This is a genomic window from Frigoribacterium sp. Leaf164 (assembly GCF_001423665.1).
Lineage (GTDB): Bacteria > Actinomycetota > Actinomycetes > Actinomycetales > Microbacteriaceae > Frigoribacterium > Frigoribacterium endophyticum.
In genome coordinates, this window is the sequence record NZ_LMOX01000003.1 from 696,058 (window position 1) to 743,827 (window position 47,770).

The 47,770-nt window shown below is 72.6% G+C and carries 45 protein-coding genes, 1 tRNA gene and 1 pseudogene; 24 read left to right on the plus strand and 23 right to left on the minus strand.

Annotation, left to right across the window (positions count from 1 at the left end; all coding sequences use genetic code 11):
- Window positions 1-75: 75 nt before the first annotated feature.
- Entirely contained in the window at window positions 76-1,119 is a 1,044-nt protein-coding gene (locus tag ASF82_RS11205; protein ID WP_056057031.1) for an NAD(P)-dependent alcohol dehydrogenase, read from the plus strand.
- A 144-nt stretch (window positions 1,120-1,263) separates the two neighbouring features.
- On the opposite strand, the gene ASF82_RS11210 is transcribed toward ASF82_RS11205, so the two are convergent.
- From ASF82_RS11210 to ASF82_RS11225, 4 genes are all read right to left on the minus strand, one after another.
- Window positions 1,264-1,779, minus strand: a complete 516-nt coding sequence (locus ASF82_RS11210; protein ID WP_056057033.1) for a MarR family winged helix-turn-helix transcriptional regulator — start codon at window positions 1,777-1,779, stop codon at window positions 1,264-1,266.
- On the minus strand, window positions 1,760-3,535 hold the full coding sequence (locus tag ASF82_RS11215; protein ID WP_082514719.1) for an MDR family MFS transporter: 1,776 nt from the start codon (window positions 3,533-3,535) through the stop codon (window positions 1,760-1,762). Before ASF82_RS11215 ends, ASF82_RS11210 begins: the two co-directional genes overlap by 20 nt.
- 272 nt (window positions 3,536-3,807) lie before the next feature.
- On the minus strand, window positions 3,808-4,941 hold the full coding sequence (locus ASF82_RS11220) for an AI-2E family transporter (RefSeq protein ID WP_056057036.1): 1,134 nt from the start codon (window positions 4,939-4,941) through the stop codon (window positions 3,808-3,810).
- 178 nt (window positions 4,942-5,119) lie between these two features.
- Complete coding sequence (locus tag ASF82_RS11225; protein ID WP_056057039.1) at window positions 5,120-5,896, minus strand: glycosyltransferase family 2 protein; 777 nt, start codon at window positions 5,894-5,896, stop codon at window positions 5,120-5,122.
- A gap of 31 nt (window positions 5,897-5,927) precedes the next feature.
- Between ASF82_RS11225 and ASF82_RS11230 the strand changes: the two genes are divergently transcribed.
- On the plus strand, window positions 5,928-6,521 hold the full coding sequence (locus ASF82_RS11230; RefSeq protein ID WP_082514587.1) for a metallophosphoesterase: 594 nt from the start codon (window positions 5,928-5,930) through the stop codon (window positions 6,519-6,521).
- Between the two features lie 43 nt (window positions 6,522-6,564).
- Here the strand turns inward: ASF82_RS11230 and ASF82_RS11235 are convergent, their stop codons facing one another.
- Window positions 6,565-7,527: a thioredoxin domain-containing protein gene (locus tag ASF82_RS11235; RefSeq protein ID WP_056057041.1), complete on the minus strand. Its 963-nt coding sequence runs from the start codon at window positions 7,525-7,527 to the stop codon at window positions 6,565-6,567.
- 308 nt (window positions 7,528-7,835) lie between these two features.
- Between ASF82_RS11235 and ASF82_RS11240 the strand changes: the two genes are divergently transcribed.
- Together ASF82_RS11240 and ASF82_RS11245 are read left to right on the plus strand one after the other, a co-directional pair.
- The gene (locus ASF82_RS11240) at window positions 7,836-8,936 is read left to right on the plus strand and encodes an ABC transporter ATP-binding protein (protein WP_056057042.1); all 1,101 of its coding nucleotides are present in this window, start codon (window positions 7,836-7,838) and stop codon (window positions 8,934-8,936) included.
- A gap of 134 nt (window positions 8,937-9,070) precedes the next feature.
- Window positions 9,071-10,366: a DUF4032 domain-containing protein gene (locus ASF82_RS11245; RefSeq protein ID WP_056057045.1), complete on the plus strand. Its 1,296-nt coding sequence runs from the start codon at window positions 9,071-9,073 to the stop codon at window positions 10,364-10,366.
- A 90-nt stretch (window positions 10,367-10,456) separates the two neighbouring features.
- On the opposite strand, the gene rlmB is transcribed toward ASF82_RS11245, so the two are convergent.
- The 4 genes and pseudogenes from rlmB to ASF82_RS11265 all read right to left on the minus strand — a co-directional run bounded on the left by rlmB (window position 10,457) and on the right by ASF82_RS11265 (window position 14,762).
- Window positions 10,457-11,497 carry a 23S rRNA (guanosine(2251)-2'-O)-methyltransferase RlmB gene (rlmB, locus tag ASF82_RS11250; RefSeq protein WP_056057046.1) on the minus strand — a complete coding sequence of 347 codons (1,041 nt, stop codon included), beginning with the start codon at window positions 11,495-11,497 and terminating at the stop codon, window positions 10,457-10,459.
- Window positions 11,494-12,912: a cysteine--tRNA ligase gene (gene cysS / locus ASF82_RS11255; protein ID WP_056057048.1), complete on the minus strand. Its 1,419-nt coding sequence runs from the start codon at window positions 12,910-12,912 to the stop codon at window positions 11,494-11,496. The genes rlmB and cysS overlap by 4 nt, the downstream gene beginning before the upstream one ends.
- A gap of 148 nt (window positions 12,913-13,060) precedes the next feature.
- Window positions 13,061-14,290 (minus strand): annotated as a pseudogene (ispD, locus tag ASF82_RS11260) (2-C-methyl-D-erythritol 4-phosphate cytidylyltransferase); the annotation flags it as partial.
- Window positions 14,280-14,762: a CarD family transcriptional regulator gene (locus tag ASF82_RS11265; RefSeq protein ID WP_043597211.1), complete on the minus strand. Its 483-nt coding sequence runs from the start codon at window positions 14,760-14,762 to the stop codon at window positions 14,280-14,282. The pseudogene ispD and the gene ASF82_RS11265, both read right to left, overlap by 11 nt.
- A 109-nt stretch (window positions 14,763-14,871) precedes the next feature.
- Here ASF82_RS11265 and ASF82_RS11270 point away from each other — a divergent pair, with 109 nt between their 5' ends.
- Window positions 14,872-15,480: a DNA modification methylase gene (locus ASF82_RS11270; RefSeq protein ID WP_156370104.1), complete on the plus strand. Its 609-nt coding sequence runs from the start codon at window positions 14,872-14,874 to the stop codon at window positions 15,478-15,480.
- Between the two features lie 111 nt (window positions 15,481-15,591).
- Here the strand turns inward: ASF82_RS11270 and ASF82_RS11275 are convergent, their stop codons facing one another.
- Both ASF82_RS11275 and ASF82_RS11280 read right to left on the minus strand, forming a co-directional pair.
- Window positions 15,592-16,278, minus strand: a complete 687-nt coding sequence (locus tag ASF82_RS11275; RefSeq protein WP_056057051.1) for a response regulator transcription factor — start codon at window positions 16,276-16,278, stop codon at window positions 15,592-15,594.
- On the minus strand, window positions 16,275-17,465 hold the full coding sequence (locus ASF82_RS11280; RefSeq protein ID WP_056057053.1) for a cell wall metabolism sensor histidine kinase WalK: 1,191 nt from the start codon (window positions 17,463-17,465) through the stop codon (window positions 16,275-16,277). The genes ASF82_RS11275 and ASF82_RS11280 overlap by 4 nt, the downstream gene beginning before the upstream one ends.
- 208 nt (window positions 17,466-17,673) lie before the next feature.
- On the opposite strand from ASF82_RS11280, the gene phoU reads away from it, so the two are divergent.
- Window positions 17,674-18,327, plus strand: a complete 654-nt coding sequence (phoU, locus tag ASF82_RS11285) for a phosphate signaling complex protein PhoU (protein ID WP_056057055.1) — start codon at window positions 17,674-17,676, stop codon at window positions 18,325-18,327.
- 22 nt (window positions 18,328-18,349) lie between these two features.
- Complete coding sequence (locus ASF82_RS11290; RefSeq protein ID WP_056057058.1) at window positions 18,350-18,883, plus strand: AAA family ATPase; 534 nt, start codon at window positions 18,350-18,352, stop codon at window positions 18,881-18,883.
- 90 nt (window positions 18,884-18,973) lie between these two features.
- Here ASF82_RS11290 and ASF82_RS11295 read toward each other — a convergent pair whose 3' ends face one another.
- The gene (locus tag ASF82_RS11295) at window positions 18,974-19,726 is read right to left on the minus strand and encodes a phosphoglyceromutase (RefSeq protein ID WP_056057060.1); all 753 of its coding nucleotides are present in this window, start codon (window positions 19,724-19,726) and stop codon (window positions 18,974-18,976) included.
- A gap of 45 nt (window positions 19,727-19,771) precedes the next feature.
- On the opposite strand from ASF82_RS11295, the gene ASF82_RS11300 reads away from it, so the two are divergent.
- Window positions 19,772-20,548: a class I SAM-dependent methyltransferase gene (locus ASF82_RS11300; RefSeq protein WP_056057063.1), complete on the plus strand. Its 777-nt coding sequence runs from the start codon at window positions 19,772-19,774 to the stop codon at window positions 20,546-20,548.
- A gap of 16 nt (window positions 20,549-20,564) precedes the next feature.
- On the opposite strand, the gene ASF82_RS11305 is transcribed toward ASF82_RS11300, so the two are convergent.
- The 4 genes from ASF82_RS11305 to ASF82_RS11320 form a co-directional block, all read right to left on the minus strand.
- A complete protein-coding gene (locus tag ASF82_RS11305) occupies window positions 20,565-21,677 on the minus strand; it encodes an aromatic acid exporter family protein (protein WP_156370106.1) in 1,113 nt (370 codons plus the stop codon).
- 9 nt (window positions 21,678-21,686) lie between these two features.
- On the minus strand, window positions 21,687-22,820 hold the full coding sequence (locus tag ASF82_RS11310) for a folate-binding protein YgfZ (protein WP_056059022.1): 1,134 nt from the start codon (window positions 22,818-22,820) through the stop codon (window positions 21,687-21,689).
- A gap of 55 nt (window positions 22,821-22,875) precedes the next feature.
- Complete coding sequence (locus ASF82_RS11315) at window positions 22,876-23,511, minus strand: FABP family protein (RefSeq protein WP_056057068.1); 636 nt, start codon at window positions 23,509-23,511, stop codon at window positions 22,876-22,878.
- 208 nt (window positions 23,512-23,719) lie between these two features.
- A complete protein-coding gene (locus ASF82_RS11320; RefSeq protein WP_056057069.1) occupies window positions 23,720-24,013 on the minus strand; it encodes a hypothetical protein in 294 nt (97 codons plus the stop codon).
- A gap of 109 nt (window positions 24,014-24,122) precedes the next feature.
- On the opposite strand from ASF82_RS11320, the gene ASF82_RS11325 reads away from it, so the two are divergent.
- The 6 genes from ASF82_RS11325 to ASF82_RS11350 all read left to right on the plus strand — a co-directional run bounded on the left by ASF82_RS11325 (window position 24,123) and on the right by ASF82_RS11350 (window position 29,394).
- Window positions 24,123-24,803: a winged helix-turn-helix domain-containing protein gene (locus ASF82_RS11325; protein ID WP_056057071.1), complete on the plus strand. Its 681-nt coding sequence runs from the start codon at window positions 24,123-24,125 to the stop codon at window positions 24,801-24,803.
- Window positions 24,800-25,633: a mycothiol synthase gene (gene mshD / locus ASF82_RS11330; protein WP_056057074.1), complete on the plus strand. Its 834-nt coding sequence runs from the start codon at window positions 24,800-24,802 to the stop codon at window positions 25,631-25,633. The genes ASF82_RS11325 and mshD overlap by 4 nt, the downstream gene beginning before the upstream one ends.
- Window positions 25,634-25,668: 35 nt before the next feature.
- On the plus strand, window positions 25,669-26,808 hold the full coding sequence (locus ASF82_RS11335) for a hypothetical protein (RefSeq protein WP_056057076.1): 1,140 nt from the start codon (window positions 25,669-25,671) through the stop codon (window positions 26,806-26,808).
- Between the two features lie 137 nt (window positions 26,809-26,945).
- Window positions 26,946-27,167 carry a hypothetical protein gene (locus tag ASF82_RS11340; RefSeq protein WP_056057078.1) on the plus strand — a complete coding sequence of 74 codons (222 nt, stop codon included), beginning with the start codon at window positions 26,946-26,948 and terminating at the stop codon, window positions 27,165-27,167.
- Window positions 27,168-27,304: 137 nt separating this feature from the next.
- Window positions 27,305-28,366 (plus strand): glycosyltransferase family 4 protein, encoded by a 1,062-nt coding sequence (locus ASF82_RS11345; RefSeq protein WP_056057080.1) that lies wholly within the window; start codon window positions 27,305-27,307, stop codon window positions 28,364-28,366.
- Window positions 28,363-29,394 (plus strand): DUF418 domain-containing protein, encoded by a 1,032-nt coding sequence (locus ASF82_RS11350; RefSeq protein WP_056057082.1) that lies wholly within the window; start codon window positions 28,363-28,365, stop codon window positions 29,392-29,394. The genes ASF82_RS11345 and ASF82_RS11350 overlap by 4 nt, the downstream gene beginning before the upstream one ends.
- A 9-nt stretch (window positions 29,395-29,403) precedes the next feature.
- On the opposite strand, the gene ASF82_RS11355 is transcribed toward ASF82_RS11350, so the two are convergent.
- Window positions 29,404-30,027 carry a TetR/AcrR family transcriptional regulator gene (locus tag ASF82_RS11355; RefSeq protein WP_056057083.1) on the minus strand — a complete coding sequence of 208 codons (624 nt, stop codon included), beginning with the start codon at window positions 30,025-30,027 and terminating at the stop codon, window positions 29,404-29,406.
- Between the two features lie 33 nt (window positions 30,028-30,060).
- Between ASF82_RS11355 and ASF82_RS11360 the strand changes: the two genes are divergently transcribed.
- The 7 genes from ASF82_RS11360 (at window position 30,061) to pstB (ending at window position 38,526) form a co-directional block, all read left to right on the plus strand.
- A complete protein-coding gene (locus tag ASF82_RS11360; RefSeq protein ID WP_056057085.1) occupies window positions 30,061-31,029 on the plus strand; it encodes a DMT family transporter in 969 nt (322 codons plus the stop codon).
- 36 nt (window positions 31,030-31,065) lie between these two features.
- Entirely contained in the window at window positions 31,066-33,234 is a 2,169-nt protein-coding gene (locus tag ASF82_RS11365; protein ID WP_056057086.1) for an RNA degradosome polyphosphate kinase, read from the plus strand.
- Window positions 33,231-34,172 carry an NUDIX hydrolase gene (locus ASF82_RS11370; protein ID WP_056057088.1) on the plus strand — a complete coding sequence of 314 codons (942 nt, stop codon included), beginning with the start codon at window positions 33,231-33,233 and terminating at the stop codon, window positions 34,170-34,172. Before ASF82_RS11365 ends, ASF82_RS11370 begins: the two co-directional genes overlap by 4 nt.
- Before the next feature lie 280 nt (window positions 34,173-34,452).
- The gene (gene pstS / locus ASF82_RS11375) at window positions 34,453-35,547 is read left to right on the plus strand and encodes a phosphate ABC transporter substrate-binding protein PstS (RefSeq protein ID WP_156370108.1); all 1,095 of its coding nucleotides are present in this window, start codon (window positions 34,453-34,455) and stop codon (window positions 35,545-35,547) included.
- Window positions 35,548-35,692: 145 nt separating this feature from the next.
- The gene (gene pstC, locus ASF82_RS11380) at window positions 35,693-36,637 is read left to right on the plus strand and encodes a phosphate ABC transporter permease subunit PstC (RefSeq protein ID WP_056057090.1); all 945 of its coding nucleotides are present in this window, start codon (window positions 35,693-35,695) and stop codon (window positions 36,635-36,637) included.
- A complete protein-coding gene (pstA, locus tag ASF82_RS11385) occupies window positions 36,637-37,713 on the plus strand; it encodes a phosphate ABC transporter permease PstA (RefSeq protein ID WP_056057092.1) in 1,077 nt (358 codons plus the stop codon). The genes pstC and pstA overlap by 1 nt, the downstream gene beginning before the upstream one ends.
- A gap of 33 nt (window positions 37,714-37,746) precedes the next feature.
- Window positions 37,747-38,526, plus strand: a complete 780-nt coding sequence (pstB, locus tag ASF82_RS11390) for a phosphate ABC transporter ATP-binding protein PstB (RefSeq protein ID WP_056057094.1) — start codon at window positions 37,747-37,749, stop codon at window positions 38,524-38,526.
- Window positions 38,527-38,634: 108 nt separating this feature from the next.
- On the opposite strand, the gene ASF82_RS11395 is transcribed toward pstB, so the two are convergent.
- The 3 genes from ASF82_RS11395 to ASF82_RS11405 form a co-directional block, all read right to left on the minus strand.
- Window positions 38,635-39,528, minus strand: coding sequence for an anti-sigma factor domain-containing protein (locus ASF82_RS11395; protein WP_056057096.1), 894 nt, complete (start codon window positions 39,526-39,528; stop codon window positions 38,635-38,637).
- Window positions 39,525-40,121, minus strand: a complete 597-nt coding sequence (locus ASF82_RS11400; protein WP_082514589.1) for a sigma-70 family RNA polymerase sigma factor — start codon at window positions 40,119-40,121, stop codon at window positions 39,525-39,527. The genes ASF82_RS11395 and ASF82_RS11400 overlap by 4 nt, the downstream gene beginning before the upstream one ends.
- Before the next feature lie 539 nt (window positions 40,122-40,660).
- Window positions 40,661-41,290 (minus strand): hypothetical protein, encoded by a 630-nt coding sequence (locus tag ASF82_RS11405; protein ID WP_056057098.1) that lies wholly within the window; start codon window positions 41,288-41,290, stop codon window positions 40,661-40,663.
- Window positions 41,291-41,596: 306 nt separating this feature from the next.
- On the opposite strand from ASF82_RS11405, the gene ASF82_RS11410 reads away from it, so the two are divergent.
- Window positions 41,597-41,669, plus strand: a tRNA-Lys gene (locus tag ASF82_RS11410).
- Between the two features lie 369 nt (window positions 41,670-42,038).
- Here the strand turns inward: ASF82_RS11410 and ASF82_RS11415 are convergent.
- From ASF82_RS11415 to ASF82_RS11425, 3 genes are all read right to left on the minus strand, one after another.
- Window positions 42,039-42,467 (minus strand): ATP-dependent DNA ligase, encoded by a 429-nt coding sequence (locus ASF82_RS11415; RefSeq protein ID WP_200931999.1) that lies wholly within the window; start codon window positions 42,465-42,467, stop codon window positions 42,039-42,041.
- 971 nt (window positions 42,468-43,438) lie between these two features.
- Window positions 43,439-44,371, minus strand: a complete 933-nt coding sequence (locus ASF82_RS11420; RefSeq protein ID WP_056057100.1) for an aldose 1-epimerase family protein — start codon at window positions 44,369-44,371, stop codon at window positions 43,439-43,441.
- The gene (locus ASF82_RS11425) at window positions 44,368-45,192 is read right to left on the minus strand and encodes a DeoR/GlpR family DNA-binding transcription regulator (protein WP_056057102.1); all 825 of its coding nucleotides are present in this window, start codon (window positions 45,190-45,192) and stop codon (window positions 44,368-44,370) included. The genes ASF82_RS11420 and ASF82_RS11425 overlap by 4 nt, the downstream gene beginning before the upstream one ends.
- A 79-nt stretch (window positions 45,193-45,271) precedes the next feature.
- Here ASF82_RS11425 and galT point away from each other — a divergent pair, with 79 nt between their 5' ends.
- Window positions 45,272-46,375, plus strand: a complete 1,104-nt coding sequence (gene galT / locus ASF82_RS11430) for a galactose-1-phosphate uridylyltransferase (protein WP_056057103.1) — start codon at window positions 45,272-45,274, stop codon at window positions 46,373-46,375.
- Window positions 46,372-47,595 (plus strand): galactokinase, encoded by a 1,224-nt coding sequence (gene galK / locus ASF82_RS11435; RefSeq protein ID WP_056057105.1) that lies wholly within the window; start codon window positions 46,372-46,374, stop codon window positions 47,593-47,595. Before galT ends, galK begins: the two co-directional genes overlap by 4 nt.
- Window positions 47,596-47,770 lie beyond the last annotated feature (175 nt).

Below are 47,770 nucleotides of genomic sequence, written 5' to 3' on the forward strand. Positions count from 1 at the left end.
CGTCCCCCACAGCGTCGTCGGAGATCAGCGCGCCCACAGGCGCGCGAGACACCCGCAACCCCCGGAGGTAACCCCGTGCCCACCACCGTCCCCGCTCTCGTCGCCGCCTCGGCCGGCGCCTCGTTCGAGCGCAGCACCATCCAGCGTCGCGACGTCGGCGCCCACGACGTGCAGATCGACATCGCCTTCGCCGGCATCTGCCACAGCGACATCCACCAGGCCCGCGAGGAGTGGGGCAAGGCCATCTTCCCGATGGTGCCCGGCCACGAGATCGCCGGCGTCGTCACCGAGGTCGGCTCCGAGGTGACCAAGCACAAGGTCGGCGACCGCGTCGGCATCGGCTGCTTCGTCGACAGCTGCCGCGAGTGCGAGAACTGCCTCGCCGGCGAAGAGCAGTTCTGCGTCAAGGGCAACGTGCCCACCTACAACGGCCGCGAGTACACGGGCGAAGAGACCTACGGCGGCTACAGCAAGCAGATCGTGGCCGACGAGAACTACGTGCTGTCGATCCCCGAGGGCATCGCCCTCGACGAGGCCGCGCCGCTGCTCTGCGCCGGCATCACCACCTACTCGCCCCTGAAGCACTGGGGCACCGGCCCCGGCACGAAGGTCGCCGTCGTCGGCATGGGCGGGCTCGGCCACATGGCCGTCAAGATCGCGCACGCCATGGGCGCCGAGGTCACCGTCATCAGCCAGACGCTCTCCAAGCAGGAGGACGGCCTCAAGCTCGGCGCTGACCACTACTACGCGTCGAGCGACCCGTCGACCTTCGACGAGCTGAAGAGCTCGTTCGACCTGATCATCAACACGATCTCGGCCGACATGGACATCGACGCCTACGCCCGCACGCTGCGCCTCAACGGCACCATGGTCTTCGTCGGCCTGCCCGAGAACCCGCAGTCGTTCCGCGCCGGCTCGCTCATCATGGGCCGTCGCAGCCTCGCCGGCTCCAACATCGGCGGCATCCGCGAGACGCAGGAGATGCTCGACTTCTGCGCCGAGCACCACATCGGCGCCGAGATCGAGACGATCAGCGCCGACCAGGTCGACGAGGCCTACGAGCGCGTCGTCGCGAGCAAGGTGCGCTACCGCTTCGTGATCGACACCGCCACGATCTAGTCGCCCCGCAGCACGACGACGGCCCCCTCCCGACCAGGGAGGGGGCCGTCGTCGTCCCCGGGCGGGGCCGCCGACCCCGGGCGACGGCGTCGGCACGTCGGCGTCAGGCTCGCCCGCCGTCGACCCCGAGGAGTCGCGGGTCGCCTACCGCGGGCCGGCGGGCGTGTTGAAGCGGTGCAGCCAGCCCGAGAACTGGGCGAGCTCGTCGTCCGTCCAGCCCTCGACGTGGCTGCGGAACACGGCGCGGTTCTCGTGCCGGACCTCGAGCATGCGCGCCTCGGCCCGCTCCGTGCTCCGGAGCATCGAGACCCGGCCGTCGGAGGCGTCGGCCACGACGTCGACGAAGCCGGCCTCGCGCAGCAGGGCGACCTGGCGGCTGACGGCGCCCTTGTCCATCGCCATGGCCCGGACGATCTCGCCGGCCGTGCAGGGCTGGTGCTTCATCACGTAGCGCAGCACGTAGAACGCCGTCGGCGGCACGTCGGGGTCGAAGCGGGAGGCGGCGGCCGCGATGGTGCGCTTCGCCTCCACCATGAGCGAGCCGATCTCGTCGACCACGCTGGCCATCAGGCCCTCCCGGCCCTCGTCGTCGGCCACGGGGAGGCGCGGGGCGTCGAGCACCGCGCCTCCCGGCTGGCCGTCATCGATCGGCTGCGACATCCTTCTCCTCGACCAGGGACGAGAACACCGGGCTCTCGCTCAGCTCGTCGTCGGACACGGGGTGGCCCGCCACCTCGGCGGCCCCGGTCGCGATGATCGTATCGACGGTCCCGGTGCGCGGATGCGCGTCGGCCGGGGCGCTCGAGACCGCGGGCGCGAGCCCGGCGGTCGCCGCGGCGCCCTTGGTCGCCGGGGAGGCGGCGGCTCCGTCGACCGGTGCCGCGCCTCCCTGGGGGCCGGCCGCGGCGGCGCGCTGGATGCCCGACTTCGTGCCGAGCTCGACGTTCGGCAGCAGGCAGACGAACACGATGGTGATGATCGCGAGCGGTGCCGCGATGAGGAACACGTCGGCGACGCCCTGGCCGTACGCGGACTCGATGATGGTGCGGATCGGGCCGGGCACGGTGCTGAGGTCGGGGATGCTCGTGGTCGACTCGCCGCTGCCGAGCGCGCTCGGGTCGACGCCGGCGTCGGTGAGGCCGTCGGTGATGTAGCCCGAGACCTTCGTGCCGAGCACGGCGCCCATGACCGAGACACCGATCGTGCCGCCGAGGCTGCGGAAGAACGCGACGCTCGAGGAGGCGGCGCCGACGACGCTCACGTCGACGGAGTTCTGTACGACGAGCACGAGGTTCTGCATGACCATGCCGATGCCGAGCCCCATCATCGCCATGAAGACGGAGACGACGGCGAAGTTCGTGTCGTACTCGATGGTCGACATGAGGAAGAGGCCGGCGGCGAGGAGGATCGAGCCCACGATCATGTAGGGCTTCCACTTGCCGTACTTCGAGATGAGCGCACCGGCCACCATCGACGAGATCAGCAGGCCGAGCACCATCGGCAGGGTCAGGATGCCCGCCATGGTCGGCGACTGGCCGCGGGCCAGCTGCATGTACTGGCCGAGGAAGACGCTGGTGCCGAACATCGCGACGCCGACGCTCAGCGAGGCGATCACCGCGAAGGTGAAGGTGCGGTTCTTGAACAGCGTGAGCGGGATGATCGGCTCCTTCGAGCGGAACTCCACGACGACGGCGAGGGCGAGCAGCACAGCTGCGCCGAGGCCCATCAGCCAGCTGGTGGCCGAGGCCCACTCGAACTGCTTGCCGCCGAGCGACACCCAGATGAGCAGCAGCGAGACGCCGCCGGCGATCAGCCCGGCGCCCCAGTAGTCGACGACGACCTTCTTCTTCGGCTTGGCGGGCAGGTGCAGCGTGCGCTGGATGACGATCAGCGCGGCGATGCCGACCGGCACGCCGACGAAGAAGTTCCAGCGCCAGCCGATGGTGTCGGTGAGCACGCCGCCGAGCAGCGGGCCGCCGATCGTGCCGACGCTCATCACGGCGCCGAGGTAGCCCATGTACCGGCCGCGCTCACGCGGGCTGATGATGTCGCTCATGACGACCTGCACCAGGGCGGTGAGGCCGCCGGCGCCGAGGCCCTGGAAGACGCGGAAGGTGATCAGCGTCGCGGTGTCCTGCGAGAAGCCGGCCGCGACCGACGCGAGCACGAACAGCACGAGGGCCACCTGCAGCAGCACCTTGCGGTTCGTGAGGTCGGAGAACTTGCCCCAGAGGGGCGTGCTGACGGTCGTCGCGAGCAGCGTGGCGGTGATGACCCAGGTGTACGAGGTCTGGCTGCCGTTGAGGTCGCTGACGATGCGCGGCAGCGAGGTCGACACGACGGTCGACGAGAGGATCGCCACGAGCATGCCCATCAGCAGGCCCGACAGGGCCGTGAGGACTTCGCGGTGGCTCATGCCGGGCGCTTCGCCCGGTTCGTGGGGAGCCGCGGGCTTCGTGCCCGCGGCGGTGGTGGTCTGCGACAAGGTGCGCTCCGTGGTCGTTCTGAGATGGGGGTCGCTGACCGCCGTTGGTCAGGTAGTTGCTGAACGTCAACCATACGCCGTAGTTGACGGAACGCAACCATCTCGCTGCAGATCGTGCAGACTTTTTCCCGAGATACGTCCGCACACGACGGAGGCGCGGTGTGCGTTCTCCGCACACCGCGCCTCCGGCAGGCCCTCGCGGGCTAGCGCACTTCCTCCGGCCGTTTCTTCCGGAACATCTCCGCCGGCTGGTGCTCGCCGTTCCACACCTGCGTGATGCCCCAGACCACGGCCATCAGCGGCACGGCGATGACCGCGCCGACGACGCCGCCGAGGATGGTGCCGGCGGTCAGGGCGACCAGGATGACGAGGCCGTGCAGCTGCAGGGTGCGGCCCATCAGCACGGGCTGGAGGAAGTTGCCCTCGAGCTGGTTGACGAGCACGACGACCGCGATGACCCAGATGGCGGCCACGGGGCCGTTGGCCACGAGGGCGACGAGCGCCGCGAGGATGCCCGCGGCGGTGGCGCCGACGAGCGGGATGAACGCGGTGAGGAAGACGACCACGGCCAGGGGCAGCGCCAGCGGCACGCCGATGATCGCGAGGCCGATGCCGATGCCGATCGCGTCGACCGCGGCGACGGTGGCCGTGCCGCGCACGTAGCCGCCGAGGGTGGCGACCGTCTTGTCGCCGATGCGACGGGCCCGGGCGTACTGCTCGCCCTTGAACGGGCGGAGGAGGAACTCCCAGATGGCCGGGCCGTCCTTGAGGAAGAAGAACAGCACGACGATCATCAGCACGAGTCCGGTCGCGAAGCTGCCGATCGCACTCGCGCCGGCGAGGGCGCCCGAGCCGAACTGCGCGCTCGTCACGAAGTCGACGACGGTGTTCCGCACGGACTCGATCTGGTCGTCGGTGATCGAGAACGGCAGGGTGGTGATCCAGTCCTGAAGCTGGTTGAAGCCCTCCGTCGCCGACTTGGCGAGCGTCGACGCCTGGTTCTCGACGGCCCAGACGAGCAGCCAGCCGACGAGGCCCAGCACGACCACGACGCCGAACAGGGCGATGATCGTGGCGAGGAGGCTCGGCACCCGGTGCCGGCGCAGGAAGGCGATCAGCGGGTACATCGCCGAGGCGAAGATCAGCGCGAGCAGCACGGGCAGCGTGACGAGGCTCAGCGAGAGGAAGGTGTAGATCACGGCGATGCCGACGACGACGACGGCGATGATCTGCAGGCTGCGGATGGCCAGGCGGCCGAACGCGTCGGTCCAGATGCTGCTCTGGACGGCGGCGTTGTGCTCGACCACCTCGGCGTCCTTGGTGCGGAAGAGTCCCACGGTTCGTCCTCGTCGTTCTGTGTGGTGGTCATGGTGCGCGGCCGGAGGGCGTGCGACGACGTCGTGCGGTGCACGACCGTCTCATCGAACTACCTGAGGGGCTCGGAGGGCCACCTGCCACGCGGGCGACGGGAGAGGAGCCGCCGGGCGGAGCCGCCGGGCGGAGCCGCGGGGCCCGTCAGGCGCGGGGCCGCAGACGACGCCAGACGGCGCGCGTGCGCAGCGGGTCGGCCCGCCACCAGCGGGTGAACGGCACCCCCGAGCGCCCGTGCACCGCGAAGACCCGCAGCGCGCGCCGCGTCCGCAGCCCCGGGTCGGCGCCCCGGTCGAACGGCCGCGCCGAGATGCCCGCCACGACGTCGCGCCGGTAGACGAGGCGGCCGCCCCGCGTCGGCGCCAGGTCGCCGAGGTGGAGGGCGAGGTCCATGTCGTCGTGCAGCCCCGTGTCGCGGCGGTGCACGACGTCGCTCACGGCGGCCCACGCCGACCGGCGCATCATCATGGTCGACCCGAACAGCGGCCAGTGCGCCAGCGCCGAGCCCACGAGCCAGTGATACGCGCCGACGTACGCCGCCGAGAGCAGCCTCTGGGCCCCCACGGGCGCGTCGTAGAAGCGGGCGTTCGTCGTGACCGCGAGCACGTCGCCGTCGGCCTCGAGGGTGGCCGCGAGCTCGGCGACCCACGTGCGCGGCAGCACGCTGTCGGCGTCGCAGCGACCGATCAGGTCGCCGGTCGCGGCGTCGTACCCGGTGGAGGCGGCGGCCGCGATCCCGACGACGGGCTCGGTGACGACGCGCGCACCCGCCGCGGTCGCGACCGCCACGGTGTCGTCGGTGCTGCCGTTGTCGACCACGAGCACCTCGTCGGGCAGCCGCGTCTGGCGCGCGAGCGACCGGAGGCAGGCCTCGAGGTGCCGCGCGTCGTCACGGACCGGGATCACGACGGAGACTCGCACCGGCCCAGTCAACCGCGCCTAGCCTGGGCCGGTGACCACCACCGTCGTCGTCGTGTCCGACACCCACGTGCCGCAGAAGGCCCGCGCCGTGCCCGACGAGCTCTGGGCGGCGGTCGAGGCCGCCGACGTCGTCGTGCACGCCGGCGACTGGACCGGCACCGCGATCCTCGACGAGTTCGAGCGGCGCTCCCGACGCCTGGTCGGCGTCTGGGGCAACAACGACGGCGACGAGCTCCGGGCCCGGCTGCCGGAGGTGGCCCGCGAGACGATCGACGGCGTCCGCGTCGCCGTCGTCCACGAGACGGGACAGAAGGAGGCGCGGGAGGCCCGGGCGGACCGCCTCCACCCCGAGACCGACCTGCTGCTCTTCGGCCACAGCCACATCCCGTGGGACTCGACCACCGCCTCCGGCACGCGCCTGCTCAACCCCGGGTCACCGACCGACAAGCGGCGACAGCCGCGGGCCACGTACCTCAGCCTCGTGCTGGACGCGGGCACCGTGCGCGACGTCGTGCTGCACGAGCTGCCGCTCCGGCCGACGACCCGGTCGCGCCGGGCCGACCTGCCCGCGGGGCCGGTGCGGGAGATCGACGTGATCGTGCCCCACCCGCGCCGCCGCGACTGACGGCGACGCGAGCCGGGGCGGTCGGGCCGGGGAGTCGCCGCGGCTAGGAGGCGGGAGTCTCGGCCGGGGCCGGCGTCTCGGCCGGTGCCGACTCGGTGGGCTCGGGCGTCGGCGTGGCCGTCGACGTCGCCGAGTCGGAGTAGCTGTTGCCGGCCGCGGTCACGACGAAGTTGCGGAACTCCTCGTTGGTGAACGGCAGGCTCGGGTCGTACTGCTGGCCGTTGACCAGGACGGTGGGCGTGCCGCGGAAGGTCTCGACGTCGCTGTTCGGCAGCGGCCCGTCGAGCACGCGCTCGGTCGAGGCGCTGACCCAGGAGGCGAACTCCTGGTCGTCGATGCAGGTCTCGATCGCGGAGGCCTGCTGCACGCCGTCGACGCCCGTGGCGATGTCGGCGAGCTGCGAGTCGTCGAGGCCGCGCGTGCCCTCCTCCGGCTGCTGCTCGAACATGGCGGTGTTGAAGTCGAAGAAGGAGTCGGGCGAGTAGTTCGCGACGCAGGCGGCGGCGTTCGCGGCGCGGTTCGAGTACTTCGTGCCCAGCGAGCTGTTGGTCAGGATCGCGATCGGGTGGTACTCGACCGTCGCGGCGCCCGACGACACGAGGCCGGCGATGTAGTCGTTGTTGGCCGCCTCGAACTGGCCGCAGATCGGGCAGAGGTAGTCGAGGTAGACGACGATGTCGACGGTGTCGGAGGCCGCCGTGGTCTCCGTCGCGACGGGCTCGTCGCCCGCGTCGAGCGCGGGGGTCGTCTGCGCGACGAAGTCCTGGCCGATGCGGATGCCGTCGCTGGCCATGTTGGCGGGGCCGGGGCCGGCCGGCTTGATGCTGTTCGTGATGACCAGGACGACGCCGACGACGATCGCGACGACGACCAGGCCGAGGCCGCCCTGCAGCACCCAGCGGCTCGTCCGCTGACGGCGCTTCTGCTTCTTGCGGGCGAGCTGCGCCTTCTCGCGGGCGGCGGCCCGACGCTGGTTCTTGGTCAGCGACTTGTCGTTCTCAGTCATGGGGGTGCGGTTCTCCGATGCGCGACGGGGGTCGGGGCGTCGCGTCGTTGAGGGGCAGACGGGTAGGGCGGAGCGGGTCGGAGAGCACGTGGCGCGCCTCCTGCCCCCCGTGATCCTAGGAGAGCGCGCTGGGAGATGTCCGGACACCATCCCCCCGACCCCCCTCCGGCCACCCGTCCGGGGGCCCTGCCAGGGGCCGTTCTGTGGCATGCTGAGGCGCGGTGGTCATCGTCGACCAACACGGTTGATCACCGTCCATTCACAACGGATCGTCCGGCACGTACCTGCCGGTGAAGGAGAAACGAATCATGGCGTCCGTGACGTTCAGCAAGGCAACCCGTCTCTACCCCGGCTCGACCCGCGCAGCGGTCGACGCCATCGACCTCGAGGTCGCCGACGGCGAGTTCCTCGTCCTCGTGGGCCCCTCGGGCTGCGGCAAGTCGACCACCCTCCGCATGCTCGCCGGCCTCGAAGAGGTCAACAGCGGCGACATCTTCATCGGCGACCGCAACGTCACCGACGTGCCGCCGAAGGACCGCGACATCGCGATGGTGTTCCAGAACTACGCGCTGTACCCGCACATGACCGTCGCCGAGAACATGGGCTTCGCGCTCAAGATCGCCGGCGTCGGCAAGGAGGAGCGCGCGACCCGCGTCCTCGAGGCCGCGAAGCTGCTCGACCTCGAGCCCTACCTCTCGCGCAAGCCCAAGGCCCTCTCCGGTGGTCAGCGTCAGCGCGTCGCCATGGGCCGCGCCATCGTGCGCCAGCCCCAGGTCTTCCTCATGGACGAGCCGCTGTCGAACCTCGACGCCAAGCTCCGCGTCCAGACCCGCACCCAGATCGCCTCCCTGCAGCGTCGCCTCGGCGTCACCACGGTCTACGTCACCCACGACCAGACCGAGGCCCTGACCATGGGCGACCGCATCGCGGTCCTCAAGGACGGCGTCCTGCAGCAGGTCGGCACCCCCCGCGACCTGTACGAGAAGCCGCAGAACGTCTTCGTCGCCGGCTTCATCGGCTCGCCGGCCATGAACCTCCTGCCCGCCGACGTCGTCGACGGCGGCATCAAGTTCGGCACGGCCGTCACCTCGGTCGACCGCGACACCGTCGGCCAGGCCAACGGCAAGAGCGTCACCGTGGGCGTCCGCCCCGAGGACGTCGTGGTCAACACCACCGGCGAGGGCCTCGCGGTCACCGTCGACGTGGTCGAGGAGCTCGGCGCCGACGGCTACCTCTACGGCCACACCGAGGTCGACGGCGCGCGCGTCGACATCGTCGTGCGCGTCGACGGCCGCAACCACCCGGGCCTCGGCGACACGATCTACATCACGCCGCAGGCGCACCACGTGCACGTCTTCGACACCGAGAGCGGCCAGCGCCTCGGCGACAAGGCCGTCGTCAGCGCGTAGCCCCCGCACCCCCGATCGGCCCGTCGCGTCGCCAGGAGAACCTCTCCGAGCGACCCGGCGGGCCGATCGCCCGTTCCGCCCCCGACCACCCCCGATCGCCCGGCGCGCCCCGGCCGTCCGACCAGAGAAGACCCATGAGCGACTCCCTCAACATCACCTCGGCCACCGTCGACCCGGCGCTGCTCGACCTGCCGTGGTCCCTCCCCCTCGACGAGTGGCCCGACGAGGCCATCGCGGCCCTGCCGAAGGGCATCTCGCGGCACCTGGTGCGCTTCGCGCACCTCAGCGGCTACGTGATCGCGATCAAGGAGACCTCGGGCGAGATGGCCCGGGGCGAGTACGAGATGCTCCGCACCCTGCAGCGGATGGACATCCCCTGCGTCGACCCCCTGGCGGTCATCACGAACCGGCGCGACGTCGACGGCTCGCCCCTCAACCCCGTGCTCGTCACGCGGCACCTCAAGTTCTCGCTGCCCTACCGGGCGCTGTACTCGCAGACCCTCCGCCCCGACACCGCGAAGCGGCTCGTCGACGCGCTGGCCCTGCTGCTCGTGCGCCTGCACGTCATCGGCTTCTACTGGGGCGACGTCTCGCTCTCGAACACGCTCTTCCGGCGCGACGCGGGGGCCTTCGCGGCGTACTTGGTCGACGCCGAGACCGGCAAGCTCTACCCGGGCGGGCTCTCGAACGGCCAGCGCGAGAACGACCTCGAGGTCGCCCGCGTCAACATCGCCGGCGAGCTGCTCGACCTCGAGGCCGGCGGACGCCTCGACGACAACCTCGACGCCGTCGACGTCAGCAACGGCATCGTCGCGAAGTACCGCAGCCTCTGGACGGAGCTCACCGGCAGCGAGACGTTCTCCAGCTCGGAGCGCTGGCGCATCACCGACCGGGTCGAGCGGCTCAACGACCTCGGCTTCGACATCGAGGAGCTCGCGATCAAGACGGCCGAGGGCGGCACCCAGGTGCGCATCCAGCCCAAGGTCGTCGACGCCGGCCACCACTCCCGCCGCCTGCTGCGCCTCACCGGCCTCGACGTGGAGGAGAACCAGGCCCGGCGCCTCCTCAACGACCTCGACGCCTACCGGCTGCGCACCGGCAACACCGACGCGGACGAGGAGATGGTGGCGCACGAGTGGGCCGCCCGGGTGTTCGAGCCGGTCGTCCGGTCCATCCCCCGCGACCTCCGCGGCCGCCTCGAGCCGGCGGAGGTCTTCCACCAGCTGCTCGAGCACCGCTGGTACCGCTCGCAGCAGGAGAACCGCGACGTGCCCATCGCCGAGGCGCTGACCTCGTACATCAACGACGTGCTGCGGCACCGCCGTGACGAGCGCACCGTCATCGACCCGGCCACCGAGTCGATCACCCTGCCCGACGCCGAGCTGCTCGAGGCCGAGGACGACGACGACGACTGGCGCTCCAAGGTCTGACCCCGACGCGGTCCCTTCCGTGACCACGCAGAGGAGGCGCGGTGCCGGTCGACCGGCACCGCGCCTCCTCTGTGTCGGGGCTGACGAGCGCTACGAGCGCTCGGCGCGCAGCTTCGAGATCTCGTAGAGCGTGACGCTCGCGGCCATGCCGGCGTTCAGCGACTCGACGGCGCCCGTGATCGGGATCGACACGATGGCGTCGCAGGTCTCGGCGACGATGCGCGAGAGGCCCTTGCCCTCGCTGCCCACGACGACCACGAGCGGGCGGTCGGCGAGCTCGAGGCCCGGCAGCATGACGTCGCCGTCGCCGTCGAGGCCCAGCACGAAGACGCCCTGGTCCTTGAACGACTTGAGGGTCTGCGTCAGGTTCGAGGCCATCGCGACGGGGATGCGCGCCGCGGCGCCGGCCGAGGTCTTCCACGCCGAGGCGGTGAGGCCGACCGAGCGACGCTGCGGGATGATGACGCCCTGGCCGCCGAACGCGGCGACCGAGCGGATGATGGCGCCGAGGTTGCGCGGGTCGGTGATGCCGTCGAGCGCGACGAAGAGCGGGTTCTGGCGACGCTTGATCGAGCCCTCGAGCAGGTCGACCGGGTGCGCGTACTCGTACGGCGGCACCTTGAGGGCGACGCCCTGGTGCACCGAGTCGGGGCCCGTGAGGCGGTCGAGCTCGGGGCGCATGACCTCGAGGATCGGCAGCCCGCGACGCGTCGCGAGGTTGAGGATCTCCTTCGTACGGTCGTCCATCTCGATGCGCGCCGCGATGTAGAGCGTCGAGGCGGGGATGCGCGTGCGCAGGGCCTCGAGCACCGAGTTGCGGCCGGTGACCATCTCGCTGTCGTCGGAGCTCTTCGGCTTGCGACGCGGGGCGTCCTGCCCGCCGCGGCCGGCGATCGGCGACCCGGCACGGGGGCCGTTGCCGCCGCGGCCCCGGGCGGCGTCGAGGCGCTCGCGCGCCGCCTTCGCCTTGCCCGCGGGGTGGTACGGGCGGTCCTCCGCGGCGGGCGTGGGCTTCTTGCCCTCGAGCGCTTGCCGCCCCTGGCCGCCGCTGCCGACCTGCTTGCCCTTGCTGCCCTTGCGGACGGCGCTGCTGCTCGGCCGCCCCTTGTTCGCTCCGCTGGTGTTCTTCACTGTTCGAGGCTCCAATGCGACCCGCTGGGGGTGTCTTCGATGGTGACGCCGGCGGACGCCAGCATCTCGCGTACGCGGTCGGCCTGCGCGAAGTCGCGCGCGGCCCTGGCTTCCTGGCGGCTGGCGAGGAGGGTCTCGACGAGGGTGCCGAGCGCGCGGTGCGCGTCGCCCTCGTCGTCTCCGCGCCACTCGGGCGCCAGCGGGTCGATGCCCAGCACGGCCACCATGGCGGCGACGTGCTGGCGGTCGCGGGCGGCCGTGTCGAGGTCGCCGTCGTCGAGGGCGACGTTGCCCGACCGGACGGCGTCGTGCAGCACGGCGATCGCCTGCGGCACGTTGAGGTCGTCGTCCATCGCCTCGGCGAACTCGTCGGGCACGACACGGGCGCCGACACCGGCGAAGCGGGTGTCGGCCAGACGGCGCTCGGCGCGGGAGAGGAACGTCTCGACGCGGTCGAGCGCGGCCTCCGCCTCGACGAGCGCGCCGTCGTGGTAGTCGATGGTCGAGCGGTAGTGCGCCGCGCTGAGGAAGTAGCGGACGACGACCGGCCGCGCGAGGGCGAGGAAGTCGGCGGCGAAGATCGAGTTGCCGAGCGACTTCGACATCTTCTGGCCGTCGACGGCGACGAGGCCGTTGTGCAGCCAGTGGTGCGCGAAGGCGTCGCCGGCCGCGGTCGACTGGGCCAGCTCGTTCTCGTGGTGCGGGAACCGCAGGTCGAGGCCGCCGCCGTGGATGTCGAAGGCGCTGCCCAGGTAGCGCTTCGACATCGCCGAGCACTCGATGTGCCAGCCGGGCCGGCCGTCGCCCCACGGCGACGACCAGCTCGCCGAGGCGGGCTCGTCGGCCTTCGCGCCCTTCCAGAGCGCGAAGTCGCGGGGGTCGCGCTTGCCGCGCGGGTCGGCGTCGGCCGCGGGGGCCATGTCGTCGAGGCCCTGGTTCGTCAGGGCGCCGTAGCTCGGCCAGCTCGCGGTGTCGAAGTACACGTCGCCCGAGCCGTCGGGCGCGGCGTAGGCGTGCCCGCGGTCGATCAGCGTCGCGACGATCTGCTGCATCTCGGTGACGCTCGCGGTCGCGCGCGGCTCGTAGGTCGGCTGCAGCACGCCGAGCGCCTGGTACCCCGCGGTGAACTCGAGCTCGTAGCGGTAGGCGCGCGCCCACCACTCCTCGTCGGTGCCGCTCGAGAGCGCGAGGATCTTGTCGTCGATGTCGGTGACGTTGCGCACGAGGGTGACGTCGAGGCCGCGGTAGGTGAACCAGCGGCGCCACAGGTCGTAGACCAGCGCGCTGCGCAGGTGGCCGATGTGCGGCGACGACTGCACGGTGGGCCCGCAGACGTACAGCCCCACCCGGCCGGGCTCGAGGGGGACGAAGTCGACGAGCGCCTGCTCGCGGGAGTCGTAGAGGCGGATGGTCACGCGGTCAGCCTATTCAGTGGTCGTCGGCGGACGGGTCGGACGACCCGTCGTCGGTGAGCGAGGTCGGGGCGACGGCGCCCCGTGCCGGGGCGGAGGCGGAGCCAGGGCCCCGGGGAGGCGCGGTGCGCGCCGCCGGGTCGACGACCGACACCAGAGCGGTCGCGATCGCCGTGAGCCCCTCGCCGCGCCCGGTGAAGCCGAGCCCGTCGGTGGTCGTGGCCGACACGCTGACGGGAGCGCCGACGACCTGCATCAGCCGCTCCTCCATCTCGAGGCGGCGGGCGGAGAGCCGGGGCCGGTTGCCGACGACCTGGACGGCGACGTCGACGACGTCGACGCCCGCGTGCGTCAGGCGCTCGACGGCCGCGGTGAGGAAGACCTCGCCGCTCGCGCCGGCGAAGCGCGGGTCGTCGGTGCCGAACATCGAGCCGATGTCGCCGAGGCCGGCGGCCGAGAGGAGGGCGTCGACGACGGCGTGCGCGACGGCGTCGCCGTCGCTGTGGCCGGCCAGGCCCGCCTCGCCCTCGAAGTGCAGGAGGCCGAGGTGCAGCGGCGCGGCCGGGTCGAACGCGTGGACGTCGATGCCGAGCCCGGTGCGGAGGGCGGGGTCGGGCCGGAGGCGCGGGTCGGGAGCGCCGACCGCCGCGGCCTGCTGCGCCGCGATCGTCTCGGCGCGTTGGAGGTCCCACCGGGTGGTGATCTTGAACGCGACCGGGTCGCCCTCGACGACGACGACCTCGTGGCCGGCCGCCGCGAACAGGGCGGCGTCGTCGGTGTGCTCGGCCCGGGCCGCGGCGTAGGCGGCGTCGAGGGCCGCCCGCGGGAAGCCCTGGGGGGTCTGCATCGCGACCAGCTCGGAGCGGTCGACGGTGTCGAGCACCGTGCCGGCCTCGTCCACGCGCTTGATCGTGTCGCTGACGGGGAGCCCCGGCACGACGCCGCGGCCGGTCGCCTCGACCGTCGACGCGACGAGGTCGAACTGGGCGGTGGGGGTGAAGGGGCGCGCGCAGTCGTGCACCAGGACGGTCGCGACGTCGGGGGCGACCGCCCCGAGGCCGGCGGCGACGCTGGCCTGTCGGCTGGCGCCTCCCGCGACCACCGCGACGTGGTCGGCGACGTGCCCGGCCGCCGCGACGACGAGCTCCGTGGCGTCGGCGAGCTGCTCCTGCGGCACGACCACGACGATCTGGGTGGGCACCGCCGAGGCGAGCACGGCGTCGAGCGAGCGGGCCAGGATGCTGCGCCCGGCCACCTCGACGAAGGCCTTCGGCGTGCCGAGGCCGAGACGCGTGCCGCTCCCGGCCGCGACGACGACGACCGCCCGACCGACCCCCGTCAGGGAGCCGACCGTGCGGTCGTCGGTGGTGCTAGGACGCAAGAACCTCGTCGAGGACGCTCGACGCCTTCTCTTCGTCGGTCTTCTCCGCGAGGGCGAGCTCGCTGATCAGGATCTGGCGGGCCTTGGCGAGCATGCGCTTCTCGCCGGCGGACAACCCGCGGTCCTGGTCGCGGCGCCACAGGTCGCGGACGACCTCGGACACCTTGATGACGTCGCCCGACGCGAGCTTCTCCAGGTTCGCCTTGTAGCGGCGGGACCAGTTGGTGGGTTCTTCCGTGAACGGCGCACGGAGGACGTCGAACACGCGGTCGAGCCCTTCTTTGCCGATGACGTCCCGGACGCCGACCAGGTCGACGTTGTCTGCGGGTACCTCGATGGTCAGATCACCCTGGGTGACGCGAAGCTTGAGGTACAGCTTCTCTTCGCCCTTGATGATCCGCTTCTTGACTTCAGAGATCGTCGCGGCCCCGTGATGGGGGTAGACGACGGTCTCTCCGACCTCGAACTGCATGAATCAGGCTCCATTCTGCGACGCCCAGGATACCATGGAAGGTCGGTGGTAAGGCTGCCCTGACGAACCGCCCCGCTCTGCCCTCGCTAAGCTGGGGCAGACCTTTGCCGTGAACTGGATCCTGGAGGCACTCGTGCGAGTCGCATCTGCAATTGACCGTCGAGGCGTCCGCGCCCTCGCCGCCGCCACCGTGGGTGCCGCCGTGCTCGTCGTCGCCGCCGGCTGCAACTTCATCAGCCCCCAGCGCACGACCCAGTTCTACGACGCCAGCGACGGCACGAGCGTCACGGTCGGCGACGTCAAGGTGCTCAACGCGCTGGCCCTGACCGAGGACGGCGCCGAGGCCAGCCTCGTCATGTCCATCGTCAACAGCGGCGACGACGCGGCGCAGGTGAGCTTCCAGTACGAGACCGAGTCGGGCGACGAGACGCAGACCGTCGACGTCGACGCGAACTCGCAGGTCGACCTCGGCACCGAGGTCGGCCAGGAGCAGTTCGTGATGAGCGACCTCGACGTCACCCCCGGCGCGCTGCTGCCCGTGTTCGTCCAGTACGGCACCGAGACCGGCAAGAGCCTGCAGGTGCCCGTGCTGACCGGCGAGCTCTCCGAGTACGCGACCCTGCTCCCGACGCCGGGCGAGACCACGGCGCCCTCCGCCGAGTCGACGACGCTCCCGTCGCCCGAGGACGGCACGCCCTCGGCCACGCCGACCCCGTAGCGGCACGCGGCGCCCGAACGGCGCCGAGACGACCAGAGGCCCGGCCCGCGTCAGCGGGGCCGGGCCTCTCGTGCGTCGGCGGTCGGACGGAGGCCGCCCGCCGACGGCGCCTCAGGCCTCGATGCGGTACCCGAGCCCGCGCACGGTCACGAGCGCCTTGGGCTCGGAGGGCACGGGCTCGATCTTCGAGCGGATGCGCTTGATGTGCACGTCGAGGGTCTTGGTGTCGCCGAAGTAGTCGGAGCCCCAGACCCGGTCGATCAGCTGACCGCGCGTCAGCACGCGGCCGGCGTTGCGCATCAGCAGCTCGAGCAGCTCGAACTCCTTGAGCGGCATCGCGACGTCCTCGCCGCGCACCGTCACGACGTGGCGCTCGACGTCCATGCGGATGTCGCCCGCCTCGAGCATGCCGTCGGCGAGGTCGTCGCCGTCGTCGGCCCGGCGACGGAGGACCGCCCGGATGCGCGCCAGCAGCTCCCGCGTCGAGTACGGCTTGGTGACGTAGTCGTCGGCGCCGAGCTCGAGCCCCACGACGATGTCCACCTCGCTGTCCTTCGCGGTCAGCATGATGATGGGCACCTGCGACCTCGAGCGCAGCACCCGGCAGACCTCCGTGCCGGGGATGCCGGGCAGCATCAGGTCGAGCAGCACGAGGTCGGCGCCCGACTTGTCGAACAGGGCCAGGGCGGACGGGCCGTCCTCGGCGACTGTGACGCGGTAGCCCTCGCGCTCGAGGATGAAGGCCAGGGGCTCGCTCAGCGACTCCTCGTCCTCGACGATCAGGATGTGGGTGCTCATCGGGTATCGGTGTCTCCTCGTGTGGTGACCATGACAGGGACGGAACGGGTGTCGGGGCGGGCCTCGAACTCGGGCAGCCGGATCGTGAAGGTCGACCCGCTGCCGACCTGCGACCAGACGCGCACCTCGCCGCCGTGGTTCTGGACGACGTGCTTGACGATCGCGAGGCCGAGGCCGGTGCCCCCGGTGCGGCGCGACCGGGCCTGGTCGACGCGGTAGAAGCGCTCGAAGACGCGGTCGAGCTCGTGCTCCGGGATGCCGTAGCCCTGGTCGCTGACCGCGATCGAGACGCCGCCCTCGTCGTCGACGGTCGCGCCGATGCCGATCCGCGACCCGTCGGGCGAGTAGGCGATGGCGTTCGAGACGAGGTTGTCGACGGCGGTGACGAGCATCGTCTCGTCGCCGAGCACCTGCGCCTTCTTGCCGCCCCGGACGACGAGCGAGATGCCCCGCACCTCGGCCTCGACCCGGTTGCGGTCGACGGCGGTGTCGACGACCGCCCGCACGTCGACGGGGTCGCTCGACTCGAGCGCGTCGGTGGCCTGCAGCCGCGAGAGCTCGATGATGTCCTGGGTGAGGCGGCCGAGCCGGTCGGCCTCGCGCGTCAGGCGGCCGGCGAAGTGGCGGACGCGCTCGGGGTCCGCCGAGGCCGCGTCGAGCGCCTCGGCGAGCAGGCCCACCGCGCCGATCGGGGTCTTCAGCTCGTGGCTGATGTTGGCCACGAAGTCGCGGCGCATGTCGTCGAGCCGGCGGCCCTCGGTGTGGTCCTCGGCGAGCACGAGCACGTAGCGGCCGCCCAGCACGGCGGCCCGCACGCCGAGGGCGACGGTGGCCTCGGAACCGGGGAGGCGCGCCAGGGTGAGCTGCGCCTCCTGCGGGTCGTCGCTCCGCCGCGCCAGGTCGACGAGGGCCTCGACCTCGGGGTGCACGAGGTGCTCCTGGGCGGAGACCAGGCCGAGCTGACGGGCGAACGGCGAGGCCTTCAGCACGTTGCCCGACGGGTCGACGACCAGCCCAGCCGACGAGAGGGCGTCGAGCACCGCGTCGATGCCGTCCGGCAGCGTCGTCTCGACGAGTGCCGCGACGCGGGCGGCCCGGCGCTGAGCCGACACCACCACCATCACGACCGCGGCGCCGACCAGGACGCCGAAGAGCAGCGAGGCCGGCACCAACCAGGTTGGTTCCATGCAGGTCACGATAGTGAACGCCCGGGGCGGGAACGGACGAGAGCCAGCCGGAGCGCTGTACTTTGGGCACTGTTGGGCCTCCCGTCACCGACCGTTAACCTCCACCCGTGAGAGTCGACGGGACTGTGCGGGCGGCTCCGCCGGCACAGCACGGGGCGGTCGCCCCGAGACCCGGACACCCCCGGAACGACGAGAGGCCCAGACTCCCATGCGCGAGGTATTCCAGCAGGAACTGCAAGAGGTGCAGGAGCGCCTCGTCGAGATCGCGGGCCTCGTCGCCGTCTCGATCGAGAACGCCACCACGGCCTTCAACGACTCCGACGTGACGCTGGCCGAGAAGGTCATCGCCGACGACGACCGCATCGACGAGCGCGCGATCGCCCTCGACGAGCTCGCCATCGACATCCTGGCCCGCCAGAACCCCGTCGCCCGCGACCTCCGCATCGTGGTCAGCGCCCTGCGCATCAGCGCGTCGCTCGAGCGCATGGGCGACATGGCCGAGCACATCGCCCAGCTCGCCCGGTACCGCTTCCCCGAGAAGGTCGTGCCGAAGTCGCTGCGCCCGACGTTCCAGGAGCTCGGCCGCCTCGACGTCGCCATCGCGAAGAAGCTCACCGAGCTGCTCACGACGGAGGACGTCCGCCTCGCGGAGGAGATCCGCAACGACGACGACCGCATCGACGAGCTGCACCTCAGCGTCTTCGACAAGGTGCTCGGCGAGACCTGGAAGGGCGCGGCGGTCGACACCGTCGACTCGACCCTCGCGTCGCGCTACCACGAGCGCTTCGCCGACCACGCGGTCTCCATCGCCAAGAAGGTCCAGTACCTCGCGACCGGCGACTGGGTGGCCGCCGAGGTCTGACCCGCTGCGGGATGATGGGGGGATGGCTTCTGTCGCGATCCTCGTCAACGGTCTGCCCGGCTCGGGCAAGACCACCGTCTCGGCCACGCTGGCCGGCGTGCTCGGCTGCCCCCTGCTCGCGGTCGACCCCGTGCAGGAGGCGCTGGCCGACCTGGCCGGGCCGATGATCGCCCCACAGGCGGTGCGGCGCATCGCCGTGGACGCCGTCTGGGCGATGGCCGGCGAGGTCGAGGCCGGCGTCGTGGTCGACGCGGGCTGGCGGCCCGACGACGACCTCGACGGCGTGCGCGCCGGCGTCGAGCAGGCCGGCTCGCCCCGCGTGCTCGAGGTGTGGTGCGAGGTGGCTCCCGAGCTCGCGCTCGCTCGCTCGGCGGCCCGCGTCGAGGGCGGCGGCCGTCACCCCGTGCACGGCACGGCCGACGAGCTGGCCGCCGGCTGGGCCGACCGGGTCGAGGGCGCGGGGCCGCTCGGCGCGTGGCCGGTCGTGCGCGTCGACACGAGCGGCGAGGTCGACGTCGACTCCCTCGTGATGGAGATCAGCGCGCACTTCGTGTGACGGGCACTGCGTGTGACACGCTTGGCGTGTGACACGACGGAGCCCGCCCCCGCACGACGGCGGGGGCGGGCTCCGGTGGCGAGGTCGCGCCTACAGGCCCTTTTTCTCCCCCTGCGCCGCGACGGCGGCCGCACCGGCGGCGGCGGCCTGCGGGTCGAGGTAGCGGCCGGGGCCGGTGGGGCGGAAGTCGTCGTCGAGCTCGTAGACGAGCGGGATGCCGGTGGGGATGTTGAGCTCGGAGATCTCGTCGTCGCTGATGCCGTCGAGGTGCTTCACGAGCGCGCGCAGCGAGTTGCCGTGGGCGGTGACCAGCACGACCTTGCCCTCGGCGAGGCTCGCGGTGATGTCGCTCTCCCAGTAGGGGATCATGCGCTCGATCACGAGGGCGAGCGACTCGGTGCGCGGGGCGTCGACGCCGAGCTCGGCGTAGCGGACGTCGTGCGCCTGCGAGAACTCGCTGTCGTCGTCGAGGGGCGGCGGCGGCACGTCGAACGACCGACGCCAGGTCTGGAACTGCTCGGGGCCGTACTGCTCGAGGGTCTGCGCCTTGTCCTTGCCCTGGAGGGCGCCGTAGTGGCGCTCGTTGAGCCGCCACGAGCGCTTCACGTCGATCCAGAGGCGGTCGGCCTCCTCGAGGGCGATGTCGGCGGTCTGGATGGCGCGGGTGAGGCGCGACGTGTACAGGATGTCGGGCTGCATCTGGTGCTCGACGAGGAGCTCGCCGGCGCGCTTCGCCTCGGCGCGGCCCTGCTCGCTGAGGCGCACGTCGACCCACCCCGTGAAGAGGTTCGCCTGGTTCCACTCGCTGTTGCCGTGACGGAGGAGGATGAGCGTCGAAGTCATGCCTCCAGCGTATCGCCGACGCCCCGGGCTGTCAGACTCGGAGCCATGCCCATCGGATCGATCACGCGCGGCACGACCGGCACCAACCGGCTCCGCCGCGTCGACCGGTGGATCGCCGCGCACCCCGTGCTGCGCCGTGCCGACGACCCGTTGGTCGTCGACCTCGGCTACGGGGCCAGCGCGACCACTCCCCTGGAGCTGCACCAGCGCCTCCGGAAGGTCCGGCCCGACGTCGAGGTGGTCGGCATCGAGATCGACCCGGAGCGGGTGCGGCTCGCGTCGCTCTCGGCGCGGCCCGGCGTGAGCTTCCGGCTCGGAGGCTTCGAGGTGCCGCTCGACGGCGGGCGGCGCCCGGCCGTGATCCGGGCCCTGAACGTGCTGCGGCAGTACGACGAGTCGCAGGTCGACGCGTCGTGGCGGCTGATGACGTCGCGGCTGCAGCCCGGCGGGGTGCTCGTCGAGGGCACCTGCAACGAGGTCGGCCGCGTCGCGAGCTGGGTCGACGTCACCGAGGCGGGGCCGCAGACGTTCACGGTCGCGCTGCACCTCGCCTCGCTCGAGGCCCCGTCGGTCGTCGCCGAGCGGCTGCCCAAGGCGCTCATCCACCGCAACGTGCCGGGCGAGCGCGTGCACGACCTGCTGGTCGACCTCGACCGGCAGTGGGCGATCGCGGCCCCGCTCTCGGTCTACGGACCGGTGCAGCGCTGGATCGCGACGGTGGAGGGCCTGCGGGCCGCCGGCTGGCCCGTGCGGCACGGCCGGACCCGCTGGCGGCTCGGCGAGCTGACCCTGCCCTGGAGCGCGGTGGCGCCCCGCCCCTGAGCCCGCGGGGCCGAGGTCAGACGACGGCGAGCCGGCGGCGAGCCTCGTCGTGCGGCAGGCCCGTGGCCATCAGCAGGTCGATGACGAGCGGGCGCATCATCAGCACCACGATCGCCTCGGTGACCGGGGCCCCCGGCGCGACGACGGCCGGGTCGAGGCGGCGGCCGACCGCGCTGAGGGCCTCCCTCGCCGCGGGCAGCCGCTCGACGTCGTCGACCGACCCGCCGAGCACGACGACCGCGCGGCCGGTGCTCTCGACGAGGTCGGCGAGGCCGAGCCGGTCGCGCCCGTCGCCGAGCGACGTGTCGACCCGACGGGCGATCACCCGGAGGTTGCGCACCGCGAGGTCGACGTGGAGCCGCAGCGACTGCTGCTGACGGAGGTGCGGGAGGCGCGACCTCAGGAAGGGCGAGAGACGCGAGATCGAGACGGCCGACTCGAGCGTCGACGCCCAGTCGTCGAGCAGCGGCTGCGTCGACCTCAGGCGCCGGAGCGCCTCGTCGGCCCGGCGGACGTCGTCGGTGCGGAGCGCGACGACGAGCGCCTCGAAGGCCGCCCCCACCTCGGCGAAGAGGGCCCGGGCGTCGGCCCTCGCCAGCCCGACCGGGTCGCGGGGCACGATCGCCGTCACCGCGAGGGCGACGAGCCCGCCGACCGCGCCGTCGACGCTCCGCACGAAGGGGCCGCCCTCCGGGTCGGGCAGCAGCATGACGAGCATCGACTGGGTGGCGGCCGCCGCGGCGAAGGCGCTGCTCGGCGAGGCGAAGCGCGCGACCGCGAGCACCACCAGCAGCACGGCCGCGACCTGCCAGAGGCCCTTGCCGAGCACGAGCAGCATGACCTCGCTGAGGGCGATGCCGATCAGCACGCCGACCGCGTTCTCGAGCACGACGCGGGGCCGGGCGTCGCGGGCCAGGCCGAGCGACGAGATCGTGATCGTGACGGCGAGCAGCGGCACCGCGTGGCCGAGCCCCAGGTGCGTGATCGCGTACGACGCGCTGGCGGCCACGACGATCTGCACGATCGCCGGCATCGACGTCACCGTGCGACGGGTCGCCGCCCGGGGGTCGAAGCCGCGGGAGGCGCGCGAAGCCGCCCGCCGGACGGCACCCGGCTGCCGGGTCGCCACCCGGGCCGCCTAGCGGCGGACGGCTCCCAGGCGCGGCAGCCGGGGCACCCCGGCGGCGGCGCCCGCGGAGGCCGGCACGATCGTCTGCGGAGCGGCGGCGACGACGATGTCGGCCGAGAGCACCGCGAGGGGCGCGGTCTCGTCGGTGGTGCGCTTGACCACGGCGAGCGCGACGGGGCCGAGCTCGTGGTGGACGGCGGAGCTCGTGACGCGGCCCACGGGGGCCAGGTCGGCGAGCGGGGTGCCGGCGGCGGTCGCCTCGGCGACGGCCGCCGCGGTGACGACGGGGTCGCCGGGGGCGGGCAGCACGGTGTCGGAGCCGTCGAGGTGCAGCATCACCAGGCGCCGCGGCGGGTGCCCGATGTTGTGCACCTTGGCGACGGTCTCCTGACCGCGGTAGCAGCCCTTGGCCAGGTGGACCGCGGAACGGAGCCAGTCGAGCTCGTGCGGGATGCTGCGCTCGTCGACCTCGGTCGAGAGGCGCGGGCGCCACGCCTCGATGCGCAGGGCCTCGAGGGCGAGGGTGCCGGCGGCGGGCAGGTCGGACGCCGCGAGGGCCGCGAGGTCGGCCCGGTCCACGAGCACCTCGCGGTAGCTCCAGTCACGGCCGGGGTGCGTCTCGGCGTCGGCGTAGCCGTGGCCGCCGGGGGCGACCTCGCGCCAGGGGTCGACCCACACGACGGGCACGCCGGCGGGCGCGAGCACCGGGACGGGCAGCTCGACCTCGGCCAGGGCGCCGATCGTCGCGACGTCGGCCGAGCGGTCGGCGACCTCGACCCGCAGCATGAACCGCATCCGGTCGAGCCAGGCGCGCAGGGGCTCCGCCTCGACGCGGTCGACGAGCAGCCAGGTGGTCTCGCCGTCGTCGACGACCCGCGCGGCGTGCTCGAGCCGGCCGTTGGCGTCGAGCAGGAGGGTCTCGGTCGACCGGCCGGGCTCGAGCCCGAGCAGGGCCTGGCTCGTGAGCGAGTTCAGCCAGCTGAGGCGGTCGGGGCCGCTGACGGTGAGCACGCCCCGGTCGGAGAGGTCGACGACCGCGGCGCCGCGGACGAGCGCCCGCTGCTCGGTGAGGGGGTTGCCGTAGTGCGCGGCGACCCCGCTGCCGTCGTCGACGAAGCCGTCGCGCGCCGCGAACGGCGACACGACGACGAGGGCGGGGTCGGCGGGCGGCGCCCCCGCGACTCCGGCGGCCGGGGCGTCAGTCAACGCGGGCCAGGCGCCCGGAGGCGTGGGTACGGAGCTCCTGGCCGAGGGCCGCGATGTCCCAGGCCCAGAGCAGGTGGTTCTCGACGAGGCCGTACATGCGCGTGGCGGCCGAGTACTCCTTCGCGTTGCTCGAGCGGAGCACGGCGTCGGTCGACAGGTCGATGCGCGGGCCCTTGACGCGGCCGAGGTAGAGCTCGTTGACGCCCGTGGGGTGCACGAGCTGCACCTCGAGGCCGAACCCGTCGTCGGGGCGGCGGAGGATCTCGACGGTCTGCGCCGACCGGAACGGCGCGACGCCCTGGCCGGGCAGCATGCCGGGCCCGCGGTCGCCCACCTCGGCGGGGCGCTCGAGGCGCCAGTAGCCGGTCTCGCTCGCCAGGGGCGTGCGCTCGTCGTCGAGCAGCCAGCTGAACGAGCTGTAGTTGAGGTAGGGCAGGCCGTCGTGGCTGAAGCTGACGCGCTGGCCGAACTCGTGCGTGCGACGGACGGCCGGGGGCGCGCCGTCGACAGGGGCGTCGGGGTCGCCCTCGCCGATCTTGTAGTCGACCACGCCCGTGCCCTCCCACACGCCGATGAGCCAGGACAGCGGGACGAGCTCCGCCGGGAGGTCGGTGGGGATGTCGATCACGGGTCTAGCGCTGGCCCTTGAAGAGCTTGACGAGGACGACGACGGAGACGAAGGCGATGGCCAGCGACGCGAGGGCGAGGAGCCCCACGTAGAACATCTCGAGGGCGAGCAAGGAATCCATGCCGCAAGACTACCCGCGCGGCACCGTCGGCGGGAGGGGCGGGAGGCGGTGCCCAGGGGCTGCCCAGCGGCGGGCTGGGCACGGGGCTCAGTGGACGAGCGCGAGCACGCCCGTCGCGACGGCGAGGATGACGAGGCTGCCGCAGAGCGTGAGGACGCAGCGCGAGACCAGGCCGTCCTTCTCGCTGGCGGCGAGCTGCAGCACGAAGCTCAGGATGATGCTCGTGGCCAGCACGAGCGGCAGCCACACGTAGAAGTCGTCGCCGGGGGCGGCGACCGAGACGACGACCGCGACGATCAGCGTGAAGGCCCACACGGGCACCACGGTCAGGGGCTTGAGTCGCACGCGGCGGCTGGTGGGCGGGACGGCCGGGGTGGTCACTGCGCGGTTCTCCGTTCGTGGCCCGAGCCCCGGGGGGGCCTCGACACGTGGTCGAGCCGGGCATCACTCGTGTTTTAGACTGCCGACCATACATTCACTGGAGGTCCGTGTGGCGCAGCTGTTGGTCTTGACCTCTGCGGGCAGCCCTGACGTGCTCCCGGCTCTGGCTCTCCTCAGCCACCGTACCCGGCAGATCCCGGCCGAACCCGCACAGCTGGTGAACGCGCCCTCGAGCGACCTCATCTTCGTCGACGCCCGGGCCGACCTCGCCAGCGCCAAGTCGCTCTGCAAGATCCTCCGCACCACGGGCGTCACGGTGCCCCTCGTGCTCGTGCTCACCGAGGGGGGCCTCACGGCGGTCAACTCCGAGTGGGGCGTCGACGACGTCATCCTCGAGACGGCCGGCCCCGCCGAGGTCGACGCCCGCATCCGCCTCGTGACGGGGCGGCTGGCGCAGTCGCAGACCGGCTCGAAGATCCACGCCTCGGGCGTCGTCATCGACGAGGCGAGCTACTCGGCCAAGGTGCACGGCCGCCCGCTCGACCTCACGTTCAAGGAGTTCGAGCTGCTCCGCTTCTTCGCGACGCACCCCTCCCGCGTCTTCACGCGCGAGCAGCTGCTCAGCGAGGTGTGGGGCTACGACTACTTCGGCGGCACCCGCACGGTCGACGTGCACGTGCGGCGCCTCCGCGCCAAGCTCGGCGACCTCGAGTCGCTGATCGGCACGGTGCGCAACGTCGGCTACCGCTTCAACGTGTACGACGACGACCTGCCGGGGCCGGGCGCGTGACCCCCGCCGACGTCGAGGCGCTCGCCCGCGCGGCCCAGGCGGTCGACGGCAGCCCGCCGGTCAACGACCAGGCGCTCGTCGAGGTGCGCTCGGGCGAGGCCCGCGTCGTCGAGGCGCCGCACGCGGCCGCGGTGCTGCGCTCCGTCGGCGGCGGCGACGACGGCCCGGCCGGCACCGAGGTCGAGCTGGTCGTGCACCCCGATCACCGTCGCGAGGGCCTCGGCGCCCTGCTCGTGCAGAGGGTCCTCGACGAGACGACCGGCCCCACCGCGTTCTGGGCCCACGGCGACCACCCGGGCTCCCGCGTGCTCGCCGCCCGCTTCGGGCTCGACGAGACCCGACGCCTGCTGCAGCAGCGCGCGCCGGTGGCCCCGCGCACCCCGCGCCTCCGCGAGGGCGACCGCGTCGCCGCGTTCCGTCCGGGCACCGACGACGCGGCCTGGCTCGACCTCAACGCCCGCGCCTTCGCGAGCCACCCCGAGCAGGGCTCGATCGACCAGGCCGACCTCGACGCCCGCCGCGCCGAGGCGTGGTTCGACGCGGGCGACCTGCTCCTGCTGTGGCGGGGCGACGAGCTGCTCGCGTCGTGCTGGCTCAAGCTCGAGGCGGGCCAGCCCGGCGAGTTCTACGCCGTCGCGGTGAGCCCCGACCACCAGGGCGAGGGGCTGGGAGGCGCGGTGGTCGACGCCGGCTTCGCCCGCCTCGCCGAGCGCGGCGCCGACACGGCGGCCCTCTACGTCGAGGGCGACAACGAGCCGGCCCTGAGGCTCTACGCCGGCCGGGGATTCGTCGACCACGCGGTCGACGTGCAGTGGACCCTGCGGCGCTGACGCCGCCCGGTCAGGACGACTCCAGGGGGAGAGACATGAGCGAGACACAGGGGACGCCGGCGGACGAGCCGCGCGACGGCGGGCAGGCCGGGCGGGCCGACGGGGCCGAGGGGGCAGACCGGGCCGAGGGAGCCGCCGGGGTCGCGGGCTCCCCCGCGGCGCCGCGGCGCCGTCGTCGTCGGCTCGTGCTGATCGGCGCGGGGGTGCTGCTCTTCCTGCTCGCGGCGGCAGCCGCCGTCGGGGTCGGGCGGACGGCGGCGTCGCACCGCCCCGAGGCCGCCGTGGCGGCGTACCTCGAGGCCCTCCAGCAGGGCGACGCCGAGCGTGCCTTCACCCTCGACGGCACGGAGGTCGGCGACGACGACGTCCTCCTCACCGACGAGGCCTACGCCGCCGCGAGCGACCGGGTGAGCGACTTCGACGTCGCCCCGGCGGTCGTCGACGGCGAGTCGGCCACGGTGGAGGCGACGGTGCAGCAGGGCGGCGAGGCGGGCCCCCGGTGGCAGCAGTCGTTCGCCCTCGTGAGCGACGGCCGCGACCTCCTGGTCTTCCCGCGGTGGGAGCTGCAGCCGGTGGAGCTCGGGACGCTGACCGTCCAGGTCGGGGCGCCGTCGTCCGCCACCGTCTCGGTCGCCGGCGCCGAGCTGCCGCGAGGCGACTCGGCCACGGTGGAGCTGCGTGCGCTGCCGGGCAGCTACGACGTCGAGCTCGGCGGCGGGGGCGAGCTCTGGGGCGCACCCGCCGCGACCGGCACGGCCTCGGGCGCGGGCAGCCGCGGCACCCCGGCCGTCCTCGTGGCCGAGCTGACCGAGGCGGGCGAGGCCTCGGCCCGGGCGGCGGTCGACGGCTGGGTCTCCGGCTGCGTCGGCAGCCCCGACCCCCGCCCCGACGGGTGCAGCTTCGCCCTGCTCAACGGCGACGGCGGCTACGAGCTCTCGAACCAGAAGTGGACCCTCGAGACGGCCCCGACGTACGACGTGGGCGCGTGGGACGGCACCGGCTGGGACGTCACCTCGGTGACCGAGGGCGCCGCCTCCTACAGCGCCGACGCCCGCGACGCGTCGGGGGCGACGGGCACCTTCGGCTCGGTCTCGCCCGTGCCCGTCCGCGTGGCCGGGGTCGTCACGGACGTGACTCCCGAGGGCGCCGCGTTCGAGGCCGGCCCCTTCCTCTAGGGCCGGGGTACATCGGGGTACGTGGTCGGGGCCGCCGGGAGCTACTCCGGCCCGGCCTCCGGGCTGCCACCTGGCTCCCAGCGCGACGGAGTGGATTGTGGGGACCGCACGATCCCCACGAGCTGCAGGAGAACACCATGAACCCCGTCCGTTTCCTCTCCGACCTCGGAGTCCAGAGCAAGCACGCCTACTGGGGCGGCTTCGCCTCCATCGTCATCGCCCTCGTGGCCTGGCTCGCGTCGCAGGGCAAGGACTCGAACGACAAGGCCCAGTCCGACCGCTGGGGCATCTTCATCGGTCACTGGGCGCCCACGTTCTTCGGGCTCGGCCTCGCGCTGAAGCTCGAGGAGAAGAAGTAGCACCAGCTCGAGCTGTGCCGAACGCCCCCGTGAAATCGCGGGGGCGTTCGTCGTCCCCTTATTCTGTTCTCGACATGTGATATCTTCGATCTCAGTTCTGCCCGACGTCCCGATCGGGTGACCGACCGAGGGGCCCCATGCGGATCGTCCACCTGACCGACTCCATGTCGAACACCGCCAACGGCATCGTCAACGTCGTCGTCGACCTCGCCACGACGCAGGCCGCCCAGGGGCACGAGGTCTGGGTCGTCTCGGCAGGAGGCGACTGGTACGACCTGCTCCACGCCCACGGCGTCTCGACGGCGGAGGTCGACTTCAGCCGCCGGGCCCCCCGCCAGCTGCCCGCCACCCTCCGTCGCGTCCGGGGCCTGCTCCGCCGCCTCGACCCCGACGTCGTCCACTCGCACACCCTCACGCCCGCCGTGCTCGCCTCCGTGGCCGCCCCCCGGGTGCCGTCGGTGGCGACGGTCCACAACGAGTTCCAGCGGGGCGTCGGCGTCATGGGCCTCTCCGACGCCGTCGTCTGCGTGAGCGGGGCCGTGGAGCGTGCCATGCAGCGCCGGCCCCTCGCGCGCCGGAAGACCTGCACCGTCACGAACGCGACGATCGGCAGCCCCCGGCGCCCCGGGCGCCCGGCGGCCGCCGACCTCGGGCACCCCGCCGTCGTCGCCGTCGGCTCGGTGACGCGCCGCAAGGGCTCCGACGTGCTCGTCGCGGCGTTCGGCCGGGTCGCGGAGGCGCACCCCGACGCCCAGCTCTGGTTCGTCGGCAACGTCGACGAGCCCGACACGCTGGAGGCGGCGGCCGGCGCCCCGTGGAGAGACCGCGTGCACACGGTCGGCTCGGTCGCCGACCCACGGCCCCACCTGTACGGCGCCGACATCGCGGTGACGGCGTCGCGCCGCGACCCGTTCCCCCTCGTCGTGGGCGAGCAGCGCGAGGCGGGCCTCGCCTGCGTCGTCAGCTCGGCCGACGGCCTGCCGGAGGCCGTCGACCACGGCGCGGCCGGCCTGGTCTTCCCCTCCGGCGACGTCGACGCCCTGGCCCGGGCCCTCGACCACCTGCTCGGCGACGAGACGGCCCGCGCCGAGCTCGGCGGGCGCGCCCGCCGCGGCCTCGAGCGCGCGCACGTGACCCGCATGACGGGCGAGTACCTCGCCGTCTACGACCGCCTGCTGGCCGAGGGGCGCCGACGATGACCACGACCCGCACCGCTCCGTCCCCCGTCGACGGCACCCCCGCCTCCACCCGGTGGCGGCTGGTGGACAGCCTGCGGGGGTTCGCCCTCTGCGGGATCCTCCTCGTCAACGTCCCCGACATCACCCGGCTGGGCAGCGCGGTGCCGTTCGACGCCGACGCCCCCGCGAGCACCACGCAGACCCTGCTCGAGTTCGCCGTGCAGACCCGCTTCGTCCCGATCTTCGTCGTCCTCTTCGGCCTCAGCCTCCAGCTCGTCGTCGACTCGGCGCGGCGCCGCGGCACGGCCCCGTGGCTGCCGGTCGGCCTCCGCCTCCTCGCCCTCCTGGGCATCGGCTGCCTGCACGCACTCGTCTACCCCGGCGAGGTCCTGCGCGAGTACGCGGTCGTCGGGCTGCTCGCGCTCCCGGTCGTGCTCTGGGCGCCCCGGTGGCTGACCCTGGCGCTGGGCACCGTCGGCACCGTCGCGGCCTACGCCCTGTTCGGCGGCGGGCTGGCGTCGCTGCCCGGCCTGGTGCTGCTGGGGGCCGCCGCCGCCTCCTGGGGCCTCCCCCGCGCCCTCGAGCGCGGCGGCAGGCCGGTCGCGGCGACACTGGGGGTCGCCGCCGCCGCGAGCGCGGCCGCGGTCGCGTGGCAGACAACCCAGCCCGGCGACCCCCGCTTCACGACCGCGGGAGGCGTCGCCGGGCTGGCCCTGGCCGTCACGTACACGGCGGCGCTGACCCTGCTGTGGTCCACGCGGGCGCGGGTGGTCGTCGCAGCGGCCTTCGAGCCCCTCGGCCGGATGGCCCTGTCGAACTACGTGGGCGCCTCGGTCGTCGTCGTCGCCCTCGTGGCGGGCGTGCCCGCCCTCGACTGGACGCGCATGACCTCGCCGCTGCCCGCCGTCGTCGCGGCGGTGGTCGTCCTGACCCTGCAGTCCGTCGCCAGCAGGGCCTGGCTCCGGCACTTCCGCTACGGCCCCGTCGAGTGGGCGTGGCGCACCGTCACGTGGCGTCGACGAGCGCCGTTCCGGGGAGGAGTGCTCTGACGCGGGCCGTCACGCTCGCGGCGTCGCCTCCAGCAGCGAGCGCGCGACGGTGCGGGCGTGCTCGAGGGGCTGGTCGAAGGTCTCCATCCCGACCGTGACGATCGCCCCCTCGTGCACGAGCATGAGCGTCCGGGCCAGGTCGTCGGGGCGGGCGAGCCCCGCCTCGCGGCAGAGCTCGGCGAAGAGCGTGAGCAGCCAGCCCTTCTGCCGCGCCGCCTCGGGGAAGACGGCGTTGCCGTCGTGCCCGTCGCCGACCTCCGCCCGCGCGTTGATGGCGCTGCAGCCCTTGCCGCCGTGCTGCCGCGACCAGTCGACGGCGGCGTCGAACACGGCGAGGACCCGCGCGACCCCGGGCTCAGGCACCCGCGCCAGGTGGGCCGCGAGGTGCTCCCGCCACCGGGCGTCGCGGTGGCGGAGGTACGACACGACCAGCGCCTCCTTCGAGCCGAAGCGGTCGTAGAGCGTCTTCTTCGTGACCCCGGCCGCCTCGGCGACGGTGTCGACGCCGACCGCGTGGATGCCCTGGTCGTAGAAGAGGTCGGAGGCGGCGTCGAGCACGCGACGGGCCCCCGGCGTGAGCGCGGGCAGGGCGGGGACGGCGAGGCTGCCGACGGGGCTGTCGAGATCGACCATGCCTCGACTATACCGATGTGTATAGTCGAGGCCATGAGTAAACAGATCGGTGTACCGAGTGGCCTCGTCGTGGTCGGCGGGGCGGCCGCGTTCGTCCTGGCCTGGAGCTCAGGCTTCACGCTCGCCGCCCTCGCGACCGTCGACGTGCCGGCGACGACCCTCCTGGTCTGGCGGTTCGCCCCGCTCGCCCTCGTGCTGCTCGTCGTCACCGGCCTCCGGGGCGGCCTGCGCGGCGTCACCCGCGGCGACCTCGGGCAGCAGGCCGTCGTCGGGCTCCTGGCTCAGTTCGGCTACTGCGTCTTCGTCTACGCGGCCGTGGCCGCCGGGGTGGCGACGGGCACGACGGCGCTCGTCGACGCGGTGCAGCCGCTCGTCGTCGCGACGCTCGTCGGCCCGCTGCTCGGGCTCCGGGTGCGCGGCGGGCAGTGGGCGGGGCTCGCGCTCGGAGCGCTCGGCGTCGTGCTGGTCGTCGGCTCGCAGCTGGGGGCCTCCTCCGCCGCCCCGACGGCGTACGCGCTGCCCGCCCTGGCGATGGCCTGCCTGGTCGCCGGCACGCTCGTCGAGCGGCGGGCGCCCGTCCGCCTCCCCGTGCTGACCACCCTGACCCTGCACGTCTCCGTCACGGCGCTCGCCCTCGTCGCGCTCGCCGTCGCCACCGGCACCTTACGGCCGCCCCTCGACGCCGCGTTCTGGCTGGCCGCCCTCCTCGCCGCGGCCCTGCCGACCCTCGCCGCCTACGGCCTGTACTGGTGGCTGCTGCGGCGCCTCGGCGTGACGGCCGTCAACGCGCTCCTCTTCCTGGTCGCGCCGACGACGGCGCTGACCGGCGCCCTCCTGCTCGGCGAGCCGTTCTCGCTCGCCACGCTCGGGGGCTTCGCCCTCAGCGCGGCGGGCAGCGCCCTCGTGCTGGGCGGGGAGCGCGGGAGGCGCGGGGCAGCACCCGAGGAGCCCTCCCCCGGTGCCCGCCCCGCGCCTCCGTCACCTGCCGTTCACCGTCGGTGACCCCGACCGGTCACCGCGGGTGGCACGATGGGGGGCATGGACAGCGAACCACGCGTCGACGGCGCCGGCGTCACCCCTGATTTCCTCGACGACTTCGACGAGATCGTCAGCTTCGAGGAGGGCACGCTGCCCGCCGAGCGGTACCTCGACCGCGAGCTGAGCTGGCTCGCGTTCAACCAGCGCGTGCTCGAGCTCGCCGAGGACCCGTCGACGCCGCTGCTCGAGCGGGCCAACTTCCTCGCCATCTTCGCGAGCAACCTCGACGAGTTCTTCATGGTCCGCGTGGCCGGCCTCAAGCGCCGCATCGCCACCGGCCTCGCCGTGCCGACCAACGTCGGCCGTGGCCCGAACGAGGTGCTCGCCGACATCAGCGCGGCGGCGCACGACCTGCAGGAGCGGCACGCCCGGGCCTTCCTCGACCTCGTGCGGCCCGCCCTCGACGACGCCGGCATCCACATCGAGAACTGGTCCGACCTCGAGGAGGCCGACCGGGTGCGCATGCGCGAGATCTTCACCGAGCAGATCTTCCCCGTGCTGATGCCGCTCGCCGTCGACCCGGCCCACCCCTTCCCGTACATCTCGGGCCTGTCGCTCAACCTCTCGGTGCGGGTGCGCAACCCCAAGACGATGCGCCAGGAGTTCGCGCGACTCAAGGTGCCGCAGATGCTGCCGCGCTTCGTGCAGCTGCCCGACAACGACAGCGGTCGGGTGCGGTTCATCCCCCTGGAAGACCTGATCGCGAACCACCTGCAAGACCTCTTCCCCGGCATGGAGGTCGTCGAGCACCACGTCTTCCGCGTGACCCGCAACGAGGACGTCGAGGTCGACGAGGACGAGTCGGAGAACCTCATCCAGGCGCTCGAGCGCGAGCTGCTCCGTCGCCGGTTCGGCCCGCCGATCCGTCTCGAGATCACCGACGACATGGACCCGGTCACGCTCGAGCTGCTCGTGCGCGAGCTCGACGTCACCGACCAGGAGGTCTACCGCCTGCCGGCGCCGCTCGACCTCGCGGGCCTCTTCGAGATCACGAAGATGCCGCGGCCCGACCTCAAGTACCCCAAGCACCTGCCCACGACGGCCGTCCAGCTGCAGCCGACCGAGCCGAACATGAAGCCCGACATGTTCGCGAGCATCGCGCGCCGCGACATCCTCGTGCACCACCCCTACGAGTCGTTCGCGACGAGCGTCCAGGCCTTCCTGGAGCAGGCCGCGGCCGACCCGAACGTGCTCGCCATCAAGCAGACCCTCTACCGCACGAGCGGCGACAGCCCCATCATCGAGGCGCTGATCGACGCCGCCGAGGCCGGCAAGCAGGTGCTGGCCCTCGTCGAGGTGAAGGCGCGCTTCGACGAGCAGAACAACATCACCTGGGCCCGCAAGCTAGAGAAGGCCGGCGTGCACGTCGTCTACGGCCTGGTCGGGCTCAAGACCCACTGCAAGCTCGCCCTGGTGATCCGCCAGGAGAAGGGCACGCTGAAGCACTACACGCACATCGGCACGGGCAACTACAACCCGAAGACGAGCCGCATCTACGAAGACATGGGTCTCTTCACCGCCGACGACCAGGTCGGGAAGGACCTGACGCGGCTCTTCAACGAGCTCTCCGGCTACGCCATCGAGAAGAAGTTCAAGCGCCTGCTCGTCGCTCCCCGCTACCTGCGGCGCGGGCTGCTCAAGCAGATCCAGACCGAGATCGAACACGCCCAGGCCGGCCGCGCCTCCGGCATCCGCATCAAGATCAACTCGATCGTCGACGAGCAGATCATCGACGCCCTCTACCGCGCCAGCCAGGCCGGCGTGCCGGTCGACGTGTGGGTGCGCGGCATCTGCACCATCAAGCCCGGGCAGCCCGGGCTCAGCGAGACCATCCGGGTGCGCTCGATCCTCGGGCGCTACCTCGAGCACTCGCGGCTCTTCTGGTTCGCGAACGACGGCGACCCGCAGGTCTTCATCGGCAGCGCCGACATGATGCACCGCAACCTCGACCGTCGGGTGGAGGCGCTCGTGCGCCTCACCCAGCCCGACCACCTCGACGAGGTCGGCTCGCTGTTCGAGCGCGCGATGAGCGACGAGACCGCCTCGTGGTGGCTCGCCGCCGACGGCACCTGGACGCGCCACGCCCGCGACGAGGCGGACAAGCCGCTCGTCGACATGCAGAATTCGCTGATGAAGATGATCACGCAGCGGAAGAAGAGCAGCCGGTGACGGTGGCCTCCACGACGGTCGTCGCGGCGGGCGCCGTGTGCTTCCGGTACGTCGGGGGCGCCGTGCGCGTGCTGCTCATCCACCGCGACCACCACGGCGACGTCTCGTTGCCGAAGGGCAAGGTCGACCCCGGCGAGTCGACGCCGCAGACCGCGGTGCGCGAGATCCACGAAGAGACCGGCTACCGCGTCTCGCTCGGGGCGCCGCTCGGCACGGCCGAGTACGTGATGCCCGGCGGGCGCGACAAGGTCGTGCACTACTGGGCCGCCGAGGTCACCGACGAGTCGTTCGCAGCGGCGGGCACGTTCGTGCCCAACAGCGAGGTCGCCGCCATCCGCTGGGTGCCGCTCGCCGAGGCGCGGGCCGCCCTCACCTACGAGCGCGACGCCGAGGTGCTCGACCGGTTCGCCGACCGCGTCGAGCGCGGGGCGGCGCGCACCTTCGCCCTCGTGGCGCTGCGGCACGCCAAGACCACGTCGCCGGCCGAGTGGAGCGGCTCCGACGCGACCCGCCCGCTCCTGCCGCAGGGGCGCCGGCAGGCCAAGACGATCGCCCCCGCCATCGCCGCGTGGGCCCCGCAGCGGCTCATCAGCAGCACCGCGGCCCGCTGCCTCGCGACCCTCGAGCCGCTCTCCGCCCTGACCCACGTGGGCGTCAAGCAGACCGACTCGCTCAGCCAGGACGCCTTCGAGCGCCACGACGACGACGTCGTCGGGGTCGTGGCGAAGAGGCTCAAGAAGAGGGTGCCGGCGGTGTTCTGCACGCACGCCCCGGTGCTGCCGGAGCTGCTGCGTCAGATCGCCACGAGCACGAAGGGGGGCGAACGGCTCGACCTGCGCCGCGCCTCCTCGCTGAGCCCCGCCGAGTTCACGGTGCTGCACGTCTCCGTCGAGGGCGGCGCCCTGGTCGCCGTCGAGACCCACGGGCCGATGGGCTGAGGCCGACCCCCACCCCGGCCCGCGGGTCGGTGCCGAGCCCCCGGGGCCGCCGTCGAGGCGGTGGCCCCGGGGGCTCGGTCGTCGACGGGCGGCAGCACGGCGCCCACGTCGCCGCGGCCCCTCGCGCCCGCGGCGGGCCGGATGCCCGGCCGATGTTCCCGCCTCGTTAACCTCCCGTTCACCGGCGCAGACGACCGTGGTCAACCTGCCGCCGTAGCGTCACGCACGGGCCGGCACCTGGCCCGCACACACAGCCAACACACTCCACGAAGGAACCTCTGTGAACTTCAAGCGCACCGGCAGCATCTTCGCGATCGCCGCGGTCGGCACCATGCTCCTCGCGTCCTGCGCCGGCAACGAGGGCGCAGCGGAGGCCGGCGACTCCGCCAGCGCCTCCGACCTCTCGGGCACCATTAACGGCATCGGCTCGTCCGCCCAGGGCACCGCCGAGACCACCTGGGCCGCGGGCTTCCAGATCGCCAACCCCGACGTCACCGTCAACTACGACCCGCAGGGCTCCGGCTCGGGCCGCACCAGCTTCATCTCGGGCGCCGCCGACTTCGCCGGCTCCGACGCCGCGCTCAAGGACGAGGAGCTCGCCAGCGAGTTCGCCGCCTGCGCTCCCGGCACGAAGGGCATCGACCTGCCCGTCTACATCTCGCCCATCGCCCTGGCCTACAACGTCGAGGGCGTCGACGACCTGACCCTCGACGCGGCGACCATCGCCGGCATCTTCAAGGGCACGATCACCACGTGGGACGACGACGCCATCGTCGCCCTGAACCCCGACGCCGACCTGCCGAGCGAGTCGATCACGGCGATCCACCGCTCTGACGACTCGGGCACGACGCAGAACTTCACCGAGTACGTCAAGGCGAACGCCGGCGACGTCTGGGACGCCGAGTCGGGCCAGACCTTCCCGTACAGCACCGGTGACGCCGCCAAGGGCACGTCGGGCGTCGTCGACGCGATCAACAACTCGACCAACTCGATCGGCTACGCCGACGAGTCGGGCATCGGCGACCTCTCGGCCGCCAAGCTGATGGTCGGCGGCGAGGCCAGCGAGCTGACCGCCGACGGCGCGTCGCAGGCCGTCGCCGCCTCGCCCCTCGCCGAGGGCCGCGAGTCGAACGACCTCGCCATCAAGCTCGACCGCACCTACGACGAGGCCGGCTCGTACCCGCTCGTCCTGGTCAGCTACCTGATCACCTGCTCCGAGTACGCCGACGCCGAGAAGGGCGCCGTCGTCAAGGCGTACGCCGAGTACGTCGCCAGCGACGAGGGCCAGAAGGCCGCTGCTGAGCAGGCCGGCTCCGCGCCGCTGTCGAGCGACCTCGCCTCGAAGGTCGCCGAGGCGATCGCCACCATCAAGTAGCACCTGCTGCACCCGGCCTGGGTCGCGCGCTCCCGCGCGGCCCAGGCCGCTCCCCTGCTGCGGCCCGCCGCAGCGCTCCGCCCCGACGGTGGCCCACCCGAAGGCCCGCCGCCGAGACACTCACCCGAGCAGGAAGAACCAGGGAATGACCGTCGCCGCCACCACCCCCACGACGAAGTCCACGGTGCGCCCCGGCGACCGCGTCTTCTCGGGGGCCACCCTCTTCTCCGGCATCCTCATCCTCGTGGTGCTCGCCGCCGTCGCGCTCTTCCTGGTCGTGCAGAGCCTGCCGGCGTTCGTCGCCGAGGCCGGCACGCTGCCGAACGACGCCACCAACTTCTGGTCGTACGTCGGGCCGCTCGTCTTCGGCACGGTGTGGGCGTCGCTGATCGCCCTGCTGATCGCCACGCCGCTCGCCCTCGGCATCGCGCTCTTCATCTCGCACTACGCGCCGCGCCGGATCAGCCAGGGCCTCGGCTACGTCATCGACCTGCTCGCCGCCGTGCCCAGCGTCGTCTTCGGCCTCTGGGGCGTCCTCGTGCTCGCTCCCTTCGTGCAGCCCTTCTACGCGAACCTCGTCGACTGGTTCGGCTGGGTGCCGCTCTTCGCCGGCCCCGTCTCCGGCACCGGCAAGACCATCCTGACCGCCGCGATCGTGCTCGCGGTCATGGTCCTGCCGATCATGACCGCCGTCATGCGCGAGATCTTCTTCCAGGCCCCCGTCCTGCACGAGGAGGCCGCGCTCGCTCTCGGCGCCACCCGCTGGGAGATGATCCGCCTCGCGGTGCTGCCCTTCGCCCGCTCCGGCATCGTCTCGGCCATCATGCTCGGCCTCGGCCGCGCCCTCGGCGAGACCCTCGCCATCGCCATCGTGCTCTCGCCCGCCATCGTCGTGAACTTCGCGCTGCTGGGCTCGCAGAACCCCAACACGATCGCCGCGAACATCGCCCTCCAGTTCAACGAGGCCGTCGGCGTCGGCGTCAACACGCTGATCGCCTCGGGCCTCGTCCTCTTCGTCATCACGCTGGCGGTCAACATGCTCGCCCGCTTCATCGTCAACCGCCGCAAGGCCTTCTCGGGAGCGAACTGATGTCGGTCGCCGCGCGCACCACCACGAACACCCTCACCGCGGGCAAGCTCCCCCGGGGCACGGCCTGGGGCCTGCTCGTCGGCAGCTGGGTCCTCTTCTCGGTCGTCTTCCTGCTGCTGCAGGCCGGGGGCATGACGGAGGACTTCAACATCGTCGGGGCCCTGTTCTTCGGCACGATCCTCTTCGACGTCCTGATCGTCGTCGTCTCCCGCATCGTCGAGGGCGGCCGCAAGGCCATCGACCGGCTGATCACGTCGCTCGTGACGACGGCCTTCATCGTCGCCCTGCTGCCCCTCGTGTCGCTGCTCTACACGGTCGTCTCCCGGGGCCTGAACCGCTTCGACGGCGAGTTCTACACGTACTCGATGCGCAACATCATCGACTCGGGCGGCGGGGCCCTGCACGCCATCGTCGGCACGCTCGAGATCACCGCCTTCGCCGCCCTGATCAGCATCCCGATCGGCCTGCTCACCTCGATCTACCTCGTCGAGTACGGCCGCGGTGCGCTGGCCCGCAGCATCACCTTCTTCGTCGACGTCATGACGGGCATCCCGTCGATCGTCGCCGGCCTCTTCGCCTACGCCCTGTTCTCGCTGTTCGCCGGGCCCGGCGTCCGCTCCGGCGCGATCGGCGCCGTCGCCCTGGCCGTGCTGATGATCCCCGTCGTCGTGCGCTCCAGCGAGGAGATCCTCAAGATCGTCCCGAACGAGCTGCGCGAGGCGAGCTACGCCCTCGGCGTGCCGAAGTGGCTGACGATCCTCAAGATCGTCCTGCCGACGTCGCTCGCCGGCATCACGACCGGCATCATGCTGTCGATCGCCCGCGTCATCGGCGAGACGGCCCCGCTGCTGCTCACCGCCGGGTTCACGGCCAGCATGAACTACGACCTGTTCGGCGACCGCATGATGACCCTGCCCGTGTTCGCGTACACCCAGTACGCGAACCAGGGCCCCAACTCCTCCGACTTCCTCGACCGCGCCTGGACGGCGGCCCTGACGCTCATCCTGATCGTCATGCTGCTGAACCTCCTGGCCCGCCTCGTGTCGAAGCTCTTCTCCCCCAAGCTCGGTCGCTAGACCCGAACCGGCCCGACCCCAGAAGGAAGCACCGTGTCCAAGCGCATCGAGGTCAACGACCTCAACGTCTACTACGGCAAGTTCAAGGCCGTCGAAGACGTCAACATCACCATCGAGCCCCGCACCGTCACGGCCTTCATCGGCCCCTCCGGCTGTGGCAAGTCGACCTTCCTCCGCACGCTCAACCGCATGCACGAGGTCATCCCCGGCGCGTACGTCGAGGGCGAGGTGCTGATCGACGGCAACGACCTCTACGGTCCCGGCGTCGACCCGGTGCTCGTCCGGCGCCAGGTGGGCATGGTCTTCCAGCGCCCGAACCCCTTCCCCACGATGAGCATCCGCGACAACGTGCTCGCGGGCGTCAAGCTCAACAACCGCCGCATGTCGAAGGGCGACGCCGACGACCTCGTCGAGAAGTCGCTCCAGGGCGCCAACCTCTGGAACGAGGTCAAGGACCGCCTCGACAAGCCCGGCAACGGCCTCTCCGGCGGTCAGCAGCAGCGTCTCTGCATCGCGCGCGCGATCGCGGTCTCGCCCGACGTCGTGCTGATGGACGAGCCCTGCTCGGCCCTCGACCCGATCTCGACCCTCGCCATCGAGGACCTCATCGAGGAGCTCAAGCAGGAGTACACGATCGTCATCGTGACCCACAACATGCAGCAGGCGAGCCGCGTCAGCGACAAGACCGCCTTCTTCAACATCGCCGGCACCGGCAAGCCCGGCAAGCTCATCGAGTACGACGACACCGCGACGATGTTCTCGAAGCCCAGCGTCCAGGCCACCGAGGACTACGTCTCCGGCCGCTTCGGCTGATCGACGCCCGGCCCGCAGGGGCCGACCCTGCGACGACGGAGGCGGCCCACCGGTCTGGTGGGCCGCCTCCGTCGTGCTGTGGCAGGGTCGCGTCGCCGCGGCGGGCCCCTACGCGCTGCTGACCGCCATGATCGGCTCGCTGGTGGGGGCGTCGGAGCCGCCCGCCGGCTCGACCGTGAGGCCGATGGTGGCGCCGGGCGTCATCTCGCCCTTGAGCACCTGGGTGACCGTGGAGTCGGAGGCCGTGTCGAACGTGCCGGCCGGCACGGCTCCGCGGGCTTCGTCGATGTACCAGAGCTCGTACGTCTGGTCGCCGGGCAGCGAGGTGAGGCCGTCGAAGACGACCGCCGAGCGCTTGAGGTCCTCCGACCAGACCAGGGTCGCGGTGCCGCCGGTGCTGACGTCGGCCACCGAGCGCTGGAAGTCCTTCGCCGCGTAGATCTCGTCGAGGGCCGACGCGGTGGACTCGGTGCCCTGGCCGGGGCCGGAGACCTGCTGGAGGATCGCGCCGCCGCCGAAGAACAGGGCGGCAGCGGCCGCGGCCACGCCGAGCACCGCGACGGGGCGGGTGAACCAGCGGGCACGGGCCGTGCCGGTCGCCTCGAGGAGGCGGCCCGCGGTCTCGGACTCGGAGGGCTCCATCTCGGGCACCGACCGGCGGACGGGAGCGACCTCGTGGTCGTCATCCGCGCCTCCTGCGGTGTCGGGAGCGACCGAGGCCTGCTGCGCCGGGAGCTGCGGCAGGGTGCGGATCGCGTCGAGGACGCTGGAGCGGAGGGCCGCCGAGGGGGCGACCGGCGTCGCCGCGTGGGCGAGCAGCAGGACGGTCTCGCTCATGCCGGTCACCTCCTTCCTGGTGGTCTCGGAGCGGCTCATCAGAGCCTCGAAGTCGTGTCGTTCGTCGTCGCTCAGCGCGTTGAGGACGTAGCTGCCCGCGAGGGCCGCCGTCTCGTCGTCGCCGGGCTGTCGGTCGGTGCCCGTGGGCTCGTCGTGGTCGGTCACGAGGCCACCCCCATCTCGTCGCGCAGCCGGATCATGCCGTCGCGCAGTCTCGTCTTGACGGTGCCGATCGGCACCCCCAGCATCGCGGCCACCTCGCTGTGGCTGTAGCCGCCGTAGTACGCCAGCCGGACGGCCTGGCGCTGGAGTTCGGTGAGGCGCCCCAGGGCGCGTTCGACCCGCTCGTGCTCGATGCGGATCTCGACGGACTCGGTGACCGAGTCGAAGTCGGTGTCGAGGTCTCGGACCCCGATGCGCAGGTCGCGGTCGCGGCCGGCCTGCGAGGCACGGACCCGGTCGACGGCGCGGCGGTGGGCCATGGTGAGCATCCAGCTCGAGGCGCTGCCCCGGGCGGTGTCGAACCGGGTGGCCGTCTGCCAGATCTCGAGGAACACCTCCTGGGTGACCTCCTCGCTCTGCGCGTGGTCCTTCAGGAGGCGCTTGACGAGCCCCAGCACACGCGGTGCGGTCTGGTCGTAGAGCTCGGCGAACGCGAGCTGGTCTCCGCCGGCGACCCTGGTCAGCAGCTCGTCGGGAGTCGACGGCCGGAGATCGTCCTCCGGAGTCTCGGTTTCACGGGTCACGAGTTTCAGCATATGTCAGGTCTCACCTCGATCCCCTGGTCGCTCGGGTCCGTCACGGGATCGTGACGGTGTGGGACCGCCCCTCCGCGAGGCCGTCTGGGATGGCGATGAGGCCCGGACCCGCGGAGGGAGCAGCCCGCCCGGCGGGCCGTAGGGGGCCGTGTCGGGCGGAGGATCTGCACGATCCCTCACGTCAATGGTTCGGCACCGGGGAGCACCCGGATTGGGCGAGTTTCGCCCGGTGGACGAGAGATGCACGACGACGGTCGCGGAGCGGGGGCCTCGCCGGGAGGCGCGGTGGGCCTCGACCGAGACGCAGTGGACCTCGACGGGGCGTGCCCGGAGGAAGAGGGTGCCGGACCGCAGGAACGCCTCTCGGCGCGAGTCCGCTCGAAGCGGCTGAATTTGGAGCCCGGGGTTACTGCGGCCCGACCTGGGCGAGTTTAGCCGCCCGAGCCGGGGCTCGTCACAGGGTTCGCCGGGTGCGAACGGCGGCGCGCCTCCTGAGCGGTCCTGTTGCGCCGGTCTGCTCTGCTGCTCTGCCCCGGTCGCTACGCGAGGCCGCCGTCGCGCCAGAGGGCGGCACAGGCGGTGAGGTCGACGGCGAGCTCGGAGAAGCGCAGCGCCCGTCGGGTCAGGGTGGTCGCGAGGTCGGAGCCGATCGAGTCCTGGTCGTCGGCGACGCTCGTGGCGCCCGCGGCGGCGAGCCGGCAGAAGGCGGCACCCCGCTCGAGGGCGAGGGCGAAGTCCCCGACGAAGACGCCGCGGAGGATGAGGTCGGCGAGCTCGACGACCTCCTCCGGGCTGGCCGGGGCCGGCGCGCCCGCGACGATCGGGTCGATGGTGGACGAGGCCGTGACGCCGCGGTCGAAGAGCAGGGCCACCTCGTCGGGGGCCTGCCGGATGACGGCACGGACGAGGTAGATGCGCCACAGCGCGCCGGGCAGCGTGTGTGCGGCGGCGTGCGCCCACAGCTCGGCGACCGCGTCGATGCCGTGCAGGTCGGTGTAGCTGACCAGGCGGTCGAGGATCTCGGGGTTCGGGTCGTCCTTCACCCGCGCGACGAGGGCCGCGGCCGACTCGTGGGCGACCCGGTTCAGCGTCGCCGGGTCGTCGCCGCCCTGGTACGCCTCGAACTGGGCGCCGGAGAACTGGGTGGGACGGTGGAATTCGCGAGGCATCACGCAGAGCTTAGGCGCGGTCGCCGGGCGACGTGCGGGCGGGCGCCGCCGCTTCGCTGAGGGCGGAGCGGGAGCCTAGGAGGCGCGGGTCGACCCCGGCGGGCCCCATCCGGTCTTCTCGGGGCCTTCCCACCATCTCGTCTCACCTCTTCTCTCAAATTTGAGAGAGATCGACCACGAGACACCAGAACTGCACCGTGGAGCGGTCCCCCTCGGCCGGATCCCTCTCGCTTTCCGACGACCCGGTCGAGGAGGCGCGGGCCGGCCGCCGAGGACGCGCGGCATCCCGTATCGTTGAGCGCGCAGGGGCCTCTAGCTCAGTTGGTAGAGCATCGGACTTTTAATCCGCGGGTCGTGGGTTCGAGCCCCACGGGGCCCACTCCGCCGCGACCGACGCTGGATCGTGTGCGTCGCCTCCACCGCCTCGCGACGGGACGCGCGCAGGCACTCCCCGGGGTCACCGTAGGGAAGCACCTGCTGACCGACACTGATCAGCGGGTCTGACATGACTCGCACGATGCCCGTTCCGGGCCGGGGCTGAACTAGGAACGACGGGTAGCCCCTAGTGGAGGTCGAGAGAATCCGTGTCGGCTGCTCGGAGCCTAGGTCACGACGGGCCGAGCCCGCCGTTCTCGTCCTCCCCGTTCGGGGGACTTGCGCCTGGTCGGTTCGACCGGAGTGCTGCGAGTGTCGACTCCGCCCGGGTCACGGGTGGAGGAGTCATGGTCACGCGCCACGGCTGCCGGCGTCACAGGGGCGACGCCTCTCGGATCACGGCTCCCCGAGCCCGCAGCCGAGGTGCGCGCACCTCCGTCGGGACGACACCCGCCCGGGTGGTGACGGCGACCGGCCGGTCGGACGGCGGGAGAGGTGGCTGGCCAGCGGGTTCTCGGGTCAGCACGAGCCCTGCGGCGCTGTTCGCGGACGCCATCAGCTGTTCGACCCACAGGGTGTTGACCCGCGGCGAGCGACCACCGAGGAAGGCGAAATGGAAGCTGGCCCCGGGGTGGATCCAGATGCTGTTCCAGCCCCCTCCGGCACCCGTGCTGTCCTCCCACGTGAAGGGGAAGCTCTCGTGCCGGCGGAGCTTGGCCATGACGACGAGCCTCACGTGCGCGAGGGTCCGGTCGTCCATCTCGATGTCGACGGTGCCGTGGTCGTAGCGGAGAGTGCCCATGTGCGGTCGATTCTCTGGACACGTCGCAGCCGGTGCTTGCCCAGTGCCGGGTGCGGCGTGGAGGTGTCCCGCGAACGGCGGGCCGCTTGAGGGGGGTGTGCGAGAGAGGCGGGGCAGTTGCCGCTCGGCGAGCCGTCGAGGGCAGCATCGCACACAACGGCGCCGCCCGGGGCTTCGCCCGCCCCGACTCGGGGAGGGCCTCCGACGTGCGAGGGTGGGGCCGTCATCACGTACCCCTACGTGGCGGCCCCACCGCAGGGGCGCGGACCCGAATCCTGCCCCCGACACCGGGCGTCTGGTCACCGCCCGGTACCCGACGAGCGTACGCCATCTCGCGGCACGACGGGAGGGGATCTCACCATCTCAGGGCCGTTCCGGGGGACACCACCCGGGTGGTCTCTGCGGGGCCGGAGTCGACTTGGGGCATGACCAGCAGTTCTCCGGTGCGAGGCGTCGCCCTGGCGAACCCGGAGGGGTTCAGGTGGCCCGACCCGAATCGGGCCACCTCGCGCGGGATCCGAGAGGATCTCCTGTCGCTTACCCGAGATCGATCAAACCATCGGCGGGAGCGGCCCCGCGTCCCCCATTCCGAGTGCCCCTCGCACGGGGACGATGCCCGACCGGGGCTCGACGGAGGCGCCACCAGGGTGTGAGGGAGCGCCGCCGAGCAGGGCCCCGGGGAGGAAGAGGCGTGCCCCCGCCGAGCGCGGTGCGCGGGCGGGGGCACGTGCGCCGACGATGCAGGACGCCATTCGGATCAGGAAAAGAGCGGCCTGCGTCTACGTCGACGGCGTTCGTCCGGTAACCAGCCGGAACGAGTCGACACGCTACCCCGATTCGCCCCCGCCGCAGAAGGATTCCCAGTAACTTGCGCAATTAGGACAATTTGCTGGTCACCCGACCCGCGCCTCCGGACAGGACCGGGCGGAGCCGCGGGTCGGCCCGGCTGCCGCCCCAGCCCGACGGGATGGTCAGCCCGCGACGTGGCGCATGCCCCAGGAGCCCGACCAGCGCTCGCCCGGCTCGAGGCGGAGGAGCCCCTCGCCGGTCGCGAGGGCGTTCGGCGGCGCCGTCATCGGCTCGGCGGCCACGGCCAGGCCGAGGACGCCGTCGCGGGGGAAGTTGCGCGGGGTGAACACCTGCACGTAGCCGAACGACGCGTCCTGCCAGAGCTCGGTCGCCGTGCCGTCAGGAGCCGTCAGGCGGGTGCGGCGGACGCCGTCGTCGCCCGGTGCGACGTCACGGTAGGGGGTGTCGAGGTCGAGGTCGCCGACCACCGGCGCGCCGCGGAGGTCGTAGGCGGTGCCCTCGACCGGCTCGGTGCCGGTGGGGACGCCGCGCTCGTCGACGGCGAAGCGCGTCGCCGCGTCGAGCGAGACGGTGAGGTCGGCCACGTCGACGTCGCCCACGCGGAGGAAGGGGTGCGCCCCCACCGCGAACGGCGCCGGCCGCGCGCCGACGTTCTCGACCTCGTAGCTGACCCGCAGCCCGTCGGCGACGAGCTCGTGCCGCACCGTCAGGTCGAGCTGCAACGGCCAGCCGTGCTGCGGGTAGACCGTCGCCGCCTGGGTGACCGCGTGCTCGTCGCGCTCGACGAGGCGGTAGCTGGTGTAGCGCAGCAGGCCGTGGCTGGCGTTGCCCCTCGACGGCTCGGTGATGTCGAGCTGCTGCGCCTCGCCGTCGAGCGACCAGCGGCCGCCGTCGACGCGGTTCGGCCACGGGAAGAGCGTGATGCCGCACGCCGACGGCGGCACGACCGTGTCGGGGAAGGTCTCGGTCAGCGCGCGGCCGTCGACGGTCAGCGACCGCAGGCCGGCGGCGACGGAGGTCACCACGGCCTCGACGACGCGGCCGTCGACCTCTCGGCGCAGGTGCAGCTGGTCTCCGGTGGGTGAGCTCGTCACGGTCGTCCTCTCTCGTCGTCGCGGTCGGCCTCGACCACGGTCAGGCCCGCGGCGCGCAGGGCGGTGACCCGGTGCTCGTCGGCCCCGGCGGTCACGAGCCCCTCGAACACGTCGAGGGGCCCGATGACGCCGAGGTGCGCCTCCCCCAGCTTGCTCCCGTCAGCGACGATGTAGCTGCGTCGGGACGTCGTCGTCATGAGCCGCTTGAGGTCGGTCTCGGGCAGGTTGACGTTCGTGACGCCGTGGTCGGGGTGCACCCCGGTGCAGCCGATGAAGGCGATGTCGGCCGTGATCGCCGAGAAGACCGTGGTCGCGAGCGGGTTCACCAGGGAGTGCTGGAGCGGCCGGAGCGTGCCGCCCGAGACGATCACCGTGAAGCGCGGCACCGCCTGCTCGAGGGCGAGGGCGATCGTCAGGCTGTTGGTCACGACGACGACGCCCTCGAGCTCGTGCCGCTCGAGCAGCGCCAGCGCGATCTGCGTGGTCGTCGTGCCGACGTCGAGCACGACGCAGTCGCCCGACCGCACCAGGGCCGCGGCCCGCACGCCGATCGCGTGCTTGGCGTCGATGCCGACCGCGCTCTCCTCCTCGAAGGGGCGCTCGACCACCGGACGGTCGACCGAGAGCGCGCCGCCGTGCACGCGCGAGACGAGGCCGTCGGCGGCGAGGCTCTCGAGGTCGGTGCGGATGGTGACCTCGGAGAGCCGGAACTCGCGGGCGAGCTCGGCCGTGCGGACGAAGCCCCGGCGGCCGACGAGGTCGGCGATGCGGTCGCGCCGCCGCTCGCCCGGGAGGGGCTGGTCGGCGGATTTGGCGTTCACGGGGTCATCTTCGTATGCTTTCACCTGCTTTCGCAAATGCAGGCTGCATCCGTGGGAGCGCCGACCCCGAGGAGGGACAATGGCACCCATCGCCGTCCGCACGTCGACCCTGGCCGACGGTCGCGAGCTGATCTGGTTCGACGACGCCGACACGACGCTCGGCAGCGAGCGCCGTGTCGACGCGCGCGTGCTCGACCCGCGGCCCGAGACCGCCTCGATGCGACAGGACCCGCTCACCGGCGACTGGGTGTCGATCGCGGCGTCGCGCCAGAACCGCGTCTTCCTCCCCCCGGCCGAGCTCGACCCGCTCGCGCCCGCCAGCGAGACGAACCCCTCCGAGATCCCCGACGTGTACGACGTCGCCGTGTTCGAGAACCGCTCGCCGTCGTTCGGCCCCGCGCTGACCGACCCCGACGCCCCCGCCGGGCTCGACGACCTCGCCGAGATCGGCCTCGGCCGTGTGCGCCGCAGCGTCGGCCGCTGCGAGGTCGTCTGCTTCAGCCCCGACACCGTCGGCTCGTTCGCGACCCTCAGCGACTCGCGCGCCCGCACGGTGGTCGAGGCCTGGGCGCACCGCACCGAGGCGCTCAGCGCGCTGCCCGGCGTCGAGCAGGTCTTCCCGTTCGAGAACCGCGGCCAGGCCATCGGCGTGACCCTGCACCACCCCCACGGCCAGATCTACGCCTACCCCTACGTCACCCCGCGCACCGCGTCGCTGCTGCGGAGCATCGAGGCCTACGGCCCCGACCTCTTCCACGACCTGCTCGAGAGCGAGCGCCAGGGGCCCCGCGTCGTGCTGGCCGGCGAGCACTTCACCGCCTTCGTGCCGTTCGCGGCGCGCTGGCCCATCGAGATCCACCTGCTGCCGCACCGCCACGTGCCCGACTTCGCCGGCCTCACGAGCGACGAGCGCGACGAGCTCGCGGTCATGTACAAGACGCTGCTGCGCGGCCTCGACGCGCTCTACGGCGACGAGACGCCCTACATCGCCGCCTGGCACCAGGCGCCGGTCTCGGTCGGCCGCGACACCGTGCGGCTCATGCTGCAGATCACCTCGCCCCGCCGGGCCGAGACGAGGCTGAAGTTCCTGGCCGGCTCCGAGGCCGCGATGGGAGCCTGGGTGGGCGACCTCGTGCCCGAGGCCCAGGCCGACCGACTGAGAGAGGCGATGACGCGCGCATGACCACCACCGACACCCCGGGAGGCACGGGTCAGGCCCGCAGCTACGCCTCCGTCTTCGACTCCCCCGTGGCCGGCACGTGGTCGGCGCCCGGCCGGGTGAACCTCATCGGCGAGCACACCGACTACAACGACGGCTTCGTGCTGCCGTTCGCGATCGACAAGCGGACCGTCGTCACCGTCGGCCGTCGCGACGACCGCCTCCTCCGCGTCGCGAGCACCTTCGACGAGGGCGTCCACGAGATCTCGCTCGACGAGCTCGACCCCTCGGCCATGTCGGGCTGGTCGGCCTACGTCTTCGGCATCGCCTGGGCGCTGTCGGTCGCCCCGCAGCACGCCGACGCCCCCGCCTTCACGGCGGCCGGCGGCGACGTGTCGTCGATCGATCTGTCGGCCGCCTCCGGCCTCGACGTCTTCGTCGAGTCCGACGTGCCCATCGGCGCGGGCCTCTCGTCGTCGGCGGCCCTCGAGTGCTCCGTCGCCGTCGCCGTCACCGAGCTCTGGTCGCTCGAGGTGAACCGCCCCACGCTCGCCGCGGTCGGCCAGCTCGCCGAGAACGACGCGGTGGGCGCGCCCACCGGCATCATGGACCAGTCGGCGTCGCTGCTCGGCCGGGCCGACTCCGCGGTCTTCCTCGACTGCCGCAGCCTCGAGGCCGACGTCGTCGACCTGGGCTTCGCCGCCGCCGGGCTCGAGATCCTCGTGGTCGACACCCACGTCGAGCACGCCCACGCCACCGGCGGGTACGTCGACCGCCGGGCGTCGTGCGAACGCGGGGCGGAGGCGCTGGGCGTCACCTCGCTGCGCGACCTCGACGTCGACGACCTGCCGCGCGCCTCCGACCTGCTCGACGACGAGACCTACCGCCGCGTGCGCCACGTCGTCACCGAGAACCAGCGCGTGCTCGACACCGTGCGCACGCTGCGCACCGAGGGCCCGGCGGCCATCGGCGCCCTGCTCGACGCCTCGCACGTGTCGATGCGCGACGACTTCGAGATCTCTGTGCCGCAGCTCGACCTCGCGGTCGCGACCGCCCAGCGCTCCGGCGCGGTCGGGGCCCGCATGACGGGCGGCGGCTTCGGCGGGTCGGCCATCGCCCTCGTGCCGAGCGACCAGCGCGACGCGGTGGCCGAGGCCGTCACGGCGGCCTTCGCCGAGGCGGGCTACACCGCCCCGACGATCTTCACCGTGCACCCTGCCGAGGGCGCGCGCCGCGAGAGCTAGGCGCAGGCGGCCGCGGCCGCCGGCCGGGCCGGCTGGTGCCGGCCGGCGCCCAGCGGCGCTAGCCGGCGCCACCGGCACTCTCGACGACGGGCGAGTACGACGAAGGCGGGCCACCGTGGTGGCCCGCCTTCGTCGTACTCGCCCGTTCACGGTCGGCGCGGACCTAGGCCGGCGG

What these genes read in the sequence shown, in the direction of transcription:
- ASF82_RS11210 (WP_056057033.1), bottom strand. Translation starts at nt 1,779, where the DNA reads ATGTCGCAGCCGATCGATGACGGCCAGCCGGGAGGCGCGGTGCTCGAC.
- ASF82_RS11215 (WP_082514719.1), bottom strand. Translation starts at nt 3,535, where the DNA reads ATGAGCCACCGCGAAGTCCTCACGGCCCTGTCGGGCCTGCTGATGGGC.
- ASF82_RS11235 (WP_056057041.1), bottom strand. Translation starts at nt 7,527, where the DNA reads ATGACTGAGAACGACAAGTCGCTGACCAAGAACCAGCGTCGGGCCGCC.
- ASF82_RS11240 (WP_056057042.1), top strand. Translation starts at nt 7,836, where the DNA reads ATGGCGTCCGTGACGTTCAGCAAGGCAACCCGTCTCTACCCCGGCTCG.
- ASF82_RS11245 (WP_056057045.1), top strand. Translation starts at nt 9,071, where the DNA reads ATGAGCGACTCCCTCAACATCACCTCGGCCACCGTCGACCCGGCGCTG.
- ASF82_RS11265 (WP_043597211.1), bottom strand. Translation starts at nt 14,762, where the DNA reads ATGCAGTTCGAGGTCGGAGAGACCGTCGTCTACCCCCATCACGGGGCC.
- ASF82_RS11275 (WP_056057051.1), bottom strand. Translation starts at nt 16,278, where the DNA reads ATGAGCACCCACATCCTGATCGTCGAGGACGAGGAGTCGCTGAGCGAG.
- ASF82_RS11280 (WP_056057053.1), bottom strand. Translation starts at nt 17,465, where the DNA reads ATGGAACCAACCTGGTTGGTGCCGGCCTCGCTGCTCTTCGGCGTCCTG.
- phoU (WP_056057055.1), top strand. Translation starts at nt 17,674, where the DNA reads ATGCGCGAGGTATTCCAGCAGGAACTGCAAGAGGTGCAGGAGCGCCTC.
- ASF82_RS11290 (WP_056057058.1), top strand. Translation starts at nt 18,350, where the DNA reads ATGGCTTCTGTCGCGATCCTCGTCAACGGTCTGCCCGGCTCGGGCAAG.
- ASF82_RS11295 (WP_056057060.1), bottom strand. Translation starts at nt 19,726, where the DNA reads ATGACTTCGACGCTCATCCTCCTCCGTCACGGCAACAGCGAGTGGAAC.
- ASF82_RS11300 (WP_056057063.1), top strand. Translation starts at nt 19,772, where the DNA reads ATGCCCATCGGATCGATCACGCGCGGCACGACCGGCACCAACCGGCTC.
- ASF82_RS11335 (WP_056057076.1), top strand. Translation starts at nt 25,669, where the DNA reads ATGAGCGAGACACAGGGGACGCCGGCGGACGAGCCGCGCGACGGCGGG.
- ASF82_RS11340 (WP_056057078.1), top strand. Translation starts at nt 26,946, where the DNA reads ATGAACCCCGTCCGTTTCCTCTCCGACCTCGGAGTCCAGAGCAAGCAC.
- ASF82_RS11345 (WP_056057080.1), top strand. Translation starts at nt 27,305, where the DNA reads ATGCGGATCGTCCACCTGACCGACTCCATGTCGAACACCGCCAACGGC.
- ASF82_RS11350 (WP_056057082.1), top strand. Translation starts at nt 28,363, where the DNA reads ATGACCACGACCCGCACCGCTCCGTCCCCCGTCGACGGCACCCCCGCC.
- ASF82_RS11355 (WP_056057083.1), bottom strand. Translation starts at nt 30,027, where the DNA reads ATGGTCGATCTCGACAGCCCCGTCGGCAGCCTCGCCGTCCCCGCCCTG.
- ASF82_RS11360 (WP_056057085.1), top strand. Translation starts at nt 30,061, where the DNA reads ATGAGTAAACAGATCGGTGTACCGAGTGGCCTCGTCGTGGTCGGCGGG.
- ASF82_RS11365 (WP_056057086.1), top strand. Translation starts at nt 31,066, where the DNA reads ATGGACAGCGAACCACGCGTCGACGGCGCCGGCGTCACCCCTGATTTC.
- pstC (WP_056057090.1), top strand. Translation starts at nt 35,693, where the DNA reads ATGACCGTCGCCGCCACCACCCCCACGACGAAGTCCACGGTGCGCCCC.
- pstA (WP_056057092.1), top strand. Translation starts at nt 36,637, where the DNA reads ATGTCGGTCGCCGCGCGCACCACCACGAACACCCTCACCGCGGGCAAG.
- ASF82_RS11400 (WP_082514589.1), bottom strand. Translation starts at nt 40,121, where the DNA reads ATGCTGAAACTCGTGACCCGTGAAACCGAGACTCCGGAGGACGATCTC.
- ASF82_RS11405 (WP_056057098.1), bottom strand. Translation starts at nt 41,290, where the DNA reads ATGCCTCGCGAATTCCACCGTCCCACCCAGTTCTCCGGCGCCCAGTTC.
- ASF82_RS11415 (WP_200931999.1), bottom strand. Translation starts at nt 42,467, where the DNA reads ATGGGCACTCTCCGCTACGACCACGGCACCGTCGACATCGAGATGGAC.
- galT (WP_056057103.1), top strand. Translation starts at nt 45,272, where the DNA reads ATGGCACCCATCGCCGTCCGCACGTCGACCCTGGCCGACGGTCGCGAG.
- galK (WP_056057105.1), top strand. Translation starts at nt 46,372, where the DNA reads ATGACCACCACCGACACCCCGGGAGGCACGGGTCAGGCCCGCAGCTAC.